Raw genomic sequence first — 57,671 nt, forward strand, 5'->3', positions numbered from 1 at the left:
TTATTTCAAAACTAAAAAACCGCTGAATTTCAGCGGTTTTTTTATTAATTTAAATTATCTTTTTGATAACCCTAAGCTGATGTGTATGTCGCTTCAGGTCTACATTAAAAATACCTGAATGGTCTATGCGGTCTATTCTCACCATTCCATCTACATGTATTATATAATTATCCTGCATCATGATACCCACATGATCGATAATCCCTTCGTTATTGTCGAAAAATGCCAAATCTCCGGGCTCACTTTCTTCAATAAAACTTAAAGCTATTCCCTGAGTTGCCTGTTCTGCAGAAGTTCTTTTAATTCTGTGGCCGTTTAATCTATAGACCATCTGTGATAATCCGCTGGCATCAATTCCCAAAGGAGATTTGCCACCCCAGCAGTAAGGGCTGTTTAAGTATAAAAGAGCAGAATGTATTAAATTTTCTTTATTATTAGTACCAGTAGAAATTTCACCTTCAAAACTATGGTTGAATTTCTGAATAAAATTTAAAGAAGATCCAAGTGGTACAGACATTAGGTGGCCCTGCTCATTCACCACATAATTAAATAAATCTGCAGATAATTTTAAATTATCATTCAGCAGATAATTATAATCTTCCTCTCTTATTTTTAGATATTGGTTGTTACTTATCCATGCCTCATATCCATCAAAAGCGAGGCGGATTCTGCTCCATTTTCCTCTCTCTTCAAGAACCTTAAAATGTTCTCCATACAGTATCTGGGAAACCATTTCACTTTGATGGGAAGCTGCAAATCTAACAGGGGCGATGCTTAAATGGCAAATACCGTATTGCATTCCGTAAGGATTAAGAGGTAGTTAGGAATTACGTTCTAGGATCATAGCTGAAGCTCCGCCACCGCCGTTGCAAATAGCTGCAGCACCTAATCTAGCATTATTTTGTTCCAGCACATTTAACAAGGTGACAACAATACGGGCACCACTGCAGCCCAGAGGGTGTCCCAGCGAAACCGATCCTCCGTTAACGTTAGTAACTTCATCACCCAGACCCAAGATTTTCATATTGGCGAGACCAACTACAGAAAAAGCTTCATTAAATTCGAAAAAGTCGATTTCTTCCTGCTTTAATTCAGCTTTTGCAAGCGCTTTTGGCAATGCTTTAGCTGGGGAAGTAGTAAACCACTTTGGCTTCTGGGCTGCATCTGCAAAACTTCGTATAGTGGCAATTATTTTTAATCCTAATTCTTCTGCTTTCTCACGGCTCATTAAAATTACTGCTGCAGCACCGTCGTTTATCGTAGAAGCATTTGCTGCAGTTACAGTTCCATCTTTACTAAAAGCAGGTCTAAGTGAAGAAATTTTGTCGATTTTAACATTTTTATATTCCTCATCTTCTTTTACAATTAGTGGTTCTCCTTTTCGCTGGGGAACTTCGACAGGAACCACTTCATTATCAAACTTACCTTCTTTCCAGGCTTTTCTGGAGCGGTTGTATGATTGTATGGCATAAGCATCCTGATCCTCCCGTGAGAATTCATATTCTTCAGCACATAAATCGGCACAAACACCCATTGCATTGTGATCGTAAGCATCTACCAATCCATCCTTCTGCATTCCATCTTCCATACTTGCCGGGCCGAATTTTTTACCATTCCTAAGGTGGATATAATGCGGAATCAAACTCATATTTTCCATACCACCGGCAACAACTATAGAGGTATCGCCTAACATAATAGACTGTGCTCCCTGCATCATGGCTTTCATCCCACTCGCACAAACTTTATTAATAGTGGTACAGGGTACGGTAGCAGGGATGCCTGCTCCTAAAGCTGCCTGTCTTGCTGGTGCCTGGCCTACACCCGCTTGAACTACATTTCCCATTAAAACCTCCTCTACAAGTTCTGGTTTCAGATTTATTTTATCCAGGGCTCCTTTTATTGCAATAGATCCTAATTTAGTGGCTGGCACACTGGAAAGGCTGCCCAAAAAACTTCCAATTGGAGTGCGGACAGCGCTTACTATAACTACTTCTTTATTCATAATTGTTATTGTATATGTGGTATTGCGAAGTTAATGATTTTATAAGGAACTTAAATAATAGGTCCTGATTCAAGGTGATTTTTAGTACTTTTGATCATTAGCTGAATCTAAATATGAGCAATTTCGTAAACAACCTTTATAAAAACCAGGCGCTTTTTTATAAGGTTTTTTTATTTATACTCACCGCAGTTTTAATAGTTTACCTGTTGCCAAAGGGAGGGAAGTTTAAGTACGATATTCCAAAAAATAAGCCCTGGCAATACGAAAACCTTTATGCTCCTTTTGATTTTGCGATACTGAAAACGGAAGAGGAGATCCAGGAGGAGAGGCAGGAAATTAGGAATAGTCTTATTCCATATTACGAATTTGATACAGCTGTTGCAGAAAGAGTGAAGTTTGATGCGCTTCAGGAGGTTCAAAGAACTTTTAGTGATAGTATTTTGGATCTGGCTGAAAGACCACTGAACAATTTTGTAGAGAATACTATTGATAAGATATACAGGAACGGTTTGTTACAGGAAAGTAACAGGATGCAACCGGAACAGTTAGTTTATCTTCGGAAAGGAAATGAGGCCTACGAAGTCACTTATAAGAAAATCCTGAAACAGGGGGAGATAAGCAATTTTCTTAATAATGAAATTGATCAGGCAAATCTCGGATTTTTTAGGACAGAACTTTTAGAAGTATTCTTTAATTCCGTAGAACCTAACGTTGTTTATAACAATGATCTTACTCAAAAAGAGCTGGAAAGCAAGTTAAATAGTATTTCCTATACCCGGGGTATTATTGAACAAGGGAGCAGGGTAATAGCTAAGGGGGAGGTTGTGGATAATGGTAAATATAATATTCTCAGATCCCTGAAGCAGGAATATGAATCACAGGTATGGAGCCAGGATAATCATAATTGGATTTTGGTGGGGTATAGTACACTGGTAGCTTTGGCTCTTCTTATGCTGCTGCTCTTTATTAGAAAATATAGAAGGGATATTTTTGAAAACAATGTAAAAGTCACATTTATATTTTTCAATATTATTTTTATGGTCATGCTTACCACCTTGGTGGTAAAATTTAATATAGATTATGTTTATGTTGTTCCATTGTGTATTCTTCCTTTGACACTGAAGGCTTTTTTTGATGCCCGCTTAGGACTTTTTACGCATGTTATTACTGTTCTACTGCTGGGATTTATTGTTCCTAATAGTTATGAGTATATGTTCCTGCAAATTATAGCAGGTATTGTTACCATTTTAACGGTTTCAGAATTATATAAACGTGCTAACCTGTTTATATCTGTTGGACAAATTACCCTGGTATATATAATTTCCTATTTTGCTTTTACTATTATACAGGAAGGTAGTATAGCAGATGTTGAAGGGGAGGTTTTTCTCACGTTCCTGTTAGGTGGACTCGCTACCCTTTTTGTTCAACCGCTTATTTATATTTATGAAAAAATCTTCGGAATGGTTTCAGATATGTCTTTACTGGAACTTTCGGATACAAATTCAAAATTACTGAAAGAACTTGCAGAGAAGGCGCCGGGAACTTTTCATCATTCTCTAAATGTCGCAAATTTAGCTGAAGCTGCAGCTAATGAAATTCAGGCAAATGCTATGATGGTGAGGGTTGGTGCTCTATATCACGATATTGGTAAAATGCAGGACCCCACCTATTTTACAGAAAATCAAACTACCGCTGTTAATTCCCATGATGAACTTTCACCTCGTGAGAGTGCAGAAATTATCATTGAACATGTTATCAAAGGGATAGAAATTGCTAAGCGCAATAATCTGCCGGATAGAGTAATAGATTTTATAAGAACCCACCATGGGACAAGTACCGTTTACTATTTCCTTATGAAGGAAAAGGAGAGTAGTAGTGAAGAAGTTAACCCAGACGACTTTCGATATCCAGGTCCAATTCCGTTTAGTAAGGAAACAGCTATCTTAATGATGTGTGATAGTGTTGAAGCTGCCAGTAAAAGTTTAAAGGAGCCAACTTCCGTGCTTATTGATGATTTTGTAGAAAAAATCATCAATAAGCAGATGAAAGATGGCCAGTTTTTAAATTCTAATATTACCTTTAAAGAAATTCAACTAGTGAAAAAAATTCTTAAGCGTAAGCTCAAGAATATTTATCATTTAAGGGTTGAGTATCCAGAATGATTAATGCAATGCTACAATTTTATATTCCTTATCGTTAAAAGTATAGCTATCTCCAACCCTTTTTCCCTTTAAACCTTGATATACAGGTGCATCAGTAGAGATGGCATAAACTGTACTTCCATCCTCCATTTTTAGCTCTCCTATTGGAACGGCTACATAATAGAGATTTTTATCTGTTTCAACTACACTTCCAAAACAAACTGCCTCACTATAGTGATCCAGATTTATTTCACTTAACGTTTCTTTCATTTGCCTGGCATCATCAAGGTAACCGGCGTTTTGTTCAAAATCGCCTAGTAGTTTTCCGCGATTATCTTCATCATAGTCTGTTTTTATATCATTGGCATCCATGGATTCCTTTATCATATCCATTTCCTTCTGATATTTTTCTATTCGCTTATCTACCGCGTCCAGTGCTTTATAGAATATCTCTTTCTTGTTCATTTCAATAAAATTTATTGTTTTTTTAAATTTAGGTAGTAGTAATTTTTTGAAAGAATAATTAGCAAAAGTTTAGTCTATTTCCGTAAATTTATAAGTCTTTCATCTTATAAAAAGTCATTATAAGGTTTATTGCTTATAATGTCAAAATATTAGATTTTTTCCTTATAATTTATATCTTTGAAATATGATAGCTGTAATTACCGCCGATTTTGTGGATTCCTCTCATTATAGTGAAAATTTACTTTCACAAGTCTTAGCTATTCTTAAAAAAGAATTCCAAGAACTGACCGATTTCTATGGAGAAGAAGTAAAATTTAAGATATATAGAGGAGATAGTTTTCAGGGAATCATTTACGCACCGGAACTATCACTGGAAATTGCATTAATTTTGAAAACAGCTATAAATGTAGCTCATAGTAAGAAGAAGTCCCGGGGTAAGGCTTATGCAAAAGAAGCTGATTTGAAAATGGCGATAGGAATTGGCAGTTATGAATTTGCAAGGGAATCTATAGCAGAGTCTAATGGACAGGCTTTTCAATTTTCAGGACGCAGCCTTGATGAAATGAAGAAGGAACCAAGAACTATTGTTCTAAAAACCCCTGAAGATAATTTGAATGCCGAATTTAATTCAAGTTTTCTTCTGTTAGACACCCTTATGGACAAGTGGAGTATTGCTTCAGCCGAAGTCATTTATCACCTTCTTAAAGGCCTAAAAGAGCAGGAAATAGCAGAGACTTTAAACATTACTCAATCTGCTGTAAACCAAAGAAAAAAAGCTGCAGGATGGGATGCAGTATCTGTATTGCTCCAAAGATATCAAGAGGTTATTTCCAAAAGTTTTATAGGATGATGTCGACACAGATTTTACTACAGCTTTTATTGGCACATATATTAACAGATTTTGTATTTCAACCTACAGCATGGGTAGTGCATAAGAGAAAGAAAAAAGCACGGTCTTTCCATCTTTATATACATTCCTTACTGGCAGGATTACTAACTTATATTTTGTTGCAACAATGGGATTTATGGTATGTTGCATTATTTATAGCTTTAACTCATTTTGGAATTGACTTATGGAAGTTAAATCATAAAAAGGACAACCTTCGCATCTTTTTGCTGGATCAATTATTTCACTTCATAATAATTCTATTATCCTGGATTTACATAATAAACAGTTTTGGCGAAATTTTACCATTTCTAAAAAATTCTCTTTCATCTTCGGCCTTTCTGGCAATTTCTATTGGATATTTGCTTGTAATATTTCCGGTAGGTTTTCTTATCGGAAAAGCTACTAAGCGATGGCATAACGAACTTAGTACAGATGGTAAAACAGGTAGTCTGGAAGCAGCGGGTCGTTATATTGGGATTTTTGAAAGAATCCTGGTACTTACTTTTATCCTTACTAACAATTTTTCTGCAATAGGTTTTTTAATAGCCGCAAAATCTATATTGCGTTTCAGTGATAAATCTGAGGCAGGAGCAAGAAAACAGACCGAATATGTGCTCATAGGTACTTTAATGAGTTTCGCTATCACGATCATAATTGGGTTTCTAGTACGCCAAATCGTTTTCTAGAAGCTGAATGTTGGCCTGCAAGCGTTCCTTTACAAGATTCATCATTCTTTTGTTAAGTGCAGATGAGTTTTGAATATACTCAGAATACTCTTTCAGGGTAAACTGGCCAATAATAATACCTTTTAAGCTGTTTCTAAATTTTATATCCTTTTGTACAGCATTCTCAATATATTTTAAACGTTCATCGGGTATAAGATTGTAAAAAGCATTTTTATGTTTTATAATATAATTTCTGAATACAGCAACAAGAAGTTCATCCTGAAGTTTGGCTATAGGACGCAAGGTTCTGTTCTGGAATATTTCATCAGAGCTCATTTGTTCTGTAACTTTTGCAGAGGGAATGTTCGGTCTGGATTCTAGTAAATAAAGATCTCGAGGACTCATAATAAGGAAGTTTTTTAAATTTAAAAAATTCCGCAGTATACAAGGAAAAACAGCAATTTAGTTTTAAACTATTTATAAACATTTTCTGAAGTTAAAATCCTCTTAATCGCATTTATAAACCTGACACTTCTTATTATCTTGATAAAAATCACAACATTAAAACGGGGTAATGATTACATCTACAAATCCATATACGAGAGAAGAAATTGATAGGTTTGAGGAGTTAAATGAGGATCAGATAGATAAAGCTCTAAAGGCTGCGGATTCCACATTTTCCTCCTGGAAAAAAACATCTTTTGCAGAGCGTTCAAAATTAATGAATGCGGTAGCAAAAGAGCTGAAAGGAAACAAAGAAGAGTATGCAAAGGATATTACTAATGAAATGGGCAAGCCCTTAGAGCAATCCATCTCTGAAATTGAAAAGTGTGCATGGGTATGTAAATACTACGCAGAAAATGCTGAAAAACAGCTTGCCAATGAGGTGATTGAAACTGATGCTGAAAAAAGCTATGTGAGTTATGAACCTATTGGAGTAGTGTTGGCGATAATGCCCTGGAATTATCCTTTTTGGCAGGTATTTCGTTTTGCGGCTCCTGCATTAATGGCGGGCAATATCGGTGTTTTAAAGCATGCAAGTAATGTAATGAGGACCGCACAGAACATCCAAAAGGTTTTTGAAAGAGCTGGATTTCCTGAGAATTGCTTTCAAAGTCTTATGATTGGTAGTAAAAAAATTGAGACTGTAATTAGGGATAAAAGAGTTAAAGCTGTCACCTTAACAGGAAGTAAACCGGCTGGTAGTTCTGTAGCTTCTATTGCTGGTGAAGAAATAAAAAAATCTGTGCTTGAGCTGGGAGGAAGCAATGCGCTGGTTGTATTTAAAGACGCAAATATTCAGGAGACGGTAAAATCCTGTGTCATGGCTCGCTTTCAAAATACCGGTCAAAGTTGTATTGCAGGAAAACGTTTGCTTCTTCAGAAAGAGATAGAGGAGAAGTTTATGGAAGAATTTATTAAACAGGTGAAAGAACTTAAGAGTGGTGATCCAATGGATAAGGATACTTTTATTGGTGTTCTTGCCAGAGAAGATCTGGCTGAAGATCTGGAAGATCAGGTGAACAGAACGATAGAGCAGGGGGGTAATCTTGTGATGGGAGGGAAGCGCAACAAAGCATATTATGAACCTACAATTGTTTCCGGAGTAAAAAGAGGCATGGCTATGTTTGAGGAAGAAACATTTGGGCCGGCTATTTCTGTTACAACCTTCAAAGATTCAGATGAGGCGGTAGATCTTGTCAATAGCGCTGTCTTTGGTCTTGGTGTATCGATATTTACAGAAGATTTTGACTTTGCAGCAAAGCTGGTTCCACAATTTGAAGATGGGGCTGTTTTTGTAAATGATCTCGTGAAAAGTGATCCGCGTCTGCCTTTTGGAGGTACTAAAGATTCAGGTTATGGCCGAGAACTCTCTGAACATGGAATTCGGGAGTTTGTAAACAGAAAAACAGTTTATTTTAATAAATATTAAATCAGTAATTGGATGAAGTTCGGAAAAGTTGATGATCCCGGAAAAATAGATTTTAAATTACCAGAGACTCATGTGCAAACTAAAGATATTCTTTCACAACAAGAACCGCACAGATTTAAAGACGTAAGGGTTGGTTGTGCGAAATGGAACAAGACAGATCTAAAGAAATTCTACCCCAGAGGCACTAAAGATGAACTGGCCTATTATAGTACACAATTTAATTCCATAGAATTAAATGCGTCCTTTTACAGAATGTTTCCTGAAGCACAATTTGAAAAATGGGCAGAAAAAGCTGAAGAAGATTTTAAATTTTTTCCAAAAATACCAAGGATTATAAGTCATGTTAAGCGGCTAAATGAATGCGAACAGTTAATTGACGATGTTGTTACCAATATGTTGCCGCTCAAAGCAAAGATGGGAATGGTATTTCTTCAAATGCCCGATAATTTTCAGCCAAAATTTATGGAAAGACTAGAACCATTTTTTAAACATTGGCCAAAGGAAATTCCGCTTGCAGCAGAATTCAGACATAGTGATTGGCATAACGAAGAAAAAGTTGCTGACGAATTAAATCAAATTTTAGTAAAATACAATATCAGCAATATAATTACCGATAGTGCAGGAAGGAGAGATTTACTCCATATGCGTCTTACAACAGATACTGCATTCATAAGGTACAATGGTGCTAATCATGAAAGCGATTACACAAGGTTGGATGATTGGCTGGAGCGTTTGGAAGAGTGGCATAAAAAAGGTTTAAAGAACATTTACTTTTTTGTTCATCAAAATATGGAGATGGCATCACCTTTATTATCAGCATATTTTATTGAAAAGTTTAATAAGAAGTTTGGAACAGAATTAAAAATACCTAAAACACTAAATTAGAATGGGAAAGCACGAGATTGCAATAACGGTAGATAGTGTTGTACTAAGCAATACTAATAATAAATTTAAAGCCTTATTAATTAAAAGAAAAAATGATCCTTTTAAAAATCAGTGGGCATTACCAGGTGGATTTATAGAAGAAGGAGAAGACCTCGAAGAGGCTGCCAAACGTGAACTTTTAGAAGAAACAGGATTAAAAATTGAATCAATGGAACAGATTCGTGCCTTCGGAAAACCGGGACGTGATCCTCGTGGAAGAATGATTTCCATAGCTTTTTTAAGTCGGATTTTTTCTGAAGAAACTTTAAAACCCGGTGATGATGCTAAAGAGGCTGCATGGTTTGATATAGATAATCTTCCAGAATTGGCTTTTGATCATGAGGAAATCATAGCGGCTGCACGTAGACTTTTATAGTAAAGAGTTAGCAGTTTCCCATATGGAAATCTGAGAAATTAGAATCTTGTACTAGCTTTTTTGAAAATATAGTAATTCTTGTAGTAGGTTTTACAGGTTCATAAATTTACCATACTTTTAAAATAAAAATATGAGATTTCACACTCGAAAATGGGTTAAACCCGGGGATATGAATCCCAATCGTACCCTTTTTGGTGGGCGATTACTGGAATGGATAGATGAAGAATGTGCTCTATATAGTATCATTCAATTAGAGAATCCAAAAACAGTAACAAAATTTATGAGTGAAATAGATTTTCGCAGTTCTGCCAAAGAGGGAGATATTGTGGAAATTGGAATTGAGGTTGTGAAATTCGGCAGGGCATCACTCACGTTGCAATGTGAGGTTCGGAATAAAATGACCAGGGAAACCATTATTACTATAGATAAAATAGTTATGGTTTCTTTAGATGAAAATGGCAAACCAAAACCCCATGGAAAAACCAAAATTGAATTTGTAAAGGACAGGTTGGAAAAGTAATCTACTTTTCTTTTTCTATCCTATTGATCATACGAACAGGAAAGTCTTTTTCAGTGCCTGCACCATATAATTTTATTTCCTGAATATCGGCTGGCAGGTAGAAGCCGTTTTGTTCCAGAGCTTCCTTAACCGTTCTTACTACATTCCCTTTAGTTATAAGGGCCATTCTTCTAAAGTCTTTAGTATTCACCCAAAAAAATACTTTTAAATTCACTGTACTTGTAGCAAGTTCGTCTTCGATCACAAAATTTTGATGGCTTTTATCTTCTATTACCGCTGGTTCATTTCGAAGGGCTTCTATAATTATTTTCTTTGCCGCTTCAATATTATTTTCGTAAGCGATACCTATAGTAAAAGTCCACCTGAAATATCCGTCTTCAGTAAAATTTGTAACAGGTTTGGTTAAAACATCACTATTCGGGATATAAACATCCTTTCCGTCAAATGTTTTCAATTTAGTGTAACGGAATTCCAGGCCTTTTACTTTTCCAAAGTTTTCGCCTATCTCAACAGTATCTTCAATATTAAAAGGACGGTTAAACGCAAGTATAATTCCGGAAATAAAATTTTCTCCTATATCTTTAAACGCAAAACCGAGCACGACAGCACTGGCTCCGGCAGCAGTAAGAATTCCCGTAGCAATACCTCCCAGCCCCGCAGCTTTTAACCCCAGCATAATGGCTATAACAAGTAAGAAAAAACGTATTGCTTTACCTAAAAACCGGCTCATCAGGGGATCGTCAGTACGGGCAGATATTCTCCGGGTTGCGAAACTGCCAATCCAGCTTCCTATAAGAACTCCTAAAATAATTATTAACAATCCCAGGCCAATTCCGGGTAACTGTTCTATTAAACTGTCATAAAACCGATCAAAGGATTCTTTTACCGATGTTACACTATAGGAGCCTTCATTTTGTTGCATTCTAAATTAGCTGTTGTTTCTTCTAAAGTAGTACTTGCGTTATTTAAAAACCAAGAAATAAAGCAGATTGTAGAATCCTTAACACTTGATACAATAATTTATTCCTTTTTAGCTTTTTTCTGTTTTTCTTCCTGTTTTTTTCGGGCTTCAGCAATCTGATTGTTTGCCGTTATTATTTGCTCCTTTGTTGGTGATGCTGGCTTCTGCATTGCTGCATGTTCAGGTTCAAGACTTAGGGTAAGATAAAAAGGAAAATGATCTGAATCTATACCTGAAATGGTTTTGCAATTTACCAGGCGGAAATCTTCTGTAACAAAAAAATGATCCAGAGGCCAGCGTAAGATAGAACTGGTAGCATCAAAAGTATTATAAAAGCCACGACCAATTCGTACGTCAAGTAATCCACCTACAGTCTTAAAAAGCCCTGTGGTACTGGACCAGGCTACATCGTTAAAATCTCCGGCTACAATGACAGGTAATTTAGAGTCCCTTGCTTTTTTGGCAATTATCATCATTTCTGCATCTCTGTCGCTGGAAGAAGGGTTGTGTTGTGGCATTGGAGGAGTAGGGTGAATGGTAAAAAGCTGAATTTCCTTACCGGATTTCAGTTGGACTATCGTTTCTATGGAAGGAATACTGTCATCTACTAAAAAATTAATCTTTGGGTTTTTTAAAGGAAGTTTGGAATATAAGAGCATTCCATAGGTATTGTCCATTGGTATTTCAACTTTATAAGGAAAGTCTAAAGTTGCTTTAATTAGATTATCTTTCCATTTCCCGTTTGTTTCAGTTAGAAGAATTATGTCTGGGTTTTGATTTTCCAGTTCCCTTATAAGTAAATCTGAATTCTTGTTTTTCTGTAAAACGTTTGCAGCGAAAAAACGGATCGTGTTATCTTGATGGATACCTTCTGAAGCTTCCCCAACCTCGTATTGATTATGGGGGAGATAGGGATAGATTTTTGATAGCTGAAAGACAAAACAGGCGGTGAGAACCGCTACAAAAGAATAGTCTTTCCAGGATCGTATATTAAACCTGGCAAAATAAACTACAAGCGCAACCATTGTAAGTATAGTAAGCTGAGTATGGGGGAAATCAAAAATTCTTATCCACCAGTAATCTGCAGCAATTAAAGGTGCCAATGTTAGTAGCACAGCCAGAATTCCAAAACCCAATAAAAAAGGTTTTAATTTCATCAGGAAATTTAAATTATGCTACTAATATAACTAAACATGATCTTGATTTCCAGATGATCCTTGCTTTAAATTTTGCAAATCGTCTCCTGAAGGAGATTCGAATAGTTTTAAATCGAAATAAGGTATAGCAGCTATTAGATGATCAAAAATATCAGCTGTTATATACTCAAAATTTTCCCATCTCTTGTCCCTGCTAAAGCATAATATTTCCAGCGGAAGACCTTGAGCCGTGGGTGCCAGTTGCCTTACAATTATATATAAATCTTTATTAATTGCAGAATGTTCGTGCAGGTACGTGTCGGCATATTTTCTGAAAACACCTAAATTGGTTTGATTGCGACCATTTAGATTAAGACTTCTGTCGATATTGTTTTTTTCATTATACCTGTCTATTTCCGCCTGTCGATTTTCTACATAGTTGGATATAAGTTTAATTTTTTTTAGTTTTTGAAGATCTTCCGCATTCAAAAATTTGACAGAATTTTGTTTGAGGTAAATAGCTCTTTTAATTCTTCTACCTGGGCTTTCCTGCATACCCCTCCAGTTTTGGAAAGAATCAGAAATAAGGCTATAGGTTGGAATTGTGGTGAAGGTATTATCCCAGTTTTGTACCCGCACGGTGGCGAGATTAATTTCGGTGACATTCCCATCTGCACCATACTTGCTAAAAGTAATCCAGTCTCCAATCCTCACAATATCATTTACCGAAACCTGAATAGAAGCTACAAAACCTAAAATAGTATCTTTAAAAACCAGTAGTAAAATTGCTGAAGCCGCACCAAGGGAGATTGCAAAACTTATGACAGATCTTCCCGTGATTTCTGCAAAAATAAACATGAAGCCAATTACCCAAAGTACTATAAGCACAACCTGGCTATAGCTTTCTATAGGTTTATCGCTATATTCCTCCTGGGTCATAAGGTAATTTCGGGAGGTGCGAATAAGGCTCCTCACAATCCATACCGCCAGGATAATTACATAAATATTAAAAAGGAATACGATACTTTCAAGCAGAAAATGAAAATCTGCAAATATGTATGGGATAGAATAATAGATTATGAGCAGTGGGATAATCTGCCCTACATATTTCGGGAAATTACTCTTAATCAAAAAATCATCAAACGTTGTGGCGGTTTTATCTGTAAAAGCTTTAAATGTTTCAATTACAAAACGCCGGGTGAAATATTTAATAAGCAGGACCAGAAGGATTAGAACACCTAGATTTACCAGCAAATTGATATACATTGCAAGTAATGTATTCACACCCTGGGATATTAACGCATTCTCTACCAGGCAAAAAAGATATTTATAGTCCTGATTAAAATCCATACGTTAAAGATATTTTTTGTCTACATAAAAAGGTCCGAAAGGAAGTAGGGAGCAGAGAAGAATAATTGACAAATCTTTCAAATTCCAGCTCATAGTTTTGTAGAGCAGCATTGCACCAATGACATAAGCAATAAATAATACTCCGTGAGCCATTCCTACAAAGCGCACCATATCGGGTTGATCAAAAAAATATTTTAGTGGCATGGCAATAAATAATAATATTAGATAAGACAATCCTTCAAGAATACTTATCCACTTAAATGTTTTTCTTTTGCTTTCTTTTCGCATAATACCTTTTTTCCAACTGCAAAGATAAAGGATATAAGCAATTCTAACTCTTTATTCTCTTATTCTATTTCTCAATACCAAAAGATGGAGAAGTATTTTTTTGAATAATAAAATGTACAAAGAATCTATTTTTCCTATTTTGCACAGTAAAGAATAGAAAAAAAATGAGCTCAAAAATATTAGTAACCGGAGGATTGGGATTTATTGGTTCCCATACCGTAGTAGCCTTGCAGGAAAAAGGTTTTGAAGTGGTAATTATAGACAATTTATCAAATTCTTCTATAGATGTACTCGAGGGGATTGTGAAAATAACCCAGCAAAGGCCTGCTTTTGAACAAATTGATTTGCGGGAAAAAGAGGCAGTAAAAAAATTCTTTCAAAAATATACAGATATTGAAGGTGTTGTCCATTTTGCTGCTTCAAAAGCAGTGGGTGAAAGTGTGGAGAATCCTTTGTTGTATTATGAAAATAATCTTTCAACCCTCGTTTACCTTCTACAGGAATTGCAGGAAAAACCAAGTGCAAACTTTATTTTTAGTTCATCATGTACAGTCTACGGTCAGGCAGATGAATTACCAATTAGCGAAAATGCACCGGTTAAAAAAGCAGAATCGCCTTACGGAAATACCAAGCAGGTTGGAGAAGAAATTATCGCTGATACTTGTAGAATGGCTTCAGGTTTAAAGGCTATTTCTCTAAGATATTTCAATCCAATAGGAGCTCATCCTTCAGCAGAAATAGGAGAACTACCAATAGGTACCCCTCAAAATCTTGTTCCATTCATAACTCAGACGGCAATAGGTAAAAGGCAGGAGTTATCTGTTTTTGGAAATGATTATCCTACCAGGGATGGTACATGTATTAGGGATTACATTCATGTAATGGATCTTGCACAGGCACACGTGGTAGCTTTACAACGATTAGTAGAAGGAAAAGAAAAGTCTAATTTTGAAGTATTTAATCTGGGTACGGGACACGGTAACACTGTACTGGAGGTGATAAATACTTTTGAAGAATCTACAGGGACAAAATTGCCTTACAAAATTGCAGGGCGCAGAGAAGGGGATGTAATTGCCGCATTTGCAGATACAGAAAAAGCCAATAAGATACTAGGTTGGGAAGCTAACCGAAGCTTAGCAGACGCCTTAGAAAGTGCCTGGAAATGGCAGAAAAAGGTTTCTGAAGCTGAAGGGAATTAACAAGAGAGGTGTTTAAAAAGACAATTTTCGATAAATATAAAAACGGGCATTTGGTTCTTTGTATGAAAAGAATAACAATGCCCGTTTTTTCTAAATTATGGTTATCCTTTTGGGTTTAATCGGTTCCATTTACAATAAAGGCGTGGATGACACCAGGTATCCAACCAATAATAGTTAAAATTATATTGATTAAAAGTGCAGAACCAAAACCGTGTTTCATGTAAACTGCTACAGGTGGTAAAAGAATATTTAGAATGATAGTTAACATAGTGTTTTAAATTTAGTTGATTAATAATAGATTATTCACTTTCACCGTCCTGGAATTGACGGTACTTCGCCATCATAAATACATAGATAGCATAACACACAAGACCCGCTGCGACTGCTCCCAATAAATAAGATCCATAAGAGGATTCCTGGAGAAAAGCAAAGGCATCTGTTGTGCTTTTAATGTCTGAAGTATTGGATTCTATTGCGGCCCTTATAAAGAAAAAAGCCAGAATTCCCATTATAATTCCGCGTGCAATGAGCCCCAGGTAGCCGGTATTTTTTATTGTCTTCCTTCGTTTTTCTTCTGAAATTGATTTGTAATTAAACTTTTGAAGGAATTCTTTGGTATAAGCTTTTTTGAATTGGAAAAAGCTAACTATGGCTATTACAATACCAATAATTGCAAAAATATAGACTCCTGTTTGTCCCGCCAGAAAAGACGAACTCTGTCCGCCTCCACCACCAGATGAAGATCCGGCGTTTATAAGCTGAATAAATGCATAAACGGCAAGTCCAAGATAAATTAAACCGCTAACGAAAAAACCTGCACGTTTTGCTTTAGCTTTTTTGTCTGAGCCTATACCTTCTGGATCGCTTATGGACTGGATAAAACGCCAACCCGCGTAACACAATAAACCTAACCCAATTAAAATCAAAAGTGCATTACCAAAAGGTTGCTTTTCCAGGAATTCAATTACCTGTAACTTTCCTGTTTTTTGCCCACCCATATTAAAAGCGGCCATAAAGGTAAGAACACCAGTAATAGCATATACGCTACCTTTAGCAACATATCCGGCCCTGGCCATCTTCTTATACTTAGAATCCATTCAGTTTTTAGTTTTTGTTTAAACTGAATTTACTTCAAATAGGATAGATGTCCAGTGGTATTGGGAAAATTTTAGTGATCTTTTTGAAGATTTTAAGGAAGAGAGGCTAATCTAAACCATTTCAAAAATAACCAGCGCGTAGAGATAGAACCTAACAAAACGGAGTAAGCCAAACATGAGGTAACTCAGAAAAGGGAATCGAATAATTCCCGCGGCAATACTCGTAATTGCAAATGGAATAGGGAGTAAAGCTCCAACGATTATTAAAAAACCACCCCATTTTCTGGTGTTGGTAATATGTTGCGCCATATTAACTTCAAGCTGCTTATGCACTGCCGGTATTTTGGTGATTCCTTTTCCAATAAAATAGGATACTATTCCGCCAGTATATGACGCCGCTGCCAGCAATGAAAGATTCAGTATAGGACTGGCGGATTTTCCAGACCAGGCTATAAATAATTCCGGAGGTACAAGGCCCAATAACGATTCAGAAATAAAAAATACGCTTATAATTCCTATAGGGGAATAGGTTTCTGTAACCGTCACAAGCATACCCTCAATATCGAGTACAAAATAATCAAGTGCCAGTAAAGCTCCCACAAAAAGTATGATAGGCACAACGGCCTTTTTTATACTTTTCCATACAAACTTATAAAATCCAGTATAACTGTAATACTGGTGCAATAAGCGTATACGCGACTTCTTTCTAGATTTCGCTTTCCTTTTCATCAACAAATTTTTGGCAATACTTATCCTGAGCCTGGTTCATTAATTTTCTCTGGAAGGTCCTACTCCAGGCTTAAATGCAGTAAAAGAGAAATGCTAATTTTCCTCTTCGTAGGCTACAAATGCATTTACATACTCTCGGAGTTCTATTTCATTAACTTTATTCGAAGGATCTGCCATTAAAGAAAATAAATAATCCAGACTTTCCTGACCACTTACTTCTTCTGTATTCTCTGGTGTTTCACCTTCGTCAAGAGGCTCATCATCTGGGATAGGGATTTCAAATCCTTCACAAGCCTGAATATGTTCGTAAGTTAACCTGATAACCTTGGCCAACAGTGGATTTCCTTCTTCTATAACAAGGTTTCTTAAATCCTGAAGATCCTTTACTAAGGTATTAATGATAATTCCGTTACGATTTAAATCGCGGTGAATTCTATTCAGTAAATTTTGAGCTTTTATGTTTTCCAAGGGATGAGATATTAAATCAGGTTAAACGGTTCCAGTTAATAAAAACTTCGAAAGAAGCTTTTTCTTATTTTCTGCAAAGTTACTTTTTTTGCGATTGTGTGAAAGATTTTAACTCAGATTTTGTGCAGGTGTTTTTGTTTAAAATTAACAATAAATTAAATCTTTATCCTTTAACGAACTGTCAATCTTCATTAGCTTTAAAACAATTCAAAAAAATAAAGAAACTATGAGTAAGTTAGAAGGAAAAGTAGCATTTATTACCGGCGGGACTAAAGGTATAGGATATGGTGTGGCAGAGTCCCTTTTGGCGTTGGGTATGAAAGTAGCTATTACAAGCCGATCTGCTGAACGTGCTGAAGAAGCCGCAGAGCAACTAAAATCTAAAGGAGAAGTATTAGGAGTGGAAGCCGATGTGCGCCAGTTTGAAAGTCAGGAGAAAGCTATAAAAAAGGTAACCGATGAATGGGGGCAGATAGATGTTGTGGTTGCTAATGCCGGGGTTGGACATTTTGGTCCTATAGATGAATTAACTCCTGAGCAGTGGCAGGATACGATCGATACCAATTTAACCGGGGTATTTTACAGCGCAAAAGCTTCTCTGGATGCGCTTGCTAAATCAAAAGGATATTTAATTACCATTTCCAGCCTTGCAGGTACTAATTTCTTTGCCGGTGGTGCAGCTTATAATGCAAGTAAATTTGGTCTTACAGGATTTACACAGGCGGTAATGCTGGACCTTAGAGAAAAAGGTATTAATGTAAGTACCATCATGCCGGGATCTGTGGCTACTCACTTTAATGATCATACCCCAAGTCCTGAAGATAACTGGAAAATTCAGCCCGAAGATATAGGAGAACTTGTTGTGGATCTTCTTAAAATGAATCCGCGTACATTACCAAGTAAGATTGAAGTGAGACCGTCACAACCTCCAAAGAAATAAAATTTGGATACATCTTTCAGAAAAGGGATTTTTATAGAATTTATTTATAAAAATCCCTTTTCTTTTGAATTTTACTTTCGGGACACTACAAGAAAAGCTTCTGTTAAACAAAAAGATTAAAATAGAGTAGAATTACCGATTACTCGCAAATCAATCCTTCATTAGGATCTTTTCAGGATTAAGGGTATTATAAAAAGTTTTAAGAGACTGGAGGCTCATTTATTGATATAGGTTAATTAGTGCCGTTAAAGACGTACTAAAACTTTAAAATTGCTGGTTTTGAATCCAGGCTATACCTTAACTTCTGAGTAAATTAAAAAAGAAAAAAAATGAATTTAGAAGGAAAAACAATAATTATAACCGGAGCCTCTAGTGGAATTGGAGAAGCTACTGCTAAAAAATTATCGCAGGAAGGTGCAAATGTTGTATTAACTGCACGTCGCGAAGACAGATTAAAATCTCTTAAGGATGATATTGAAAAAAATGGGGGAAAGGCCCTGGTAATTTCTGGAGATGTTACCAGCAAAGAAGATTTTAAGAAGATTGTATCAGCAACTTTAGAAGAATTCGGGAGTATTTTCGGAATTATAAACAATGCTGGATTGATGCCACTATCTTACGTCAAAAATTTACATACAGATGAGTGGGATAAAATGATAGATGTGAACATTAAAGGTGTTACTAATGGAGTAGCCGCAGTTCTGCCAACAATGATGGAGCAAAAGAGCGGACACATTATTAATATATCTTCCAGTGCCGGAAGAAAGTATTATCCGGGTGGTGCAGTTTACTGTGCTACAAAAGCAGCGGTAAAAATGTTTACTGAAGGACTTAGGTCAGAATTAGCTCCTAATTTCGGAATCAATGTTACTTCTATTGACCCCGGTTTTGTGTCTACAGAATTAACAGATACTATTACCGATGATGAAATTAAAAAAGATATGGAGCCAATGTTTAAAGAATTAACGCCATTGCAAGCACAGGATATCGCAGATGCAATTTATTATTCTTTAAGTCAGCCAAAAAGAACAAACATCAATAACGTTTATATTATGCCCACAGATCAGGCACAATAGATCTTAATGATTAAAAAGCAAAGAGGTTGTTTAGAATATTCTGAACAACCTCTTCTTTTATTTAAAATATCTTGCTTAAACTTTTACCACCATTTTTCCCTGATTTTTCCCTTCGAAGAGGTCCAGAAAAGCCTGCGGTATTTTTTCAAATCCTTCAACTATAGTCTCTTCATATTGCAGTTTATCTTCTTTTAACCATTTTGAAAGTTGTTTTATTGCAGGCTGAAAATCTTCAGCATAATCCCTCACTGTAAAACCCTGCATTAAAATGCTTTTCTTAATTAAAAATGGTTCAAGCCGTAGTCCTGTAGGTTTTTCCTTGGAATTATAAAGCGAAATGGCACCACAATTTACTACACGACCAAATTTGTTCATATTTAAAATGGCCGCATCCAGCATTTCACCGCCTACATTATCAAAGTACACATCAACACCGTTTGGACAGGCTTTTTTAATTTCCTCTTTTATATTATCTGTAGTTTTATAATTAATGCCTTCATCAAACTTGAATACCTTTGTTATTTTTTTAATCTTCTCATCGCTGCCGGCAATCCCAACTACTTTACACTTCTTTATCTTTCCTATTTGACCTACAATGCTACCAACAGCTCCAGCAGCTCCCGAAACCAGGAGAGTTTCTCCTTCTTTTAGCTTTCCAATTTTCTCCAGTCCCAGGTAAGCTGTAATACCTGTGAGCCCGAGTATGCCCAAATAAGCAGATAAGGGAGCAATATCTTTATTAATTTTGTTAAGTCCTTTTCCGTCTGAGACCTGGTATTCTTGCCAGTCCAGCATTCCACTTACAAAATCTCCTTTGCTGAAATTTTCATTTTTGGAATCCTCAACCTCAGGGACTACCATGGATTCCATCGGTTCATTCAGCTTAAAAGGAGGAATGTATGATTTTTCATCCCGCATTCTTCCTCTTAGATAAGGATCTACAGAAACATATAATGCTTTAAGAAGTATTTCTCCCTCGCCAGGTTGCGGCTTTTCTGTTTCTTTTGTTCCAAAATCTTTTAGGGAAGGTTTTCCTTCGGGCCTATTTCTAAGTATAATATATTTCATAATTACTATTCTTCAGAGTTTCTTCTAAGCTACATTCATTGACTAATTTTACCAAAAATGACCTCACAATTAAATCTTAATTTGAGAAGTTTGAAGGTTTGAAGGAATTCAATCTCAAAATTTGATTTCTCTCCGTCTGCTTTCCTGTATAAGAAGTTATCTTTGTAAATTCCATATTATAAAAAGCAGCAGCTACTTGAAATTTTCTTTTTCTAATTATTTAGAGGACCTTCTCAAATTCCTGAGGAGTACTGACTTTTCCAAAGCCATTGTGCTTACAGTTGCAATAGTAATCCCCATAGCGGTTTTTTCATATTATTCGAATATTATAATAGGAGTTGTAATTGCTTCAGGTTGTCTTCTCAGTTCTCCGAGTGATGTGGCCGGTAGTTTTAAACATAAGGTTATAGGGGTGAGTTGCGCTGCAATCCTCGCCGGAGTGTCTTCTGTAATATCTGGATATGCACAGGTGAGTCTGTACCTTATTATTCCGGTGCTGGGTATGCTTATGTTCGCTATCAGTTATTTGGCAGTTTTCGGCTTTAGGGCCTCGCTTATAACCTTTTCCGGACTTTTAGCTGTGGTAATTAGTTTTGCTAATCTATCTACAGACTTGGAAATCTGGCAACGAGGAATCCTTATTATTCTTGGAGGATTTTGGTACTTAAGCTTAAGCTTGCTTTGGGATTTTTTAAATCCACGGAAGCAAACCGAGCACTTACTCGCAGGGACAATGGAACTTACTGCAGAATACCTTCGGATACGGGCTAAACTTTATAATGAATATGAAAAACGGGATCAACTTCAGAAAGAACTATTTCGGCTTCAGACAGAGCTGAACGAAAAGCATGAAAGTCTGCGTGAAGTTCTAATCAGTTCACGAAAAACATCAGGTAATTCCAACTACGCCAGGAAACGATTGCTAATCTTTATTGAACTCGTCGATATGCTGGAGCTGGCAATGGCAAATCCCGTAGATTATTTTAAGATGGATGAACTACTAAAAGAAGAGCAGGAACAATTTAAAAATATAAAGAACCTGCTTAATGCTATGGCAGAGCATCTCGAACAAATAGCATCTGCATTAAAATATAATAATAAACTCCCGCCCAATAACCTTAAAGTTGCTTTAGATAAATTAAATTCCGGACTTCTTGCATTTCGTGAAAAAATAGACATTAACGAAAGTAGGGAAACTATGTTATTGCTTAGAAATCTTATTGAATATCAGGAGCAACAAGTGCAGAGGGTGAACAGCATTTTCAGGATATTAAATAACCTGGAAAGCGAGAAGAACCTTTTTATTAAAAGCAAAGAAGTATCTCAGTTTATCACTCCGCAAGATTATGATCCTAAAATTTTAGTCGAAAACTTTAATTTTAATTCCATCATCTTCAGGCATTCTATTAGACTTGCAGTAGTGGTAATCATAGGATTTTCTATTGGGATTTTCTTTTCAATCCAAAATGCTTACTGGATTATCCTGACCATCGCGGTAATTATGCGCCCTAATTATGGCCTTACTAAAGACAGATCCAAACAAAGGATTATTGGGACACTAATTGGTGGGGCAATAGCCGTAGGAATTGTATACATTACGCAAAACGAGATTGTTTTTATGGTGTTGGGAATTGGTTCGCTTACCCTTGCTTTTTCTTTGATCCAGAGAAATTACAGGACAGCAGCAATTTTTATTACACTAAGTATAATTTTTATTTATGCTTTACTGCAGCCCAATGTGCTGAATGTAATTCAGTACAGAATTGTTGATACGCTTATTGGAGCAGGGCTTGCAGCGTTGGGAAACCATTTTCTCTGGCCTTCGTGGGAAGTACACGCAATTAAAAATTACATTCAGGAAAGTATTGTTGCAAATAGAAAATACTTAAAAGAAGTAGATGCTTTTTATCATAATAAAGGAAAGCTTCCCATAACTTATAAGTTAGCAAGAAAGAAATCTTTTTTGGAAATGGGAAATCTTAGCGCGGCTTTTCAGCGAATGACGCAGGAGCCAAAGTCCAGACAAAAAGATATCAGCAGGATTTATGAAATTGTGGGTTTGAATCAGACCTTTTTGTCGGCTCTGGCGTCACTTGGCACATATATTCAAAATCATGAGACCACTGCAGCTTCGGCGAATTTTGAAACCTTTACCAATTTTATTTCTGAAAATTTAAAATCTTCAGAGGAAATTCTTCAGAATAATATTCCTATACAAGAATCCAGGCCATCTTCAGAAATTGAAGGGGCGGCAATGGCGCTTAAGAAAACTTATGAAGATTTAGTAGAAAAGCGGGTGATAGAAATTAAGCAGGGAAAGCAGAAAATCGACCTTCGTATGAGGTTACAGTTGCAGGAAGCCCAGCTGGTAAACAATCAATTAAGATGGCTGGCAGATATCTCTACAAACATCAGGAAAACTGTTTCAGAATCTAAAGAGGTAATTACAAATACCTGAAATTAAATGAGTAAAAGAGCATTAAAAAAGTATCTCGGCACACTGGAGAAAGAGCAATTGGAAGAGCAAATTCTGGACTTGTACGAAAGGTTTGGTGAAGTAAAAACCTTCTATAATTTTGTTTTTAACCCTAAAGAAGATAAATTAGTTCAGGATGCGAAATTTAAAATTTCAAAAGAATATTTTCCTACAAGTTCCAGAAGACCCAAAGCCAGAAGATCTGTTGCACAAAAGTTTATTAAGCACTTTTTAAAACTTGGCCTGGATCCCGTTTTACTTGCAGATGTGATGCTTTACAATATTGAAATAGCCCAGGCTTATGCTGCAGACCGGGAAATAAAAGAGGCTTTTTGTAGAAGTATGTGCAAATCTTTTGAAGAAGCTATCGGTTTTATCCTTGCGAACAACTTATCCTCAGAATTTCTTCCCCGGATGCATAAAATTGAAGTAAATACCCAGCAACAGGATTGGCCAAATAAATTTCGTTTTGAAAAGATAATGGATCAATTCCACTAAAAATCAGGTTTTTAATTCTGGTAATTTCATGTACATTTGAGGATGGCCAGACTTGTTTTTTTGCTTCTTTTTGTATTTAGCTGTACTTATTCTTTTGCACAACTTGGGTTTTGTGAAGGGAGCAAAGGAGACCCTATTTTTCAGGAAGATTTTGGTTCTGGGAATGGGAGTGGTTCACCCTTTCCTGCTGGCACAACAACTTACTCCTATGTAACCGGCGATCCTCAGGATGGGCAGTATACAATATCGGGAGGTATAGGACAACAAATACTGTCCTGGCATGATTTCCTGCCAAACACTACACTTTCAAGTGACCGGGCTTTAATAGTCAATGCAGATTTCACTTCTGGCCAATTCTTTAAAACAGAAATCAGCGGGCTATGTGAAAATACTTCCTATGAGTTTTCAGCGTACCTGATTAATATTTATAACAGGCAGGATCCTACTTGTCCCAATGGCGGAATTCCCATCAACGTTCGGTTTGAAATCTGGGACGAGACAGATACTCAGCTTTTAAAACAGGGGAGTACCGGTGATATTGCTTCTACTACCAGTCCGGCTTGGGAGCAATATGCTCTTACTTTTCAGAGCGAGGCAGGGCAGGACGCGGTTATTCTTAAGATGTTCAACAATGGTGATGGTGGCTGCGGAAATGATCTTGCCATAGACGATATTATCTTTAGATCCTGCGGCGATCTTACCACTGTTACTTCTGAAGAAAGTAACGGAAGCGAATTAGCGGTTTGTGAATCTGATGCTCCCGTTAATGCTGAATTAAATGCAACACCAGATTATTCAATTTATGAAAACCATGTTTTCCAGTGGCAGGAAAGTGAGGATGGCGAAAATTGGCAAAATATAGAAGGCGCTACGGCAGACAATTATTCTACAGGTGCTTTAAGTACATCCCGATATTACAGAGTAAAAGTAGCTGAAGATGAGTTAAATTTAGCAAATAACCTCTGCAGTTCTGCTTCCGAAGCATTTTATATTAAAATTGTAAGTACTCCGGATGCTCCTGTGAGCAATGGAGACCAAACTGCATGTAGTGGAGAGCCAATACCCGAGCTTTCGGTGCAAACTGAAGGCGACGAAACGGCAAATTGGTATGATGCAGCCACAGGAGGCAACCTAATTGCTGAAAATACCGTTTTTTTTACGCCGGAAAGTGCCGGTATCTATTATGCTGAAGCAAAAAAGGCAAATTACGATTGTGAAGCGAGTGCAAGAACAGCACTGGAACTAATTGTTTATGAGGTACCCCAAGTAGAGGACGAAAATTGGCAAATTTGTGCAGGCGCTTTGCTTAAGCTCGATGCAGGAGTTTCGGGGATGACGTATAGCTGGTCAACCGGAGAATCTTCTCAAACTATTACTATAGAAAACCCGGGTGATTATAATGTAAAAATTACTACTGCTGAAGGTTGTGAGGTGAATAAGAATTTTGAGGTTGCCCCTACAGATGTTGCCGCCATTTCCAATATTTCTTCTGATGAAAATACTGTTACTATAGAACCTGAAAATACCGGAAGTTTTGAATATTCTCTGGATGGTATAAATTTTCAAAATTCCAATATTTTTACAGGAATCCCCGGCGGAATTTATACTGCCTACATAAGGGACCTTAACGGATGCGCCACATTTTTACAGGAATTTCCGCATATTGTAGTGCCAAAGTTTATTACGCCAAATAATGATGGCTATAACGACACCTTCAGTTTAAACGGATTAGATTATTTTTCTTCTTCAGAAATCAGGATATTTGATCGTTTTGGAAAGTTGTTGAAAACCGGCAACGGGGAAGACTTTTCCTGGAACGGAATTTTTGAGGGTAATGCATTACCCGCTTCAGATTACTGGTATCAAATTACCATTGAAGGATTTAAGATAATTAAAGGCCACTTCAGTCTGGTACGCTGATTTTTTAAATTTCCGCAGCATCCGGTTCCGCATGATTAATTTTTGCAATTCTCTGGGAATTAAGAACAACAAGTCCCATTAGTGCAAAAAGTATAAGCATAATGGTACTGAAATCTATGCCAAGATCAATCATAAATCCAACGATTAGTGGTCCCAGAGCAGTACTTAAAACCATAAACATTGTAAAAACACTTCGTATAGCTCCCATCTTTTTAATTCCGTAAATTTCAGCAATAACAGATGTTTTTACAGTTCCTGCCATTCCACCGGTAACTCCTGCCAGAATCAAAAATAGAAGTGCGCCAATAATACTATCCATAAAGGCGAATGGAAGTAAACCTATATTCATTGGAATTATATAAAATCGGAACATTTTTTTAGCGGATATTTTATCTACCCAACTTCCTCCAAGCAGCGAAAAGATGAGTCTGGTTATAGCATAAACAGTAAAAAAAGTAGCATATAGCTGTGCCGACCAACCTTTATCTTCAACAAAAACATACTGGTAAAAAAAGATTGCAGTGTTGGTAAAACCTAATATAAAACTTGCAGGCATCATTATACCAAAACGTTTATCGAAAATTACATTTTTGTAGTCCTTTAGAAGTGAAAATGTAGAAGGTCGTCCCTCTGCAGAAAGGTCCTGATCAAATTCTCCAAGATTTGTGAATTTTAAACGTATAAGATAAAGTAAAAGTGCCACACCACTCACAATTGCTGCAATACGCCAGTCAAAATAAGCTATAATAGAAGCTATAATTACCGGAAATACAGCCTCACCCATAGAATATCCCAATGATGAAATACTTAGTGCCTTCCCGCGATTTTCTATAAAACGTTTAGACATAATTGTCATACTTATATGGCTCAGTAAACCTTGTCCACATAATCTCATTCCTATAAGTGCGATAAACAGGAAAGCAATATGGTAAGAGAAGCCAAGAATAATACTGGAAATTGCGAGGCATGCAACTGTGAAAGCAGTTACTTTTTTTGCCGGTTTATGGTCTACGGTGTGACCAACAGTCAGCATAATTACAGAGGCAGCTACGGTACAGGCGGCATAAATAGCTCCAAAACTACCTTCAGAAATTTCAAAAGCTTTAACGATCTCTGGGACATATAAAGAGATCAGGAATGTTTGTCCAAAACTGGATAAAAAAGTTAGCAGCCATCCAAAACTGACTTTTCTGAGGTTGCTCTGTATAAATCTATAGTATTCTTTCAATTTTCATTTTTTCTTAAATGCAAAGATACTATTACCCGTTTTGCTGAAAAGAAAAGCCGGTAGTTTTTATATTTAATTCAAGACTTGTAAAAATTGTAGCGGTTACCGAAGATAATTTTAAATACAAAAGCCACCCTAGTGAGGTGGCCTAAAATGAAATACAAGAAAGATTACTTTCTGGACTTGTCCATCTTTTCCCCTTGCTTCTGAGGAGCTTGTTTTTTTGCAGAATCATTTTTCTTTGGATCCTGCTTTTTAGCTTTTTCTGCCATGATTAAAAATTTAATGGTTAATAATAATTCTATTTAAATTTAAGCTGAAAATAGGATTGGGTGGCGCTATCTTGGCAAATAATTAACTCATAAAAATAAAGGATCCCGAAGTTATTTCTTGATTATACAATCAACAGCATTTATCGAAATATAGAGGAAATTTCATTTGCTATTGTTTATTTTTGATTTCTAAACACAAATTGCGGTAATAAGTGGCAGTAATAAATAAACAGTCGGTAATTGACCAGATTCAGAAAAACAAAAGGAATCCAAATCTGAAATTTCGTATAAAAGAGAAAACCGAGGAATTTACCCGTAGGCTTTTTTACACCCTTTTTGATAATGACACTCCAGTACCAGAAAATATAGACTCCCTGGAGAAACTTTTTGAAGAACTGGCAGATCTTGTTTGTTGGTCTCCCGATAAACCCTGCAGGGATATTTGGTCTGAATATCTTGAAAAACTTCCGGAAATTCTAAGGAAGTTAAACGAAGATGCCCGTAATATTGCCGTTAACGATCCCGCTGCAAATTCTATAGAAGAAGTTTATCTTTCATACCCCGGTTTTTACGCAATTGCCATTTACAGGTTGAGCCATGAATTTTATAATTTTGGACTTCCACTTGTGCCACGTTTAATGACCGAATTTGCCCATCGCTTATCTGGTACAGACATTAATCCGGGAGCCAAAATAGGTACCCCCTTTTTTATAGACCACGCCACAGGTGTTGTAATTGGGGAAACAGCAATTATAAAAGACAATGTAAAAATTTACCAGGGGGTAACTCTTGGTGCCCTTTATGTTGATAGAAAGATGAGAAGTGTAAAGAGACATCCTACCATAGAAGAAAATGTTACCATATACGCCAATGCCACCATTCTTGGCGGGGAAACTGTAATTGGTGCCAACAGCATAGTTGGAGGAAATGTGTGGCTTACAGCCTCTGTTCCCGCTAACTCTATGATTTCCCACAATCCCCAGATCAATATTAAAAAAGCTGCTCAAAAATGAATGAATCCATACTAAAACTTATTGGTAATACTCCGCTGGTAAAAGCGAATACATTAGTTAAAAATCCGAAAGTGGAGCTTTATCTAAAGCTTGAAGGCCAAAATCCTGGTGGCAGTGTAAAAGATCGTGCAGCGTATTTTATGATTAAAAATGCGCTGGATAGGGGAGAGATTACAAAAGAATCTAAACTTATTGAAGCTACTAGTGGAAATACCGGAATTGCCCTTGCAATGATTGCTGGTATTTTTAAACTTGATATTGAACTTGTAATGCCGGAGAATTCTACTATAGAGCGGGTACAAACCATGAGGGCTTATGGTGCAAAAGTAACGCTTACAGATGCTGAAGGAGGTATTGAAGGTGCAAGGGATTATGCTGAAGATAAAGTTAAAGCGGGTAATTTTTTTATGTTTAATCAGTTTAGCAATAATGATAACTGGAAAGCTCATTATAATACTACCGGCCCGGAAATCTGGGCAGACACTAATCAGGAAGTGACACATTTTGTTTCTTCAATGGGCACAACAGGTACTATCATGGGAACTTCTACTTATTTAAAGGAACAGAATAAGGACATTCAGATTGTTGGAGTACAGCCTACTGACAATTCCAGTATCCCCGGAATTAGAAAATGGCCAGAAGCTTATCTTCCGAAAATTTTTGATGCGAAAAAGGTAGATCAGATTTTGGAAGTAAGCGAAGATGAAGCCAGGGAAATGACCAGAATACTCGCTACAGAAGAAGGCATTTTTGCCGGAATGAGCAGTGGAGGAGCAACGGCAGCAGCTGTTAGGCTTTGTGAAGAGATTGATGAAGGCTTGGTGGTAAGCATTATCTGTGATAGGGGAGACCGCTATTTATCTTCAGATTTATTTAAATAAAGAGGATCTGTATTACTATTCAGTACCCTCTTTATTCTCAGACCTATTCAAATTGATTGATAAAAAACTTTTAGTTGGTCGCTACGGCAATTTTCGAGGTTTGGCTGGAAGATGTCGTAGTGTAAAGTTTAATGTTTTTCTTTTGAGACCCATTTTCTACTCGTATTTTGTAAAAACCTTTGTCAATCTTGTCACCTGTGCCTCTTGCAATATAAGTACTCCTGGTGATGTCCCATCCCTGGTATTGAGAAAAAATTTCATTTCTAATTTCGTAGGGCAAAGCCATTTGGGTAAATCTTTGAGAAGATCTAACCATAGCTCCTTCATCGTCATAATTAGCGCGTAAAAATCCTTTACGATTCCTAAATGTAACTTCATAAGAATCTGATTCTTCGATTAAATTACCATTTATATAGTCCTTCATATTAAAATTATTAAAAACGAACCCAAGAGCATCTATTTCAAATTGACTATCAAATCTTTCCGGAATAATAAAACCTTCACTGTCCTGCTGAAAATATACAGGAACATAATTGGCTGCCTTAACTTTAGTTTCTTCCAGTTTAATAATCTGAGCATCCATAGAGAGGAAGAAACAAGTTAAAATCAAAAAAGTCATCAAATTTTTCATAATTGGTAGTTTTAAATGAATTGTAAATGTATGCTCATTCCACACTTTTAAAAACTACCTAAGTAGCACATCCTGATTATTTTAGAGGCGGATATTTATTTTTTATTTTCCAGCATTTTTATTAAAAGTGGAAGATTGTTTATCTGAAGATTCTCCCTGGAGGCATGAAGGGATCCATTTTGCTTCAGCTTTTGAATATGCCGATTCACAACGGCCCTTGTGGAACCTATTAGGTATGCAATTTCCTTATTGGACAGGTCATTGATCAACTCTAAATTATTTGAACTTTTATTTACATTACTTATCAGGAGCTTTAATAATCTTGTAGAAATATCTGTAAATATTACATCGGCAATATAATCCTCCAGCATACGCAGCTGTTTTCCTGCATAGGATAAAAGATTAATGTAATATTGCGGGTGCTTTTGGAGCCATTCATGTAAATTTTTCATAGGTACAGCCAAAACTTTAACTTCATCAAGACTTTCGTAGTAAGCCATATGTCTGCTGCCATCAAGGAGACAAAAAAGATCGATAAAATCGCCTTTGGTAAGTAAAAACAAAGTTACTTCTTTACAGCTGAATTCGTGGAGTTGGTACATTTTTACTCTCCCACTTAGGATAATGTAAAATTTACACAAGAATTTATCTTCATTTACAAAACAGGTATTTTTTGGCCATTTTTCCTCATTAAAAAGGGAAATGAGACTTGTAAAGGTGGCATCATCCATCTTAGAAAGTAACTGGCAATCTTGCAGAGACTTCCTATAACGCGTGTAATCCATACCGTTTTCCTTCATATTTTATGAATTAAAATTCAGGGACGGGGGGAAATGTATAATAATATTCCTTCTCTAAAGAAGACAGAGTTCAGAATAAAATGTTACAGATTATCACTGTATTGATTATCATAAATTTAGATATAATTTGGAAACTGCATACACAAAAATTAAAATCTTATTTTGTCTAAATCATTTTATATTACTTTAAAAATCTGTTATTTTTGCAAAATTGCATACTTAATACAACCTATGGAGACCGGAACATTTGGAATTGAAAATAAAAAAGTAGATAAAGAGCTGTATGGCTATCAGCAAAAAGATATTGAAAAGATTTTTGCGGTTATAGATGAGCACCCAGAGCATTATAATCTACTTTATCAGCTTCCTACAGGAGGAGGGAAGACCGTTATTTTCTCACAAATTGTAAGGGAATACATTCAGCGTACCCAAAAGAAGGTTTTAATTCTTACACACCGGATAGAACTTTGTAAGCAGACTTCTAAGATGCTTACCGATTTTGGTGTTCGCAACAAAATCATAAACAGCAAAGTAAAAGAACTTCCAGACCAGGAAGATTTTATGTGCTTTGTTGCGATGGTGGAGACATTAAATAATCGTCTTCACGATGAGAAGCTGGATTTGAAGAATATCGGGATGGTGATTATTGATGAAGCGCATTACAACTCCTTCAGAAAATTGTTTAAGTTTTTTGAGAAGTGCTTTATTCTTGGAGTTACAGCAACTCCGCTAAGTTCCAACATCAAGCTTCCCATGAAGGATAATTATCGGGAACTTATAGTAGGGGATTCCATTACTTCTTTAATTGAAAAAGGCTTTTTGGCCAAAGCAAAAACCTTTAGCTACAACGTTGGCCTTTCCGGACTTAAAATTGGTATGAATGGAGATTATACTGTAAAATCTTCAGAAGAATTGTACTCCAATTTCTCGATGCAGGAGAAGCTGCTTAATGCCTATATGGAACGTTCCAAAGGAAAGAAAACCCTTATTTTTAATAACGGAATCAATACTTCAATTGAAGTTTACGAAACTTTTAGAAACGCGGGACTTAAAGTCAGGCACCTGGACAATACCACCAGTAAACAGGACAGGAAAGACATTCTTAAATGGTTTAAGCATACACCAGATGCTATTGTAACTTCTGTAAGTATTCTTACCACCGGTTTTGATGAACCCACCGTAGACACCATTATTCTTAACCGTGCAACCAAATCCCTCACGCTTTACTTCCAGATGATTGGCCGGGGATCCAGGGTGCTGCCGGGAAAAAAGGAATTTAATGTGATTGATCTTGGAAACAACCTTGCCCGTTTTGGAAATTGGAGCGCTCCCGTAGACTGGAAGCAGATTTTTAGATCCCCAGATTTCTATTTCGAAAATCTTCTAAGTGATGAAGAGATTGAAAGGGAATTTAAATACCAGATGCCACCTGAATTGCGTGAGAAATTTGCCAATTCTGAAGACGTGGATTACGATGTGGAAAATGCCTACGATGAGGTGATTAAGAAAGGCTTAAAATCCAAAACCGTACTGGACTGGTCCATGGAGCAGCACGTTAAAATGTGTGTAGAGAACAGCGAAGACGTTTTTGATGCCCGAATTCTTGCAAAAGAGCTCAAAGATGATATTTCTTCCAGGATTAAGCAGTATTCTTACTGTATTAGTAAAAGTACCAAGAATTACAGGGACTGGCTGGAAGAAGATTATTCCCGAAAACTAAGAATGGAAATTAATAAGGAATTCTAAAATTTCTTCGGAAGCAGCTATTTTTAAGAGACCATTCAAAAATGGCAAATTTCGGCCTTTTAATGAATTTTAAGTAATCTAGAAAGTCAATCGGAAAATTTTCAGTAGGATGAAAATTGTCATTTTGATGATGTCCCTTTAATCTTTATTTTTTTTACCGAATAAACGTTTAAAAAAGCCTTTTTTCTCCTTTTTTTCTTCTGAAGTTGCCTTTTCTTCCTTATCTGAACCGGAAAACAGGCGTTTTAAGAAGCCGTCACGCTTCTTTTCCTCACAATCCAGCATCTCAGCCACTTCAGAAGACACAGGCGCAAAACGCGCATTAGTGATAGTGTTGAAATATGGATCCTGATTCATTTTTTGCATGAGCCTGCCAAAAATTGGCAATGCAGAATTTGCTCCCTGGCCAATCCTCGTATTTCTAAAGCCTATACGATGATCATCTGCTCCAACCCAGGTCACTGCCACTAGCTTCGGAGTAATTCCCACAAACCAACCATCTTTGTTATTCTGAGTGGTTCCGGTTTTGCCCGCAATGTCATTGTTTAATCCATAAGTAGATCGCAACCGCGTCGCTGTTCCTTCATTTACCGTCGCCTGCATAAAATTCAGCATAACTTCCCTGGTAGTTTCGCTAAAAGCAGGGGTACGGGCAACTTTTGGCTCAAAAGACGCCAGGAGATTTCCGTTTCCATCTTCTATCCTCGTGATATAATAAGGTTTACTGGGCTTTCCGTTATTTACATAGCTGGTATAAGCTGCTGTGAGTTCTTCAATGTTTAAAGAAGCCGTTCCTAATGCTATAGAAGGTACTGCTGGGAGCTCAGATTCTATTCCCATTTGTCGCGCTTCGTTAATTACATTCCCTATGCCTGTTTCCATAAGCACTTTTACGGCTATGGTGTTCATGGAAGTGCTAAGGGCAGTCTTCAGATTGTAATTCATGTGAGGATCATCACTGGCAGATGAATTTGCCGGTGTCCATCCATTTTCATAGGTGACTTCTTCCGCAGAAAAGTACGTGCAGGGTTCCATTCCGTTTTCGAGGGCAGCAGTGTAGACAATTGGTTTAAAAGTAGAACCTACCTGTCTTTTGCTCATCGAAACATGGTCATATTTAAAATATCTGAAATCCACGCCACCAACCCAAGCACGGACTGCTCCGGTTTCGGGTTGTACGGCCAGCATTCCTGCATTGAGGAATTTTAAATAGTGAGACAGGCTATCGATAACACTCACGTTTTTTGTGGTTGAACCATCATAGCTAAAGAGTTCTGTAGGTTTTGTTTTTTGCAGCTCCTGCATGATTTCCTGATGGCTAAAACCTTTGTTGCTTATTTTCTGATAAGATTCAGTTCTTTTTACAGCGTCTTCAAGGATGCTTTTGTTTTGCAGCCACGGTGCATTCTCGCCATAAGAAGCTTCATGTTGCTGCTGTAAATCCACCATATGCTCCCGCATAGCTTCTTCAGCCAGCTTTTGCATTTTATGGTCCAAGGTCGTGTGTACTATGAGCCCGTCTCGATAAATATTATAGGTCTGCCCTTCAATGTTTTTGAGGGTATCCAGAATCTTGCTTACATCTTTTCTTACCTGTTCCCGAAAGTATGGGGCAAGCCCTTTGTTGTTGCTGTAATTACGGTAATCCAGCACAAGATCTTTTCTTTTTGCTTCCAAAGCTTTTTCTTCGGAAAGATAGCCATACCGGGCCATTTGCATTAGCACGACATCCCGGCGCAACCTGCTCCTTTCTGGAAAAATCCGCGGATTATAAGAATGGGAAGCCTTCAACATTCCAACTAAAACCGCAGCTTCTTCAAGACTTAATTCTGAAGTATGTTTGTTGAAGAACTTCATTGAAGCACTCTCAATTCCGTATGTATTGTCACTAAAAGGAACGGTGTTAAAATAGAGGGTAAGGATTTCATTTTTACTATAGATATCCTCCAGTCTTTCGGCAATAATTGCTTCCTGAACTTTATTTATTACGATCCCAAAGACACCGTAATCCTTTCTTCCGTAGATATTTTTCGCGAGTTGTAACGTAATGGTGCTTCCACCTCCTGCAGATTCATCCTGTAAAAGAATGGACTTAAAAAACACCCGCAACAGACTGCGGTTATCAATACCATCATGTTCAAAAAACCGGACATCTTCAGTGGCTATTAGCGCTTCAATAAGATGTTGCGGTAGTTCTTTAAAAGTAATGGGTTGCCTGTCGAAGATGTAGAATTTTCCAATTAATTCTCCTTCTGAAGATAATACTTGGGTGGCTTTACTTTGCTCAAGTTTCCGCAGTTCTTCGGTAGAAGGTATTTTTCCCCACATTCCAAAGTAAATACTGGAGAAAAATAGTAGCGCCAGCGCGAGAAGACTTAATAAGATAATCAAGGCCCACCTTAATTTGGGGGACATTTTTAATTTTGATAGCATAATAATCTGAAACTGCTACAAATAAACGAATACTTCCAAAATATAAATTCATTTTAAGCTAAATTTTAGAATAGGGTGAAATAGGGCAGAAGAGCAGAAAATAGCCGGTGACTTGTTTTGTCCCGGCTATGTTAGAGGATTTTTCATGGTGCTAATTTTAATTCAGACACAGGACCATCTTCTGTTAATACAAATTTCGTGTTTATGAATTTGCCTGATGCTCATAAAAGGTTTTCTGTGAGTTAAATTTCCATCCCACAATTTTGCTGAATTTTGAATAATTGTTTCTAAAGTTTTCATGCTGACTTTTGTTTTTGATTGATGAATGTTTTTTAGTTGTAGCGTCTGCGGCTATACCAGCTTCCCCTGTTAGAAGGCTGCTGAATGTTCAAAAATGATTTTCTGTGAGTAAGATCTCCTTCTCTAAATCCTGCAATGTTTTCTAAAGTTTTCATATCTAATATTTTAAAGGTTATATACAAGAGACTATTCATCTTTAGAATTGTGACAGTACTATGTATTAAATAGTAGTAATTTAACTTTTAATTAACAATACGTGGTTTGCCTGAAGTTCATCAAAAAATTTTGATCCTCTTTTCCGATCTTTGATTTGGCAAAATAATGTTAATGATTTTGGGGTCGTTATGTAAATGAATATTTTAGGGAAAATTGACAATAGAGGTCGGTTGAACACGAAAATAATTCTTATGACGAAGATTGTGCTTTGGATAATTGCCGCAATAATGGCAGTGGCAGCGATTCTCTACTTCGTGTTTAAAGACACAGCGTACATTTCCTTTGACGATTCCGAAAAGACTTATGAAATAAAACAGCGTTGGGATTTGCCAGATGAACTGGAAGAGGTTTCAGGCTTAAGCTGGATTGGAGATAATAGAATTGCGTGCATTCAGGATGAGGATGGGATAATTTTTATATACGACATTTCTACTTCCAGAGTAGTTTCTGAATATAAGTTTGCCGGTCCTGGAGATTATGAAGCTGTTGCTGTTGATGCTAAAAATGCATTTGTGATGCGAAGTGACGGCAGGATTTTTCATGTACTCAATTTTACAGAAGACGATCTTATAGTCAATGAATATCAGACCCCGCTAGACCAGGAAGATGTGGAAGGTCTTGCCCTGGATTCTAAAAATAACCGGTTATTACTTACCATTAAGGAGACTAAAAGGGCAGATCCTGCATATAAAGGAATTTTCTCTTTTGATCTGGATACGATGAAGATGGATGAGCAACCTTTCTTTATTATTAATTCCCGGGACAGTATTTTTGGAACAATAAAAGGAAGAGGCGCTCAAAAAATAATAAGACCTTCTGAAATAGAAATTCATCCCATTACTGGAGAAATTTATATTCTGGATGGTTTTCAACCAAAGTTGATGATTTTTAATCCGCAGGGAGATTTAAAGCAAATACATCTTCTGGATCCAGAAAAATTTCAGCAGCCGGAAGGATTAACTTTTGATTCCGCGGGTACACTTTATATTTCCAACGAAAGTCGCCGCGCACCGGCCAATATTCTGGAAGTAGAATTGAATAATACTAATTAATATATGGATAGTAATCAAATAGAAACTACAAGCGTAAAAAAAAGTAAGGCACCTTTATATATTTCTTTGGCCATTGTTATTGGTCTCGTTCTAAGTTATTTCTTTATACCGGGGGTACAGAATTTTTTAGATGAAGCCTGGAATGTATTAACAAGTGATGACCAGGAGCGTATAAAGACCTGGGTAAGCCAGTTTGGCTGGTTTGGTCCTGTTATCCTTATTCTTACGATGATAGCACAAATGTTTCTGCTTGTGATTCCCACCCTGTTGCTAATGGTGGTCTCGATTATAGCCTATGGACCAATCTATGGTAGTATTATTGTTTTTGCAGCTGTGTTTTCAGCTTCTTCCGTGGGTTATTTTATTGGAAGGTATTTTGGACCTGTAATTGTTGAAAAAGTTATTGGACAAAAATCTGAACAGAAAGTAGCAGATTTCCTGGATGATTACGGCTTTTGGGCTGTCTTTATTACCAGGTTAAATCCTTTTTTATCCAATGATGCCATCAGTTTTGTTGGAGGAATACTTAAAATGGGTTATTGGAAATTTATTGGTGCTACTTTAGCTGGTATCGCTCCCCTTATTCTCTACATCGCAGTTATTGGAAGAAGTACAGAGGGATTAAAAACCGGTCTCTTATGGGGCTCTGTTATAAGTTTAATTCTTTTTATAGCCTATGTTTGGTGGGATAAAAAGAAGAGGAAGAAGTAAAGATTTTACTGAAAATCCATTTAATTCTGAGCTGGCCGTAATAATTTATTTTGGGGAATGTTTCCACACCTGTGATAGGATTCCATAATTCCTCCATAAATAGCTTCTGAAAAAATTTTAAAACGTGCTGAACCATATTTTCTAATTTAACAATTTATGAAGCTAAACATGTGCTTATATATAAGAATAGTAGTTAAGAACTTTAAAATTCCATAACTTTATAATAATTGCCGAAATTTTCCATTGCTAAATATTTTATGTAAAATTGCTCCTCCTCTTCGGAATAGTCTTTGTTCAAAGGGAAGAGAGTTTTTAAAAGGCCTCGTGACTCGGGGCTTTATTAATAATAAATATGAAGCAAACACTATTAAAATTTATTTTAACGGGAGTAATAATCTTCTTAAGCCATTCTAATTCCTTTGCGCAGCAAACCCAGACTTACGACAGTACTTACCAGATTTCTCCGGGAGTAACTGGAAACGCACGGTTTGAATACTATCTGGACAAAGAAGGGAACAGGGTTAAACACGGTAATTTTACCTTTACCAGACAGGAGAAACAGGATAGTTCCAGCGCAAAGGCATTTTCTACTTTAAGAAAAGGTGATTTTGTTCATAATGTTAAGCAGGGAGAGTGGATATATCAAACCAAAACTCACAATATTGAAATAGTAGATATTTCTGATGAAGGACCCGATTACTCAGTTCATACAGTAGACGAAAATCTAAATATAACTTATGAAGAAGGAATACCGGTAAATGAAATTCTACTGGAGGCTAATTTGTATAAAAATGAAACTTTCCAAAAGCGGCTGAAGTATTTCAAATCTAGTATAGTGCAGGGTAAACTTCATGGGGATTTTGAATTTTTTGCAGCAGATAAAGAGATGGATATTGTTGCTGTTGATGGCCAGGTAGAAAACGGGCTGATGCAGGGAGTATGGAATTTTAATTATTTTAAAGATAGTACTCAGGAGGAGAGGACCTATGATCAGGGAATTCTATTGGAATTAGTTAAAAAAAATGAGAACGCTGTAGTTGATGAAATTGAATTTCCTTTAAGCGAAGGACTTAAGGCGCTCCTGCAAAATGAAGAGAGTGAAGTAGAGTTAGCCGGGAAACCTTTAAGCCTGAATTTTAGCGATGGCTATCCCAGAACTTCTTTATATATAAAAGAACAGGAAAAAGGAAAGAATGTATTGACGATGATCCTTCAGGAAATATTTCAATATGATTCCAACTTAGACATTACACAACAACTTCCTTTAGGAGCTAACCGCGGATTTTATCCATTATCTTCAGATGAAAGAAATGATCTTTCAAAGTGGACAGAAACAGAGGCAGAATTCCGGAATAAACTGCAGCAGTTAAATAATTTGAGGATAGATAATATTCAACTGGTCCAGGATCGGGAGTTGCAGGTTTTTCTGAAATGGGCAAAAGAACAGGACAGATTAGAAGAATACATAAGACCTTGGAAAAATATTCTTTCCAGAGAACAAATTGAATATTACAACCGGGAAGGCTTGCTGGTGGATTATGCTTACAATCTACTTTCTACAGATACGGTGAGCATAGATGGTGAAAAGACGATTTTTAACTATTCGCCCGAGGAAAAAGGAAATAATTTCCTGCACTTTATTGTAGAAAATTTTGAAGACAGAAATGAAGTGGCAGATTCCCTTCTTCAGGCTTTCTCAAACAGGATTGAAAGTATTGAAATAGATAGGGAGATTTCAGCATTTAGTGATAGTATTTCAGCAGGAAAAACGGAAATTGATAGTTTGTACAGAATTCCTTCTGGATACGGGTTGCAGGACAAGGTTTTGGACGAAATTAAAATTTATTTTGATAAGCAGATTTATCCGCAGGAACTGGAGGAATTTAATGAATCAGAAGATATTGGAGCCCGAACAGCTACAGCAACAGATTTATTGGCAGAAATAGAACTTCTTAAAGAAATTTTTGGAACAGCTCAAAATATAGCTGAACGAAGGGAGGAAACAGATGAATTGTACACCGAATTGACTTTTGATCCTTTTACTTATAGTGACCAGGTGCCGGTAAGAAAGAAGAAACGCTTGTATAATTACGTAACCGAGGAGGTAATCGAAGGTCTTATTGAACGTGCAGGTAGTAATTATCAAGATCTAACGGCTGTTTTAAAGGATCTTCAGCTTGCCTACAGCATACAGGACAGGCTCATTTTTCTTGAAGATAAAAATACAAGGCGGCTGGAGCGGAGATTGCGAAGAAGCGGATCCCTGGAGGATAGTGTAGAATTACTTAACAGCCTGTAACATGAAGAAACTTATACTCCTCATTGTACTGGGTTTTTTCTGTTTAAGTGCACAGGCCCAGGAAATTACTGATGATTACGGAGAGTCAAAAGAATTTACAAGCACCACAGGCCTGTGGCTGGGGCTTTATACAAAGTACAGACTTAACGAAAAATTCTTTTACTACGGGGAATATCACCTTAGACGTACCAATAATTTTGTAGATGATATGGCACAGGTCTATCTGCGGTTTGGCCTTACATATCTTTTGAACACGAAAGTTGAACTTACAGCAGGAATTGTTACGCCGTTCTACTGGGCTCCGGAACAAGACCAGGCTGGTCAGGATAATGTTGTTCCCCAGTACAGGTTTTGGCAGCAAGTTGTATTGGTACAACCTTTTGACCGTCTTAAATTATACCATCAATTCAGATTTGAGCAGCGATGGAAAAGGGATTATGAAATAGATGCTCCTTTTAAACTAACCCACAGGTTCAGGTATAAACTTGGTGCATACTATCCTCTAAATAACCATAAACTGGTAAATAAAACCTTATTTGCGTCTTTTTATGAAGAAATTTTCATTCAGGCAGGTAAAACTATAACTTATAATTATCTGGAAGACAACAGGGCTTTTTTAGGACTGGGTTATATTATAAATCAAAACCTCCAGGTTCAGGCAGGTTATATGTGGACTTTCAGGTATAAAGGCGGTCCTAATAGTTTTGAACATCGTCACATTCCAAGGATAAGTCTTTATCATAATCTCGATTTTCATAGAAAAAGGATTGAGCGAAGAAAAGAACGGATCGATATCCTGATGGACGAGTTTTAAATTTTCTGTGGCAATCTAATAATTAATGCACATGAGAATTACAGATCTTGTAAGATGAAGAACAGAGGGTCGATAATTGCCATTTTCAGACCCTCGCTTTAATTTTTGAATTTAAACTGAATCTTTATTTATTCTGAAGTTCTTCTGCTACGGCCTGTACTTCATCTAAAACCCTTAGCAGGTTTTCTCCCCAGAGCTTTGAAATTTCTTCTTCAGAATAGCCTCTTTTAACGAGTTCAATGGTAATATTCAAAGATTCTGAAGCATCGTCCCAGCCTTCAACTCCGCCGCCTCCGTCAAAGTCAGAGCTTATTCCCACGTGATCGATACCTATAAGTTCCACCATATAATCTATATGATCCACAAAATCTGAAACATTTACCGGATGTATTTTATCAACCTGTTTAATGGAATCTTCGGTGACAGATTTTACAAGTTCCAATTGTTCATTATATTCAGTTCTTGTATTCTCTTCTAATTTGGCTACACTGTCTCGTTCAAGGATTTCAAAATTCATTTTTTTTGCTATTTCCCGGCCAATAATGTTTTTTTCTTCATTATAAATGCTGTCTTTTTCAGGATCTACATAACCGCTAAAAGCAACAGTCTGGACAACACCGCCATGCTCTTTAAAAAGTAACAGCAGTTCGTCATCCAGATTTCTGCTGTGATTTCCTAATTCTCGTGCGGAAGAATGGGAGGCGATAAAAGGCGCTTTAGAATGCTCAAACATTTGTTTAATTGCTTCTTTTGAAGGGTGGGAGACGTCAATCATCATTCCCAGCCGGTTCATTTCTGCAATCACTTCTTTTCCTAAATCGCTTAGTCCGTTATGCAACCATTCATCATTTTCTTCGCCGGTATTGGAGTCGCTTAATTGATTATGACCATTATGCGAAAGTGACATATATCGTGCACCTAAATTGTAGAACCTCTTTATTATGCTAATGTCCTCACCAATTGGATAGCCGTTTTCCACCCCAATCATTATCACTTTTTTACCTTCATTTACCAGTTTCCGAACTTCATCTGATGTGGTTGCCAAACCTATTGTATCTGGAGCCAGTTCATTTACCAGTTTATGGATGGCAATAAACTTCAGCATGGCATTAGTGTAAGCTTCTTTATATCTTTCCTCATTTAATTCTCCCTGTTGGGTATAGACCACCAGCCACGAAACATCCAGTCCGCCTTCTTCCATTTTCGGAAGATTTACCTGCGTATCCAGGTCCATTGTATAGTTCTTTTCGTTGTTGAAATTTTCGATATTAATATCGTTGTGGGTATCTATGGTAATGACTTTCTCATGAATCCTTTTTGCTCTTTCTATCATTTGTTCTTCATCTGAAATTTGTGAAAAACAAGATGGAATAACAAGGAGAAAAAGATATAATATCAAGCTGTATTTCATATTTTATTAAGGTTTACGCGTGGTGCTGAATTTAAGAAGAATATTTTAGTTAACTTATTTTTTGTGAACAACCAATTAAATTTTCGACTACATTTGATCAAATTTTAAAGCATTTAATGAATAAATATATTGTGGTTAACCACCCGGAAAACTGGGAGGTCCTTGCCGAAAATGTTGAGATTATTTCTGCCCAGGCATATCTTACCAATCCCGAATATTCGAGGTTAAAAAAGGTGCGGATTTTCAATCTTTGTAAAGATTATTCTTACCAGAGTAAAGGTTATTATGTGTCGCTTCTAGCTGAAGCAAGAGGCCACATGGCCATTCCTACGGTAAAGAATATTGTGGATCTACGGGAGCCAAAGCTGGTAAAAATTGTTTCTGAAGAATTTGAAGATGTTATTCAGCATAGTCTGAAGAATATAAAAGCTTCAGAATTTACCCTGAGTATTTATTTTGGTCAAAACGTAGCACAGAAGTATAAGGAGCTCAGTGCCATGTTTTACCGGCATTTTCAGATTCCTTTTTTAAGAGTGAATTTTGTGCGAACCAACAAATGGAATATCAAGAGCATCAAAGCAATTTCTGAAGCCGAAATTCCGGAAGACCATAAGGAGAGTATGTATCAATTTGCTTCTCAGTACTTTTCCAAAAAACGCTATGATACGCCGCGACAAAATATAGCCGAATATGATTTGGCAATTTTGGTAAAAAAAGATGATCCTGCACCGCCCAGTAACGCCAAAGCCATAAAACGCTTTACAGAACTGGCTGAAAAAATGGATTTTTATGTGGAAATAGTTACGCCCAGGGATCTCTCCAGGTTATCTGCTTTTGATGCTCTGTTTATCCGACAGAGTACCGAAGTTAATAACGAAGCTTACGCATTTGCCCGAAAAGCCCAACAGGAAGGCATCGCACTTGTAGATTATCCCGATGCGATACTGAAATGCTGCAACAAGGTTTTTATGGCAGAAGCCTTGGAAAATGCCGGAATTGCTACTCCAAAAACTGTGATCGTTCATAAAAACAATACGCACCAAGTGTTAGAAATCACCGGATTACCGGTAGTGCTAAAATCACCTGATTCTACTTTTTCCTTCGGTGTAAAAAAAGCAGGTACAGAAGAAGAATATAAAGAACTGGTGCAGCAAATGTTGAAAAAGTCTGATCTGGTGATCGCACAGGAATTTTCACCTTCAGATTACGACTGGAGAATCGGAATTCTTGACAATAAACCGCTCTTTGCGTGCAGGTATTATATGGCGAAAGGCCACTGGCAGATTTACAACTGGGATGCGGAGAAAAAGGACGATCAGGATGGGAATGCAGATTGTCTTCCTATAGAAAAGGTTCCGCCTAAGATTCTTGAAATGGCTTTAAAATCCGCTAAATTAATGGGGAAAGGCCTATACGGAATTGATATTAAGGAAGTCAATAAGAGGCCGATGGTGATTGAAATTAACGACAATCCTAATATCGATTTTGGCGTGGAAGACGCTTATTACGGCGATCAGGTTTATATCGAAATCCTGTCTGCACTAAAAAGCAGGCTTAAAAAAGGGGAAATATGAGTTACCACTTATTTGAAGTTTTTGGGATCGAGTTGGAATATATGCTGGTAGATTCAGGAACTTTTAAGGTGAATCCTATTGTAGACAAGCTCTTAACGAAGAAAAACGGTACTTTAACTTCAGATGTTTCCAATGGCGAAATCGAATGGAGCAACGAACTTGTGGCGCACGTGGTGGAGTTGAAAACCAACGGCCCAACTGCCGATCTTGATAATCTTTCGGAAAAATTTGCTGAAAATATCAAGGAAATAAATCTTTTGCTGAAGGAATTTAATTCTGAATTATTGCCCACCGCGGCGCATCCTTTAATGAATCCTGAAAAGGAAACACAACTGTGGCAACATAACTACAGCAAGATTTATGCGCTTTACAATCGCATTTTTGACTGTCGCGGCCATGGCTGGAGCAATGTGCAAAGTATGCACATCAATTTGCCATTTTTCAATGATGCTGAATTTGAAAAGTTGCATGCGGCAGTAAGATTGCTGCTTCCAATTATTCCTGCATTAAGTGCAAGTTCTCCAATTTTCGATGGTAAAAGCACCGGATTCCTGGACAGCAGAATGGAAGTTTATAAAACCAATCAGAAAGAGATTCCTGAAATGGCCGGAAAGATCGTTCCGGAGCAGGTTTTTAGCAGAGAATCCTATTTTCAGCAAATTTTTGAGCCTATAAACAGAGCAATTAAACCTCATGATATAGAGCATATTCTGGATCATCATTTCCTTAATTCCCGTGGAGCAATTGCCAGGTTCGACAGGAATGCGATAGAGATAAGGGTGATAGACATCCAGGAATGTCCAAAAGCAGATGTTGCTATTGCTATTCTTATTATCGAAAGCCTGAAGTTACTTGTAAGTGAACAATTAATTGCTTTAGAGGACCAGAAAAAGTGGCATGAAGACGATTTGCTGGAAATCTTTAACGTTGTGATTAAAAATGCCGAGAATTGCCAAATTACTAATGCCACTTATCTGGATGTTTTTGATCTTCAGGAAAATGCTACAGCGGGTGAAATCTGGAAGAAATTGTACCAAAGAGTAAAATCCAGAATATCGGCAAACCACAAAGAAAGCATTGAATTTCTTCTGGAAAACGGAAGCCTTTCCACGCGGATTTTAAAAGCTGTTGGAGAAGATTATTCTGAAGAGAATATTCAAAATGTATATCAAAAACTTTCGACCTGTCTTGCCCAAAACAGGCAATTTACTTCATGAAACTTGTTGTGACCTGCGAGCATGCCTTTAATGCAATTCCCAAGGAATATTTTTATCTGTTTAAAGGTGCTACTGAAGTTTTAGAAACGCATCGCGGTTATGATCCCGGGGCATTCGACCTTTATAATAAGGTGTCAAAATTGGCAAATTTCGGCATGTACCAAAAAAAAGGAAGGTTATTGGTGGAAGTGAACCGTTCTGAAAATCATCCGCAGTTATTTTCTGAATTTACTAAAGTTTTGTCCAAATCTGAAAAGGAAAAAATCCTCCGTAAATACTATTTTCCATACCGGAATGCGGTGGAAGCTAAAATCTCAGAATATACTGAAGTAGGGGAGGAAATTTGGCATTTTTCGGTGCATTCTTTTACTCCGGTTTTGAATGGAGTCCAACGTAATGCTGATATTGGCCTTTTATATGATCCCTCCCGGACTACAGAGAAGGATTTTTCAGTTTTATTTAAAAAGTTGCTGAATAAAGAGTTACCGGAGCTAAAAATCAGGTATAATTATCCATATTTAGGCAAAGCTGATGGTTTTACGACCTATTTGCGAAGAAAATTTCCGAAGAACTATTCAGGAATAGAACTGGAAGTGAATCAGAAATTTGTGCAGGATAACAAAATAGGAGAGGGGCTAAAAATGGCAATTATCGGCAGTCTTAAAGCCACATGGCTAAGTTTAGAGAAATAAAAAAGGCTACTTAAAACCGGAAATTCCGATTTTGAGCAGCCTTCTTAAAATTATAATGTCAGTTAAACTTTTTCTGTAAGATAAGTTTTTATCTCTTTCGGCATTTGCCCGATAATGTGATCTAACTGATTATGATCCATAAACTTTTGAAGGGAATTCAAGGTTATGGAGATAATTTCTTCCGTAGATTTCTCCCATGGGAAATTATCTTCCCCATAAAACTTCTGAAGCTTCTTAACTTCATCTTTCATTTCCTCCAAAGTTTCGTAATCCAGCGGTGGCTTTTCAGAAAACTTCCAGTTTTCAACATAAATACCTTTAAAAATTGTGTTTAAAGGATCTATAACCTGCAGGGATTCTCCAAAGTGGATTCGATCTCTCACGGTATGCATTACCGCCCGCCAAATTTTGAGAACTCTGCTCTTTTCCTGGGGATGTCCCAGTTCCTGAGCGAGGTAGTTAATATATTCGTGTGCGTCCTGTGAAAAGGTTTCAAAATTTAAATCTCTCGTCGCCATCATCTTCTGTTTTAAATTAGAAATTCAGTTTCTTATTTTTCGAGTGTTGCCGTAAGGGTGATTTCGGTATTAAGGAGTTTGGAAATCGGGCAATTCTCCTTGGCTTTATTAGCCAGTTCTTCAAATTTACTCTTTTCAATATCCGGAATAGCCGCATGTAGTGTAATATGCGATTTTTTGATGCTGCCGTCTTCAAAAGTAATGTCACTTTTAGCAGATAAGGTATCTGCCGTAAAGCCTTCTTCTCCAAGAAAAGCCGACAATTGCATGGCAAAACATCCGGAATGTGCTGCACCAATAAGCTCTTCAGGATTTGTACCTTTTCCATCTTCAAAACGGGTTTTAAATGAATACTGGGTTTGATCCAATACTCCGCTTTGTGTACTTATTTTTCCTTTTCCTTCTTTTATAGATCCGTTCCAAACGGCTGTTGCATGTCTTTTCATTATTGTTGTTTTTTAGTTTCTTATAAGATAAAAAGACATCCTCTCTATGCCAAATAATTACAATAACCTTAACCCTTTTTTTTATGTTATTATTACATAAAAAAAGCCCTGCAAAAACTGCAGGGCTCTATAGTATAAAAATTGTGTGGAAATTACTTGATCTCCACAACTTCCAGGTCAAAAACAAGGTCTTTACCTGCAAGTGGGTGATTACCGTCCACAACAATAGAATTTTCTTTTACATCCTTAACTACAAGGTTCATTTCTCTACCATCAGGAGCTTTGGAAACAAGTCCCATTCCAACTTCTGGTTTTATATCTTCAGGTAACTGACTTTTTTCAACTTCCTGAACCAATTCTTCCCTTGGCTCTCCATAAGCCTCTTCTTTTGGAATATTTACAGTCTTTTTTTCATTCAGTTTCATGTCGATAAGGCCTTTTTCAAAACCTGGGATCAACTGCCCCTGTCCAAGAGTGAATTCAATAGGTTCTCCTCTGTCTACAGAGCTATCAAATACCTGCCCGTCAGCTAGTTTTCCAGTGTAATGTACCTTTACCGTGTCATTCTGTTTTACTTGACTCATATCTTTGTTTTACAATTATGAAATTGGCTTCTGTTTAATCTTCAGCCATTTAATTTTGCAAAGGTACATTTATCTATAGGACTTCCAAACCGGTATACTGTTTATAGCTAAATAGTTGCAAAACTTAACTTTTTTATATAATTTGAAGAGGTTATTTAACAATTAATGCCCATTTTGTGCTTTTTCAACATTAAATAGACTAAGCTATTTTGAATATTAGCTGTTTAGGGGATTGATCTGCACTTTTGAAATATGAGGAAAAGAATATTAGAATTTGACTGTATAAAAGTCCGGAGCCTATAAAATGAAATTATGTATAACCTGAAAAACTTCAAATCTTTTTTCCTGAAATCTGTTTTTGGAATGATCGCCATCACATGGATAATAAGTTTTTCAGCTTGTGATTTTGGGAATAGTGAGTCCGATGTAAATTGGGATACACTTTCTGTTACTGCTTCAGCCTATAATTCTTTGAGTTACCAGGGCGAAGGGGACGCGAACATTACCGCGTGGGGTGATACTTTAAAACCCGGACAAAAAGTTATTGCGGTTTCCCGGGATTTAGTGAGAAGAGGTCTGGATTATGATACAAGAGTGAAAATTGAAGGTTTTGAAGGGGAGTTTCGGGTAAAAGACAAAATGAATGCCCGGTGGAAAAATAAAATTGACATTTATATGGGAAAAGATTCACAAAAGGCCCGCGACTTCGGAAGGAAAAAGGTAGAAATTTACTACGTAGTTGAAGAAGAAGAGCCTGCAGAATAGAACTTCTACAATTTCCTCTGTTCCTGATTTTTGTTACTTTACAGGAAAATAACAAGCTTTCTTTTATGAAATCACTTTTTTTCCTGTTTCTCACCTTACTTATTTTATCACCTAAAAATTATGCTCAGGATTCTACTTCAGTTTCTAACCAGAAGTTGATAATTGGCATTACAGAAGCACCTCCGTTTATTACAGAAAATAATGGCGACTATTCGGGGTTAAGTATCTCCTCCTGGAACCTTGTAAATGACAAACTAGAGTCTGAATATGAATTCCGAACTTATAATTCCTTAAACGATTTACTTATTGGAATTGAGAATAAGGAAGTGGATTTCAGCATTAATCCTATTACTGTTACAGATAACAGAATGGAAAGACTGGATTTTTCCCAGCCTTATTTTATTTCGAATACAGGTATAGCCAAACGAAAAGAATCTGAAATTTGGAATTACATTAAAAATATTGTTAGCTGGAACTTTATTTCTGCCATTCTCATCCTCCTGGGGGTTATATTTATATTTGGTTTCCTGGTGTGGATTTTTGAAAGAAAGGGAAATCCGGAAGAATTTGGTGCCGGGAAACGTGGCATCTTCCAGGGATTTTGGTGGAGTGCTGTTACAATGACCACGGTTGGTTATGGGGATAAATCCCCGAGAACAACAGGAGGTAGAATCATAGGTTTTATCTGGATGTTTATGGCAATAATTATGATTTCCAGCCTTACTGCAGGTATCGCTTCTTCTCTTACGGCAAGAACTATAAATGATCAGATTAATTCTGTTCAGGATCTGCAGAATTTTAATGTAACCACCGTATCCAATTCCAGTTCTGAAGAGTTTCTGAACTTGTATAATATTGAAGCAGATACCGTTTTTACAGAAATGCAGGGAATAGAGGCGCTTCTAAATAAAGAAACAGCCTTATTTGTTTATGATGTTCCTATGTTAAAACATGCAATTGAAGAAAATCAGTTACAGGATGAGCTGGAGGTTTTACAAAAAACACTTAAAAAAGATTATTACAGCTACACTTTCCCCAAAGATTCCCCACTTCTTAATGAGTTAAACCCTGTTTTGGTTGGAGTGCTGAAAACCATGGAATGGAATGTACTTGTAGAAGAGTATAAATAGTGCGAAAAATTAATTCAAGCCAAGCGCTCCCAGTATTAACCAAAGGATAATAAATACTACGATTATTCCTATACAGCCGCAGCCGCCTCCAAGTTTTTTTGCTCCCCATCCGGCAAGAACTGCTCTTATTATATTTTTCATAGTTTAATCTAGATATGGGATAAAATTAAACAAGAAATTGGAGCTCTAAAGATGTTTAGGAAAACTTTAGGTATGAAAGGTTTTATGGAGATAGCATCTTTTTTCTGTATATTAGATCTCCAAAAAAATAATATGATATTAAAGTCAATTTTTTCAACAGCAACAATTCTTCTTTTCGGAGTAATTTCTTCTGCACAGGAAGATAAAGCCAGTCTTATAAAGAAAGTTGAAGGTTTTAGCCATCCGGAATCTGTTGTAATTGATGAATTAAATAATTACATGTATGTTTCCAATATGGCCGATGATGCACCCGGGGACGGATTTATTTCCAGACTTGCAGAAGATGGATCGATTGAAACAAGAGAATGGATTACAGGCTTAAAAGATCCCAAAGGTTTATTAGTGAAAGGGGATAAGTTGTATGTTACCAATAATACTGAAATTATTGAAATGGATATTGCCAAAGGGGAAATCTCCAAAACTATTAAAGTAGAGAGTGCCAAATCCCTGAACGATATTACCATAGACGATAATGGGGATCTTTATATTTCCGACAGTGGAAAAAGTGCTATTTATAAAATGGACACAGATTCCGGGCAGGTAACCGAATGGTTAGATTCAAAAGATTTGGAATATGTAAATGGACTACTGTTTGGAAATCAAAAACTCTACGCATCTGCCTGGGGAAGCGATAATAAGCCTGGGAATTTTTTGATGATAAATCCTGATGATAAGTCAATTCATAAAATATCTTCTAAGGGCATTGGAAACCTTGACGGAGTACAAAAAATCGATAATGAAACTTTCTATATTTCCGACTGGGGAACAGGAAAAATTTACAGGATAAATACCGATGGCAAGAAAGAGGAAATTATCTCCTCAGACAAAAGCTCAGGAGATATTCTGTTTCTTGAAAAGAAAAATGAACTGGTGCTACCAATGAATTTTCAGAATGAAATCTGGTGGTACAAAATCAATTAAAACCAACCACACATGGAATCCAAAAACAAGTATAACCACAACACCGAAGATTATATAGTAGAAGACAATAAAAAAACGCGCTTTGGCGGAATTTTTATTGCTATTGTTTTAATTCTTTTAATAGCAGCAGTTGCAGCTACAGGGGTATTTCTTGGTTACTGGTAGTCTTCTATTCCTTGATCTCATTCATTAATAAAAATGCTTTGTTTACATATTCTTTTTCAAGGAATATGGCGAAATAGTTGGACGTAGATATCATTTCAAAAACAGGGATGCCTTCGTAAGCAAGAAGTTTAAAAATGTAGAAATACATTCCCACACTTTGGGAGCTGTTTTTAGGTAAAGCAATGGTAATGGAGGATAATTCCTCTTTTATGGTTACCCTTACCTCGTTCCTGAAACAATCTTCAACAAGGCTGGTTAATGATGAAGAAACAAGAATGTTACTTTCCTGATAGTTGCTGGAGTAATTTAAATAAACACCTGTTTTGTCTTTAACCGCTTCCAGGAGCCTGGCTTTGTTGGAAATTATTGTATTGGAATTAAGAAAAGTATATTCTGTTATTCCAGATCTCACTACGATATCCCCAAGGTCCCGAAGCGCCTTCATATTCACTTTGCTACGTTTGGGCGCGTACCTTCGCAGCGCCATAATAATGGAACCTTGCTTTACCGGTTTGCGCATTTCTTTTTCAACCTGAGGTTGTATATCTGCTGCGAGTCCGCTAAAATTTACAATGTCACGGGCCATTGCATCGTCAAGAAATGGCTGGTGTTTTATAATGTCGTGAACACAGGTAGTAATCGTCTTCATTGTTAAATATTACACATTTTGTACAAATGTATATAAAATCATGCATTTTTTTTCGCTGCAGGGCTTTAAAAACTAATTATGCAGCATTAAATTTTTGACCATGAGGGTAATGAAATTCGGAGGAACTTCTGTAGGTTCCGTAGAAAGTATAAATAATGTAAAAAATATCATCCAGTCTAAAGATGGTAAAAAATTGCTGGTTCTTTCGGCAATGTCTGGAGTAACTAACGAGCTGGTCTCTATTTCTGAAGCTATTAAAAGCGGAGACCAAAAAGAAATAGATGTAATTATTCAGCGGTTAAAAGAGCGTCATGAATCGGCCATTAATGAGCTCATCCAGGATCAAGAAATCCGGAGTTCTACAATTGCCTTTATAAATGAAACTCTTGCACAGCTGAAGCAGACTTCAGGAAATGCTTATTCAGAAAAAATATATTCTGAAACAGTTACCTATGGGGAAACCATGCTTACCTATATTTTCTCGAAGTACCTGGAAAGTCTTAATATCCAGAATCAATGGCTGGACGCAAAGGAATTTATGTACGTTAGCAACCTCGAAAATCCTGATACAAGGGCAGTAGGGGAGCGGTTTACCAGATTAATAAAAAGTAAACCAGAGAGTGACATCTATATCACTCAGGGTTTTGTACGGATAGATAAAAATAACGAGATTAGTACACTTAAAAGAGGAGGCAGTGATTATTCTGCAACGATCCTTGGAGCATCTATAAATGCTGAAGAGGTACAAATCTGGACAGATATCGACGGACTTCATAATAACGATCCGCGTTATGTTGAAAACACGCATCGGATTTCAGAATTAAGCTTCGAGGAAGCCGCGGAATTGGCTTATTTTGGAGCAAAAATCCTGCATCCACAGACGATTTCCCCGGTAATCGACAGGGATATTCCAATTTTCCTGAAAAATACTTTTACGCCAGACTCGCAGGGAACGAGAATTTCTCCTGAAGCAAAAGAGAAAGGATTAAAAGCAATTTCAGCAAAAGACGGTATTACCGCAATCAAAATTAAATCCAACAGGATGTTGATGGCGCACGGATTCCTACGGAAAATATTTGATGTTTTCGACAATTACGAAACGGCCATAGATATGATCACCACTTCAGAAATTGCGATTTCCCTGACTATTGATGACGATCGCAACCTGGATAAAATCCTTGAAGAACTGGATTCTTACGGAGAAATTACCGTGGAGAAAAACCACAGTATTATTTGTATTGTAGGAGAATCTGTAATAGAAGACAAACAAACCTACAGGCTTTTTGAGCTTTTAAACGATATTCCTGTACGTATGATTTCCTACGGGGGTAGCAATAATAATATTTCCCTTCTTGTAGATACGCAAAACAAGATTGCCACTTTAAGAAAACTAAACGAGAAACTTTTTATTCAAAATAAAAGCGCACAGGTAGTTTAACCTTTGCAGGCACTGGACGTTTCTAAAATGTTCATTTTCGTGTGAGGACCGTCGGCTCTTAGTCGGCGGTTTTCTTATTTTTTTCCTGGATGTACTTGGACATAAAAAAGGTGCTTTTGTGTAAATGATGCCTTAGCATAGCGCCAATAAAATTAGATTTGCGATGATAAATAAGCTGCTTCTTTATTTTTTGCAGCTTTTCGCGGAAAATTTGTTCAAAAATTTCTTTAGGAAAACGACTATTTATAATCGAAAATCCATCGCTTTGGGCCTTTTCCCAAACTTCCCTGTTTCTATATAGCTCAACTGCTTTTTCTGCAAAAGCTTCATTGTTATTTTCAATAAAACCACCCCAAATATTCCCATCGGAAATTCCTTCGGCACCAATCCTGGTGGTAACACTTGGAGTTCCACAGCGCATAGCATCTATAAATTTACCTTTTAGCCCTGCTCCAAACTGAAGGGGAGCAAGACAAACCCGCGCTTTTTTCATTACTTCGTGAGCGCTATCGGCACGTCCTTTTACCAAAAATCCGGTTTCAGGACTGTTCAAATCATGTACTTTTTTAGTGGGATAAGAACCGTAAATGTAGATTCTGGCTTCAGGAAGTTCTTTTCTTATTAGTGGCCAGATATGCTGTTTAAGCTGAAGAACGGCATTCCAGTTAGGCTTGTGCTTAAAAGTTCCAATGCTTATAAAATGACTGCGGTTATTGAATGAAGGAGATTGCTGAATTTCTTCTTCAGAGACAGGGTTAAGCATAAAAGGAAGGTACAGCAGAATATTTTTGCTAATCCTAAAATCAGACTGAAGGATTTTCAGCTCAACTTCAGAAATAATTAAACTCAGATCGCTACGGTAAATAGCTGCAATTTCCCGCTTGGTCAAATCTGAGTCCATATAAATACTCTTTGCCGATAATTGCCATTTTTGAGCCTCCATTCTGGCATTGCGCAAAAAATGTAAATCTTCGGTATCCAGGATTTTTATAGCATCGGGACAAATTTTCTCGACACGCCAGCCGAATTGTTCCTCAATCATAAAACGATCAAAAAGAACAATTTCCGGGTTCAGTTTGTATAAAAAACGGTCAAAATCTGGGTCATTTACGGCTATTTCTTCAGTTAAAATGTCTAATTCCTTTAAATCTGCCATAAAAGGCGTTTTATGAGCAGTGGAGGCAAAGGTAATCTCGTAATTTTCAGCTAAAAAGAACTCCAGAAGCTGCATCATTCGACTTCCCGCAGCAGAAGAGTCAGGCTCGGGCCATACATATCCAATGACCAGTAAATTTTTCATATTATCGGCTTTAAATTCACAACCTGAAATTCAGCATCACCTTTTTGAAGCGGCTAAAATAGCAAATCTGAATAGGATAAGTTATTTTCTGTAGAACTTTAGATTTCAGGATGTTTAAAATTTGAGTATATTGTTAATATTTAGAGAAAAATGAGGAAATGAGCAGAGGATTTGTAAAAGAAGAAGATCAGGAAGAAGCACCAATTATACCGCCCAGAGCGGCATTACCGGCAGGTGTTACCAATTATGTAACGCCTGTGGGAATGGAAGAATTGCTGGAGGAAAAAAAGCAACTTGAGCAGGAAAGAGCAGCTTTGGATCCCGAAAATGAAATGGAACGCAGGCGCGCACAGGCAGTGATAGACGGAAATGTAAATCTTTTAAACGAACGAATAAATTCTGCCCGCATTATTCAGCCTAAGGAACAGGCGCAGGACGAAGTGAGATTTGGTGCGGTAGTAGAGTTTATGGACCTGGAAAAAAAATTTACTCAAAAATTCCAAATCGTAGGTGTGGACGAAGCCGATATAAAAAAACAAAAAATAGCTTTTGTAGCCCCAATCGCAAGAGCTTTAACCGGAAAAAAAGCTGGCGAAACGGCCGAATTTAAAATGGGGACAGCATCCAGAAAGCTTAAAATATTAACTATTAACTATAACTAAGATCAAATGCAGGTATATATTGTAATGGGAGTATCGGGAGTTGGTAAAACAACTATAGGAGAACTTCTTTCAGAAAAAATAAATGTTCCATTTTATGATGCAGATGATTTTCATCCTCCGGAAAACCGGAAGAAAATGAAAGAAGGAATTCCGCTACAGGATAGTGACCGTGAGGAATGGCTGGAAACCCTGTCCAATAAAATTTCTGAATGGGAGAAAGAAGATGGAGCTGTATTGGCTTGTTCAGCTTTAAAAGAGAAATACAGGAAGCATTTACAATCAATACCTAAAGAAGAAATTACCTGGATTTTTCTTCACAGTGAATATGAAACAATTCTCGACAGAATGTCTTCCAGAGAAGACCACTACTTTAAACCAGAATTGCTTAAATCTCAGTTCGAAACCCTGGAAATACCAAATTATGGTTTTCATGTAAATGTAGATGCGTCTAAGGAAGAGGTTTTGGATGAAATAATTTGGAAGCTAAATAAAAAAGAAGATGCTCATATGGGTCTCGTAGGACTTGGGGTTATGGGTAAAAGTCTGGCCTTAAATTTTGCTTCAAAAGGAATTGATATTACTGTTTTTAACCGCCACGTAGAGGAGCTGGAGGTTGATATTGCGAAAAAATTTGCTGAAGAAAATAAACTGGTTTATGAATTCCCGTGGTTTGATAACCTGGAAAAATTTGTAAAGAGTCTTGAGCGTCCAAGAAATATAATTCTAATGGTGAATGCCGGTCCTGCTGTAGATATGGTTATTGAAAGTTTATTACCGTTTCTGGATAAAGATGATCTTATTATTGACGGAGGAAATTCCCATTACAAAGAGACCGTAAGGAGAGAAGGGTTGCTCAAGGAAAAAGGAATCTTTTTTATGGGTGCTGGAATTTCGGGTGGGGAAGAAGGTGCTTTAAAAGGGCCTTCGATTATGCCGGGAGGTCCTAAAGAAGCATATGACAGGGCAGGAAAAATTCTGGAAAGGATCGCAGCAAAAGATAGAAATGGTAATCCCTGTTGTACTCATGTGGGACCGGACGGAGCCGGACATTTTGTTAAAATGCTCCATAACGGAATTGAATATGGAGAGATGCAGTTGATAGCAGAAACTTACCATTTTCTAAGGTTTGGCACCAATGCCGCACCTCAGGAAATTGCTGACCTCTTTGAAGAGTGGAATAAAGATATGAAAAGCTTTTTGCTGGAAATCTCCGTAGAAATTCTTCGGAAAAAAGAAAATGATGGATTTATTATTGATCAGATCCTGGATGCTGCTAAACAGAAAGGCACCGGCGGCTGGTCCACAAATGCAGCCCTGGAACTAGGTGTGCCACTGGACACTATCACCGCAGCAGTACTCGCACGAAATATTTCGGGAAAGAAACAAGATCGGGTAAGTGCCATGAAAGCTTATAACAGGGAAAATAAACGTACTGCAGATCTTAAGGAAATATCTGATGATCTGTTTAAAGCCTATAAAGCCGGCAGCATAATTAATCACGCCATAGGTTTTGATTTGTTATTGGAAGCTTCAAAAAGTTATGACTGGAATCTCAATCTTTCTGAAATTGCCCGTATCTGGACCAATGGATGTATCATCAGGTCAAGCTTTATGGAAGATTTAATTGATATTCTGAAAGATAAACCTTCAGAAAACGTATTGATGCATTCTGAAATTATTTCACTAATCAAAAATTCTGAATCTGCACTTACAGGCATTGTTGGGCAGGCGCTAAAGGCAGGTTACCCGATGCCGGTTTTGTCTTCTGCAGCAAATTATCTGCTAAGTTTTACTTCGGGACAATCTTCAGCAAATATGATTCAGGCGCAAAGGGATTTTTTCGGAGCTCACACCTACGAACGCACAGACAAACCAAGAGGAGAGTTTTTTCACACCCAGTGGCTCGATAATTAATGGACGTACAATTACTCTCTGCAGTTTTCATCGGGATTGCTTTGTTGCTTTTCCTTATTCTAAAACTCAAGATTCAGGCATTCCTGGCGCTTTTAATCGTTTGTATAGCGGTAGGGATGATGGCAGGAATGCCAGCCGGGGATATCCTGGAAACGATGAAAGACGGGATGGGAAGTACCCTTGGCTTTGTTGCCACCGTCGTGGGTCTGGGTGCACTTTTTGGCGGAATTCTGGAACAGTCCGGCGGGGCACAGCGGCTGGCTTCTTATATGCTACAAAAAACCGGCGAAAAAAACGCTCCGTGGGCAATGATGATTACCGGATTTGCAGTGGCCATACCGGTATTCTTTGACGTTGCTTTTATTATCCTTGTGCCCATTACTTATGCGCTCAGTAAACGTACTGGAAAATCCTTGCTTTTATATGCCCTGCCACTTTTGGCAGGTTTGGCGATTACACACGCTTTTATTCCGCCTACGCCGGGACCTATTGCCGTAGCAGATATTTTGGGAGCAGATTTGGGCTGGGTAATTGTCTTCGGGTTTTTAGCCGGAATACCAGCCGCCATCATCAGCGGACCACTATTTTCACGATATATATCAAAAAAGATTTTTATTGAACCGCAGGTTTTTGAAGAAAAAGAAGATTATGATGAAAAAATGGCACCGTCTCCGGGGCTGATTATTTCAATTATATTTATTCCGATTCTTCTTATCGTCATCAACACGGTATTAGGAAGTCCGTTTTTCGCCGATGCTAATATTCCTGAAGGAGTTCTGTATGTCGTCGAGCTTTTAGGACATCCTTTTACTGCATTGATAATTGCCAATTTAATAGCCTGGTATTTCTTGGGAGTAAGACGTGGAATGCAGAAGGATTATTTACTGAAGGTAGCCACAAAATCCTTTCAGGCTGCAGGAATTATTATTTTGTTAACCGGTGCTGGTGGTGCTTTTAAGCAAATACTAATAGACACCGGGGCGGGGCAGATGATCGCTGAAGGTTTAAATGATACATTTTTTAATCCGCTATTATTCGGTTTTATTGTAGCTGCGCTGGTAAGGGTTTTACAGGGATCTTCGACGGTGGCAATGATCACCGCTGCAGGAATCACAGCGCCTGTTTTAACAGACGGAGTGTATTCTATGAGTCAGACGTCCCTGATTGTAATAGCAATTGCCGCAGGAGCGTCTGTTTTATCTCACGTAAATGACAGCGGATTCTGGCTGGTTGGGCAATACTTAGGCTTAACTGAAAAACAAACCTTCAAAACCTGGACGATGATGACTACAATTATTGCTTTTGTTGGACTGGGAATGTCGCTTTTGATGTGGTACCTTTTCTAAAAGGTTTAATGTTAAAGGTTAAATGATGAAAGCTGGAAAGTTAAAAAGAGAGTTTTTAGTGAAGAGTGAAAATTTTACACTTTTCACTTATTTAAGATAAAGGCTTTAAAATTGCAATTATCGTCCTGCAGAGAAGAAAAGGAGTGAAGAGTGAGAAGTTCAAGGGTGAAGGGTAAAGTTTTTTCCATTCTCTACTATAAGAGCATTGAAAAATGTCAATTTTTGATCTTTTTAAAGTTTTTTATTCCAAACCACGAACGACGAACAAAAAACTACGAACTTCTTCTAAAAGAGCTGTGCTGAAATTGGCAATTATCGCCTTAGTTTCACCACGAATCACGAATATCTTTAGATACTCCCGCAGATAGCGCAGATTTCCACAGAACTTCTTCAGGGATCTTTCCACTTTCCACTTTCCTCTATTCAAGATGAATGCTTCAAAAAACGAATTATCGGCATGAATGAACAGTAAAACCTCAATTTCTCCTGCAGAGCAGATTTCCGCAGAAAAGTCTTTCAGCCAAGCGATCTTAAGTTTTTTTCCTTGTTCTTGCTTCTTACCTCTTGTTTCAATCTTAAACTTATTTTTCCAAAACAAACTCTAAATTATCCACAATATCACCGTATTCATCAACCTCAATTTCAAAAGGAATTTCTGACGGAGTGGAAGTATATCCCAGCGTTTCAAGTTGTTCAGCATCAATTTCTGCGGTATAATTTCCGGGTTTTAGCCCCAGGTGAGTGAAGTAGCCGTGACCTTCGCTAAGAATGCGTGCAGCGCGGTTTCCGTTTTCATCAAGAATGTTGATAATAATTCTGCCTTGTCCGCTCAGGCCGCTTTCATCCTGTATATAAACCATTCCCGCCACTTCGCCCATTACTTCCACGGGAACATGAATTTCAGTAAACTGATTCGGGATGGTATGAACTTTAATCTTCGAATTCGGAATTCTCCAGGCAATATTATCCAGACTTTCGGGATCCAGTTCCAGCATAATATCGATGTATGGCTGTAGATCTGAAATTCTCAAGATGGTTTTGTCTTCATTATAGGTTTGTCTGCCCATATTTTTTAGCTCCAGGCCGGGAACAGCCGGTTCCATAGGATCTTTTATTCTGTTGGTATTATAATCTAGAAAAGGGATAATCGTGAGGGCTGCTTTAGACATTGCCGTCCTGTTACTTGCCATCACATATCCTGTATTATCGTCCAGCATCAGG

General features: G+C 37.1%; 58 protein-coding genes (1 of these 58 running past the window's edge). 31 read left to right on the plus strand and 27 right to left on the minus strand.

Annotated features, from left to right (window positions below; translation table 11 throughout):
- Positions 1–49: 49 nt before the first annotated feature.
- Both RM549_RS09760 and RM549_RS09765 read right to left on the minus strand, forming a co-directional pair.
- The gene (locus tag RM549_RS09760) at positions 50–799 is read right to left on the minus strand and encodes a C40 family peptidase (RefSeq protein ID WP_311684203.1); all 750 of its coding nucleotides are present in this window, start codon (positions 797–799) and stop codon (positions 50–52) included.
- A gap of 21 nt (positions 800–820) precedes the next feature.
- A complete protein-coding gene (locus tag RM549_RS09765) occupies positions 821–2,002 on the minus strand; it encodes an acetyl-CoA C-acyltransferase (protein WP_311684205.1) in 1,182 nt (393 codons plus the stop codon).
- 113 nt (positions 2,003–2,115) lie between these two features.
- Between RM549_RS09765 and RM549_RS09770 the strand changes: the two genes are divergently transcribed.
- Positions 2,116–4,164 (plus strand): HD family phosphohydrolase, encoded by a 2,049-nt coding sequence (locus RM549_RS09770; protein ID WP_311684207.1) that lies wholly within the window; start codon positions 2,116–2,118, stop codon positions 4,162–4,164.
- Here the strand turns inward: RM549_RS09770 and RM549_RS09775 are convergent, their stop codons facing one another.
- Positions 4,165–4,608 (minus strand): transcription elongation factor, encoded by a 444-nt coding sequence (locus tag RM549_RS09775; protein ID WP_311684209.1) that lies wholly within the window; start codon positions 4,606–4,608, stop codon positions 4,165–4,167.
- Between the two features lie 184 nt (positions 4,609–4,792).
- Between RM549_RS09775 and RM549_RS09780 the strand changes: the two genes are divergently transcribed.
- The gene (locus RM549_RS09780) at positions 4,793–5,458 is read left to right on the plus strand and encodes a hypothetical protein (RefSeq protein WP_311684211.1); all 666 of its coding nucleotides are present in this window, start codon (positions 4,793–4,795) and stop codon (positions 5,456–5,458) included.
- A complete protein-coding gene (locus RM549_RS09785) occupies positions 5,455–6,183 on the plus strand; it encodes a DUF3307 domain-containing protein (protein WP_311684212.1) in 729 nt (242 codons plus the stop codon). The genes RM549_RS09780 and RM549_RS09785 overlap by 4 nt, the downstream gene beginning before the upstream one ends.
- Here the strand turns inward: RM549_RS09785 and RM549_RS09790 are convergent.
- Positions 6,160–6,567 carry a glyoxalase gene (locus RM549_RS09790; protein WP_311684214.1) on the minus strand — a complete coding sequence of 136 codons (408 nt, stop codon included), beginning with the start codon at positions 6,565–6,567 and terminating at the stop codon, positions 6,160–6,162. The two genes, RM549_RS09785 and RM549_RS09790, sit on opposite strands and share 24 nt — an antisense overlap.
- 169 nt (positions 6,568–6,736) lie before the next feature.
- Between RM549_RS09790 and RM549_RS09795 the strand changes: the two genes are divergently transcribed.
- From RM549_RS09795 to RM549_RS09810, 4 genes are all read left to right on the plus strand, one after another.
- The gene (locus tag RM549_RS09795) at positions 6,737–8,095 is read left to right on the plus strand and encodes an NAD-dependent succinate-semialdehyde dehydrogenase (protein ID WP_311684216.1); all 1,359 of its coding nucleotides are present in this window, start codon (positions 6,737–6,739) and stop codon (positions 8,093–8,095) included.
- 12 nt (positions 8,096–8,107) lie between these two features.
- Positions 8,108–8,980 carry a DUF72 domain-containing protein gene (locus RM549_RS09800; protein ID WP_311684218.1) on the plus strand — a complete coding sequence of 291 codons (873 nt, stop codon included), beginning with the start codon at positions 8,108–8,110 and terminating at the stop codon, positions 8,978–8,980.
- A 1-nt stretch (position 8,981) separates the two neighbouring features.
- A complete protein-coding gene (locus RM549_RS09805; protein WP_311684224.1) occupies positions 8,982–9,395 on the plus strand; it encodes an NUDIX hydrolase in 414 nt (137 codons plus the stop codon).
- A gap of 130 nt (positions 9,396–9,525) precedes the next feature.
- Positions 9,526–9,915: an acyl-CoA thioesterase gene (locus RM549_RS09810; RefSeq protein WP_311684227.1), complete on the plus strand. Its 390-nt coding sequence runs from the start codon at positions 9,526–9,528 to the stop codon at positions 9,913–9,915.
- 1 nt (position 9,916) lies between these two features.
- On the opposite strand, the gene RM549_RS09815 is transcribed toward RM549_RS09810, so the two are convergent.
- The 4 genes from RM549_RS09815 to RM549_RS09830 form a co-directional block, all read right to left on the minus strand.
- On the minus strand, positions 9,917–10,837 hold the full coding sequence (locus tag RM549_RS09815; protein WP_311684229.1) for a mechanosensitive ion channel family protein: 921 nt from the start codon (positions 10,835–10,837) through the stop codon (positions 9,917–9,919).
- A 98-nt stretch (positions 10,838–10,935) separates the two neighbouring features.
- Positions 10,936–12,033 carry an endonuclease/exonuclease/phosphatase family protein gene (locus tag RM549_RS09820; RefSeq protein ID WP_311684231.1) on the minus strand — a complete coding sequence of 366 codons (1,098 nt, stop codon included), beginning with the start codon at positions 12,031–12,033 and terminating at the stop codon, positions 10,936–10,938.
- 30 nt (positions 12,034–12,063) lie between these two features.
- Positions 12,064–13,362 carry a mechanosensitive ion channel family protein gene (locus RM549_RS09825; RefSeq protein ID WP_311684233.1) on the minus strand — a complete coding sequence of 433 codons (1,299 nt, stop codon included), beginning with the start codon at positions 13,360–13,362 and terminating at the stop codon, positions 12,064–12,066.
- Between the two features lie 3 nt (positions 13,363–13,365).
- Positions 13,366–13,650, minus strand: coding sequence for a DUF3817 domain-containing protein (locus RM549_RS09830; RefSeq protein ID WP_311684235.1), 285 nt, complete (start codon positions 13,648–13,650; stop codon positions 13,366–13,368).
- A 164-nt stretch (positions 13,651–13,814) separates the two neighbouring features.
- On the opposite strand from RM549_RS09830, the gene galE reads away from it, so the two are divergent.
- Positions 13,815–14,849, plus strand: coding sequence for a UDP-glucose 4-epimerase GalE (gene galE / locus RM549_RS09835; protein WP_311684237.1), 1,035 nt, complete (start codon positions 13,815–13,817; stop codon positions 14,847–14,849).
- 115 nt (positions 14,850–14,964) lie between these two features.
- Here the strand turns inward: galE and RM549_RS09840 are convergent, their stop codons facing one another.
- The 4 genes from RM549_RS09840 to RM549_RS09855 form a co-directional block, all read right to left on the minus strand.
- Positions 14,965–15,117: a YqaE/Pmp3 family membrane protein gene (locus RM549_RS09840; protein WP_311684239.1), complete on the minus strand. Its 153-nt coding sequence runs from the start codon at positions 15,115–15,117 to the stop codon at positions 14,965–14,967.
- A 31-nt stretch (positions 15,118–15,148) separates the two neighbouring features.
- On the minus strand, positions 15,149–15,946 hold the full coding sequence (locus RM549_RS09845; protein ID WP_311684240.1) for a DUF1206 domain-containing protein: 798 nt from the start codon (positions 15,944–15,946) through the stop codon (positions 15,149–15,151).
- Between the two features lie 111 nt (positions 15,947–16,057).
- Positions 16,058–16,675: a YqaA family protein gene (locus RM549_RS09850; protein ID WP_311684242.1), complete on the minus strand. Its 618-nt coding sequence runs from the start codon at positions 16,673–16,675 to the stop codon at positions 16,058–16,060.
- A gap of 93 nt (positions 16,676–16,768) precedes the next feature.
- Entirely contained in the window at positions 16,769–17,143 is a 375-nt protein-coding gene (locus RM549_RS09855; protein WP_311684244.1) for a hypothetical protein, read from the minus strand.
- A gap of 226 nt (positions 17,144–17,369) precedes the next feature.
- Between RM549_RS09855 and RM549_RS09860 the strand changes: the two genes are divergently transcribed.
- On the plus strand, positions 17,370–18,083 hold the full coding sequence (locus tag RM549_RS09860; protein WP_311684246.1) for an SDR family oxidoreductase: 714 nt from the start codon (positions 17,370–17,372) through the stop codon (positions 18,081–18,083).
- Positions 18,084–18,412: 329 nt separating this feature from the next.
- Complete coding sequence (locus RM549_RS09865; protein ID WP_311684248.1) at positions 18,413–19,159, plus strand: SDR family oxidoreductase; 747 nt, start codon at positions 18,413–18,415, stop codon at positions 19,157–19,159.
- A 75-nt stretch (positions 19,160–19,234) separates the two neighbouring features.
- Here RM549_RS09865 and RM549_RS09870 read toward each other — a convergent pair whose 3' ends face one another.
- Positions 19,235–20,230, minus strand: a complete 996-nt coding sequence (locus tag RM549_RS09870) for an NADP-dependent oxidoreductase (protein ID WP_311684492.1) — start codon at positions 20,228–20,230, stop codon at positions 19,235–19,237.
- A 193-nt stretch (positions 20,231–20,423) separates the two neighbouring features.
- Here RM549_RS09870 and RM549_RS09875 point away from each other — a divergent pair, with 193 nt between their 5' ends.
- The 3 genes from RM549_RS09875 to RM549_RS09885 are packed head-to-tail and all read left to right on the plus strand — an operon-like array spanning position 20,424 to position 25,121.
- Complete coding sequence (locus tag RM549_RS09875; protein ID WP_311684251.1) at positions 20,424–22,685, plus strand: FUSC family protein; 2,262 nt, start codon at positions 20,424–20,426, stop codon at positions 22,683–22,685.
- A gap of 6 nt (positions 22,686–22,691) precedes the next feature.
- Positions 22,692–23,201 carry a DUF6155 family protein gene (locus RM549_RS09880; RefSeq protein WP_311684253.1) on the plus strand — a complete coding sequence of 170 codons (510 nt, stop codon included), beginning with the start codon at positions 22,692–22,694 and terminating at the stop codon, positions 23,199–23,201.
- Positions 23,202–23,243: 42 nt separating this feature from the next.
- Positions 23,244–25,121 carry a T9SS type B sorting domain-containing protein gene (locus RM549_RS09885; RefSeq protein ID WP_311684255.1) on the plus strand — a complete coding sequence of 626 codons (1,878 nt, stop codon included), beginning with the start codon at positions 23,244–23,246 and terminating at the stop codon, positions 25,119–25,121.
- Between the two features lie 4 nt (positions 25,122–25,125).
- Here the strand turns inward: RM549_RS09885 and RM549_RS09890 are convergent, their stop codons facing one another.
- Positions 25,126–26,349, minus strand: a complete 1,224-nt coding sequence (locus tag RM549_RS09890; RefSeq protein ID WP_311684257.1) for an MFS transporter — start codon at positions 26,347–26,349, stop codon at positions 25,126–25,128.
- A gap of 493 nt (positions 26,350–26,842) precedes the next feature.
- Between RM549_RS09890 and RM549_RS09895 the strand changes: the two genes are divergently transcribed.
- Positions 26,843–27,634: a serine O-acetyltransferase gene (locus RM549_RS09895; RefSeq protein WP_311684495.1), complete on the plus strand. Its 792-nt coding sequence runs from the start codon at positions 26,843–26,845 to the stop codon at positions 27,632–27,634.
- Entirely contained in the window at positions 27,631–28,515 is an 885-nt protein-coding gene (cysM, locus tag RM549_RS09900) for a cysteine synthase CysM (protein WP_311684259.1), read from the plus strand. The genes RM549_RS09895 and cysM overlap by 4 nt, the downstream gene beginning before the upstream one ends.
- Before the next feature lie 70 nt (positions 28,516–28,585).
- Here the strand turns inward: cysM and RM549_RS09905 are convergent, their stop codons facing one another.
- Both RM549_RS09905 and RM549_RS09910 read right to left on the minus strand, forming a co-directional pair.
- Entirely contained in the window at positions 28,586–29,146 is a 561-nt protein-coding gene (locus RM549_RS09905; RefSeq protein ID WP_311684262.1) for a hypothetical protein, read from the minus strand.
- Positions 29,147–29,241: 95 nt separating this feature from the next.
- Positions 29,242–29,946, minus strand: a complete 705-nt coding sequence (locus tag RM549_RS09910; RefSeq protein ID WP_311684264.1) for a Crp/Fnr family transcriptional regulator — start codon at positions 29,944–29,946, stop codon at positions 29,242–29,244.
- Between the two features lie 231 nt (positions 29,947–30,177).
- On the opposite strand from RM549_RS09910, the gene RM549_RS09915 reads away from it, so the two are divergent.
- Complete coding sequence (locus RM549_RS09915) at positions 30,178–31,692, plus strand: DEAD/DEAH box helicase (RefSeq protein ID WP_311684266.1); 1,515 nt, start codon at positions 30,178–30,180, stop codon at positions 31,690–31,692.
- A 138-nt stretch (positions 31,693–31,830) separates the two neighbouring features.
- Here RM549_RS09915 and RM549_RS09920 read toward each other — a convergent pair whose 3' ends face one another.
- Together RM549_RS09920 and RM549_RS09925 are read right to left on the minus strand one after the other, a co-directional pair.
- Complete coding sequence (locus tag RM549_RS09920) at positions 31,831–34,107, minus strand: transglycosylase domain-containing protein (RefSeq protein ID WP_432264711.1); 2,277 nt, start codon at positions 34,105–34,107, stop codon at positions 31,831–31,833.
- Between the two features lie 350 nt (positions 34,108–34,457).
- On the minus strand, positions 34,458–34,580 hold the full coding sequence (locus tag RM549_RS09925) for a hypothetical protein (RefSeq protein WP_311684270.1): 123 nt from the start codon (positions 34,578–34,580) through the stop codon (positions 34,458–34,460).
- Between the two features lie 252 nt (positions 34,581–34,832).
- Here RM549_RS09925 and RM549_RS09930 point away from each other — a divergent pair, with 252 nt between their 5' ends.
- The 4 genes from RM549_RS09930 to RM549_RS09945 all read left to right on the plus strand — a co-directional run bounded on the left by RM549_RS09930 (position 34,833) and on the right by RM549_RS09945 (position 39,517).
- Complete coding sequence (locus tag RM549_RS09930; RefSeq protein WP_311684272.1) at positions 34,833–35,693, plus strand: SdiA-regulated domain-containing protein; 861 nt, start codon at positions 34,833–34,835, stop codon at positions 35,691–35,693.
- 3 nt (positions 35,694–35,696) lie between these two features.
- On the plus strand, positions 35,697–36,404 hold the full coding sequence (locus tag RM549_RS09935; RefSeq protein WP_311684274.1) for a TVP38/TMEM64 family protein: 708 nt from the start codon (positions 35,697–35,699) through the stop codon (positions 36,402–36,404).
- 352 nt (positions 36,405–36,756) lie between these two features.
- Positions 36,757–38,703, plus strand: a complete 1,947-nt coding sequence (locus RM549_RS09940) for a hypothetical protein (protein WP_311684276.1) — start codon at positions 36,757–36,759, stop codon at positions 38,701–38,703.
- A 1-nt stretch (position 38,704) separates the two neighbouring features.
- Complete coding sequence (locus RM549_RS09945) at positions 38,705–39,517, plus strand: DUF2490 domain-containing protein (protein WP_311684278.1); 813 nt, start codon at positions 38,705–38,707, stop codon at positions 39,515–39,517.
- Between the two features lie 124 nt (positions 39,518–39,641).
- Here the strand turns inward: RM549_RS09945 and RM549_RS09950 are convergent, their stop codons facing one another.
- Positions 39,642–40,928, minus strand: coding sequence for a dipeptidase (locus RM549_RS09950; RefSeq protein WP_311684280.1), 1,287 nt, complete (start codon positions 40,926–40,928; stop codon positions 39,642–39,644).
- Positions 40,929–41,044: 116 nt separating this feature from the next.
- Here RM549_RS09950 and RM549_RS09955 point away from each other — a divergent pair, with 116 nt between their 5' ends.
- The 3 genes from RM549_RS09955 to RM549_RS09965 are packed head-to-tail and all read left to right on the plus strand — an operon-like array spanning position 41,045 to position 44,411.
- Entirely contained in the window at positions 41,045–42,502 is a 1,458-nt protein-coding gene (locus tag RM549_RS09955; protein ID WP_311684282.1) for a RimK family ATP-grasp domain-containing protein, read from the plus strand.
- Positions 42,499–43,719 (plus strand): carboxylate-amine ligase, encoded by a 1,221-nt coding sequence (locus tag RM549_RS09960; protein WP_311684284.1) that lies wholly within the window; start codon positions 42,499–42,501, stop codon positions 43,717–43,719. The genes RM549_RS09955 and RM549_RS09960 overlap by 4 nt, the downstream gene beginning before the upstream one ends.
- Positions 43,716–44,411 carry an N-formylglutamate amidohydrolase gene (locus RM549_RS09965; RefSeq protein ID WP_311684286.1) on the plus strand — a complete coding sequence of 232 codons (696 nt, stop codon included), beginning with the start codon at positions 43,716–43,718 and terminating at the stop codon, positions 44,409–44,411. Before RM549_RS09960 ends, RM549_RS09965 begins: the two co-directional genes overlap by 4 nt.
- Positions 44,412–44,473: 62 nt before the next feature.
- Here RM549_RS09965 and RM549_RS09970 read toward each other — a convergent pair whose 3' ends face one another.
- From RM549_RS09970 to RM549_RS09980, 3 genes are all read right to left on the minus strand, one after another.
- Positions 44,474–44,932: a DUF2267 domain-containing protein gene (locus tag RM549_RS09970; RefSeq protein WP_311684288.1), complete on the minus strand. Its 459-nt coding sequence runs from the start codon at positions 44,930–44,932 to the stop codon at positions 44,474–44,476.
- A gap of 29 nt (positions 44,933–44,961) precedes the next feature.
- A complete protein-coding gene (locus tag RM549_RS09975) occupies positions 44,962–45,375 on the minus strand; it encodes an OsmC family protein (protein WP_311684295.1) in 414 nt (137 codons plus the stop codon).
- 152 nt (positions 45,376–45,527) lie between these two features.
- Complete coding sequence (locus tag RM549_RS09980) at positions 45,528–45,959, minus strand: FKBP-type peptidyl-prolyl cis-trans isomerase (RefSeq protein WP_311684298.1); 432 nt, start codon at positions 45,957–45,959, stop codon at positions 45,528–45,530.
- Between the two features lie 312 nt (positions 45,960–46,271).
- Between RM549_RS09980 and RM549_RS09985 the strand changes: the two genes are divergently transcribed.
- Positions 46,272–46,724, plus strand: a complete 453-nt coding sequence (locus RM549_RS09985; RefSeq protein ID WP_311684301.1) for a 3D domain-containing protein — start codon at positions 46,272–46,274, stop codon at positions 46,722–46,724.
- 65 nt (positions 46,725–46,789) lie between these two features.
- Complete coding sequence (locus tag RM549_RS09990) at positions 46,790–47,854, plus strand: transporter substrate-binding domain-containing protein (RefSeq protein WP_311684303.1); 1,065 nt, start codon at positions 46,790–46,792, stop codon at positions 47,852–47,854.
- 9 nt (positions 47,855–47,863) lie between these two features.
- Here the strand turns inward: RM549_RS09990 and RM549_RS09995 are convergent, their stop codons facing one another.
- Complete coding sequence (locus RM549_RS09995) at positions 47,864–47,995, minus strand: hypothetical protein (protein WP_311684307.1); 132 nt, start codon at positions 47,993–47,995, stop codon at positions 47,864–47,866.
- Positions 47,996–48,127: 132 nt separating this feature from the next.
- On the opposite strand from RM549_RS09995, the gene RM549_RS10000 reads away from it, so the two are divergent.
- The gene (locus RM549_RS10000) at positions 48,128–48,976 is read left to right on the plus strand and encodes an SMP-30/gluconolactonase/LRE family protein (RefSeq protein WP_311684309.1); all 849 of its coding nucleotides are present in this window, start codon (positions 48,128–48,130) and stop codon (positions 48,974–48,976) included.
- Between the two features lie 12 nt (positions 48,977–48,988).
- A complete protein-coding gene (locus tag RM549_RS10005; protein ID WP_311684311.1) occupies positions 48,989–49,141 on the plus strand; it encodes a hypothetical protein in 153 nt (50 codons plus the stop codon).
- 4 nt (positions 49,142–49,145) lie between these two features.
- Here RM549_RS10005 and RM549_RS10010 read toward each other — a convergent pair whose 3' ends face one another.
- Positions 49,146–49,790 carry a hypothetical protein gene (locus RM549_RS10010; RefSeq protein WP_311684313.1) on the minus strand — a complete coding sequence of 215 codons (645 nt, stop codon included), beginning with the start codon at positions 49,788–49,790 and terminating at the stop codon, positions 49,146–49,148.
- 100 nt (positions 49,791–49,890) lie between these two features.
- Here RM549_RS10010 and RM549_RS10015 point away from each other — a divergent pair, with 100 nt between their 5' ends.
- The gene (locus RM549_RS10015; RefSeq protein ID WP_311684318.1) at positions 49,891–51,228 is read left to right on the plus strand and encodes an aspartate kinase; all 1,338 of its coding nucleotides are present in this window, start codon (positions 49,891–49,893) and stop codon (positions 51,226–51,228) included.
- Positions 51,229–51,286: 58 nt separating this feature from the next.
- On the opposite strand, the gene RM549_RS10020 is transcribed toward RM549_RS10015, so the two are convergent.
- Entirely contained in the window at positions 51,287–52,528 is a 1,242-nt protein-coding gene (locus tag RM549_RS10020) for a glycosyltransferase (RefSeq protein WP_311684320.1), read from the minus strand.
- 158 nt (positions 52,529–52,686) lie between these two features.
- On the opposite strand from RM549_RS10020, the gene RM549_RS10025 reads away from it, so the two are divergent.
- Genes RM549_RS10025 through RM549_RS10035 form a run of 3 tightly spaced genes read left to right on the plus strand, consistent with a single transcriptional unit; the run spans position 52,687 to position 56,450 of the window.
- Entirely contained in the window at positions 52,687–53,190 is a 504-nt protein-coding gene (locus RM549_RS10025) for a GreA/GreB family elongation factor (RefSeq protein WP_311684321.1), read from the plus strand.
- 6 nt (positions 53,191–53,196) lie between these two features.
- Positions 53,197–55,104: an NADP-dependent phosphogluconate dehydrogenase gene (gene gndA, locus RM549_RS10030; RefSeq protein WP_311684323.1), complete on the plus strand. Its 1,908-nt coding sequence runs from the start codon at positions 53,197–53,199 to the stop codon at positions 55,102–55,104.
- Positions 55,104–56,450 (plus strand): GntP family permease, encoded by a 1,347-nt coding sequence (locus RM549_RS10035; protein ID WP_311684325.1) that lies wholly within the window; start codon positions 55,104–55,106, stop codon positions 56,448–56,450. The genes gndA and RM549_RS10035 overlap by 1 nt, the downstream gene beginning before the upstream one ends.
- Positions 56,451–56,691: 241 nt before the next feature.
- Here the strand turns inward: RM549_RS10035 and RM549_RS10040 are convergent, their stop codons facing one another.
- Together RM549_RS10040 and RM549_RS10045 are read right to left on the minus strand one after the other, a co-directional pair.
- Complete coding sequence (locus tag RM549_RS10040; RefSeq protein WP_311684327.1) at positions 56,692–57,048, minus strand: hypothetical protein; 357 nt, start codon at positions 57,046–57,048, stop codon at positions 56,692–56,694.
- Positions 57,032–57,671 carry the 3' portion of a hypothetical protein gene (locus tag RM549_RS10045; RefSeq protein ID WP_311684329.1) on the minus strand. 1,943 nt of this gene lie beyond the right edge of the window, so 640 of the gene's 2,583 nt are visible here — the last part of the coding sequence; its start codon lies off the right edge, out of view; its stop codon occupies positions 57,032–57,034. The genes RM549_RS10040 and RM549_RS10045 overlap by 17 nt, the downstream gene beginning before the upstream one ends.

Source organism: Autumnicola patrickiae, from assembly GCF_031846525.1.
GTDB lineage: Bacteria > Bacteroidota > Bacteroidia > Flavobacteriales > Flavobacteriaceae > Autumnicola > Autumnicola patrickiae.

Excerpts from the sequence above, each read along its gene's own strand:
- RM549_RS09780 (WP_311684211.1), top strand. The coding sequence starts at position 4,793 with ATGATAGCTGTAATTACCGCCGATTTTGTGGATTCCTCTCATTATAGT.
- RM549_RS10025 (WP_311684321.1), top strand. The coding sequence starts at position 52,687 with ATGAGCAGAGGATTTGTAAAAGAAGAAGATCAGGAAGAAGCACCAATT.
- RM549_RS09910 (WP_311684264.1), bottom strand. The coding sequence starts at position 29,946 with ATGAAGGAAAACGGTATGGATTACACGCGTTATAGGAAGTCTCTGCAA.
- RM549_RS09810 (WP_311684227.1), top strand. The coding sequence starts at position 9,526 with ATGAGATTTCACACTCGAAAATGGGTTAAACCCGGGGATATGAATCCC.
- RM549_RS10015 (WP_311684318.1), top strand. The coding sequence starts at position 49,891 with ATGAGGGTAATGAAATTCGGAGGAACTTCTGTAGGTTCCGTAGAAAGT.
- RM549_RS10035 (WP_311684325.1), top strand. The coding sequence starts at position 55,104 with ATGGACGTACAATTACTCTCTGCAGTTTTCATCGGGATTGCTTTGTTG.
- RM549_RS10020 (WP_311684320.1), bottom strand. The coding sequence starts at position 52,528 with ATGAAAAATTTACTGGTCATTGGATATGTATGGCCCGAGCCTGACTCT.
- RM549_RS10000 (WP_311684309.1), top strand. The coding sequence starts at position 48,128 with ATGATATTAAAGTCAATTTTTTCAACAGCAACAATTCTTCTTTTCGGA.
- RM549_RS09980 (WP_311684298.1), bottom strand. The coding sequence starts at position 45,959 with ATGAGTCAAGTAAAACAGAATGACACGGTAAAGGTACATTACACTGGA.
- RM549_RS09955 (WP_311684282.1), top strand. The coding sequence starts at position 41,045 with ATGAATAAATATATTGTGGTTAACCACCCGGAAAACTGGGAGGTCCTT.
- RM549_RS09880 (WP_311684253.1), top strand. The coding sequence starts at position 22,692 with ATGAGTAAAAGAGCATTAAAAAAGTATCTCGGCACACTGGAGAAAGAG.
- cysM (WP_311684259.1), top strand. The coding sequence starts at position 27,631 with ATGAATGAATCCATACTAAAACTTATTGGTAATACTCCGCTGGTAAAA.
- RM549_RS09965 (WP_311684286.1), top strand. The coding sequence starts at position 43,716 with ATGAAACTTGTTGTGACCTGCGAGCATGCCTTTAATGCAATTCCCAAG.
- RM549_RS09830 (WP_311684235.1), bottom strand. The coding sequence starts at position 13,650 with ATGCGAAAAGAAAGCAAAAGAAAAACATTTAAGTGGATAAGTATTCTT.
- RM549_RS09865 (WP_311684248.1), top strand. The coding sequence starts at position 18,413 with ATGAATTTAGAAGGAAAAACAATAATTATAACCGGAGCCTCTAGTGGA.
- RM549_RS09845 (WP_311684240.1), bottom strand. The coding sequence starts at position 15,946 with ATGGATTCTAAGTATAAGAAGATGGCCAGGGCCGGATATGTTGCTAAA.
- RM549_RS09940 (WP_311684276.1), top strand. The coding sequence starts at position 36,757 with ATGAAGCAAACACTATTAAAATTTATTTTAACGGGAGTAATAATCTTC.
- RM549_RS09785 (WP_311684212.1), top strand. The coding sequence starts at position 5,455 with ATGATGTCGACACAGATTTTACTACAGCTTTTATTGGCACATATATTA.
- RM549_RS09935 (WP_311684274.1), top strand. The coding sequence starts at position 35,697 with ATGGATAGTAATCAAATAGAAACTACAAGCGTAAAAAAAAGTAAGGCA.
- RM549_RS09920 (WP_432264711.1), bottom strand. The coding sequence starts at position 34,107 with ATGTCCCCCAAATTAAGGTGGGCCTTGATTATCTTATTAAGTCTTCTC.
- RM549_RS09905 (WP_311684262.1), bottom strand. The coding sequence starts at position 29,146 with ATGAAAAATTTGATGACTTTTTTGATTTTAACTTGTTTCTTCCTCTCT.
- RM549_RS09925 (WP_311684270.1), bottom strand. The coding sequence starts at position 34,580 with ATGAAAACTTTAGAAAACATTGCAGGATTTAGAGAAGGAGATCTTACT.
- RM549_RS09825 (WP_311684233.1), bottom strand. The coding sequence starts at position 13,362 with ATGGATTTTAATCAGGACTATAAATATCTTTTTTGCCTGGTAGAGAAT.
- RM549_RS09930 (WP_311684272.1), top strand. The coding sequence starts at position 34,833 with ATGACGAAGATTGTGCTTTGGATAATTGCCGCAATAATGGCAGTGGCA.
- RM549_RS09800 (WP_311684218.1), top strand. The coding sequence starts at position 8,108 with ATGAAGTTCGGAAAAGTTGATGATCCCGGAAAAATAGATTTTAAATTA.
- RM549_RS09795 (WP_311684216.1), top strand. The coding sequence starts at position 6,737 with ATGATTACATCTACAAATCCATATACGAGAGAAGAAATTGATAGGTTT.
- RM549_RS09985 (WP_311684301.1), top strand. The coding sequence starts at position 46,272 with ATGTATAACCTGAAAAACTTCAAATCTTTTTTCCTGAAATCTGTTTTT.
- RM549_RS10005 (WP_311684311.1), top strand. The coding sequence starts at position 48,989 with ATGGAATCCAAAAACAAGTATAACCACAACACCGAAGATTATATAGTA.
- RM549_RS09915 (WP_311684266.1), top strand. The coding sequence starts at position 30,178 with ATGGAGACCGGAACATTTGGAATTGAAAATAAAAAAGTAGATAAAGAG.
- gndA (WP_311684323.1), top strand. The coding sequence starts at position 53,197 with ATGCAGGTATATATTGTAATGGGAGTATCGGGAGTTGGTAAAACAACT.
- RM549_RS09815 (WP_311684229.1), bottom strand. The coding sequence starts at position 10,837 with ATGCAACAAAATGAAGGCTCCTATAGTGTAACATCGGTAAAAGAATCC.
- RM549_RS09945 (WP_311684278.1), top strand. The coding sequence starts at position 38,705 with ATGAAGAAACTTATACTCCTCATTGTACTGGGTTTTTTCTGTTTAAGT.
- RM549_RS09775 (WP_311684209.1), bottom strand. The coding sequence starts at position 4,608 with ATGAACAAGAAAGAGATATTCTATAAAGCACTGGACGCGGTAGATAAG.
- RM549_RS09995 (WP_311684307.1), bottom strand. The coding sequence starts at position 47,995 with ATGAAAAATATAATAAGAGCAGTTCTTGCCGGATGGGGAGCAAAAAAA.
- RM549_RS09850 (WP_311684242.1), bottom strand. The coding sequence starts at position 16,675 with ATGAAAAGGAAAGCGAAATCTAGAAAGAAGTCGCGTATACGCTTATTG.
- RM549_RS09805 (WP_311684224.1), top strand. The coding sequence starts at position 8,982 with ATGGGAAAGCACGAGATTGCAATAACGGTAGATAGTGTTGTACTAAGC.
- RM549_RS09990 (WP_311684303.1), top strand. The coding sequence starts at position 46,790 with ATGAAATCACTTTTTTTCCTGTTTCTCACCTTACTTATTTTATCACCT.
- RM549_RS09765 (WP_311684205.1), bottom strand. The coding sequence starts at position 2,002 with ATGAATAAAGAAGTAGTTATAGTAAGCGCTGTCCGCACTCCAATTGGA.
- RM549_RS09975 (WP_311684295.1), bottom strand. The coding sequence starts at position 45,375 with ATGAAAAGACATGCAACAGCCGTTTGGAACGGATCTATAAAAGAAGGA.
- RM549_RS09760 (WP_311684203.1), bottom strand. The coding sequence starts at position 799 with ATGCAATACGGTATTTGCCATTTAAGCATCGCCCCTGTTAGATTTGCA.
- RM549_RS09820 (WP_311684231.1), bottom strand. The coding sequence starts at position 12,033 with ATGAAATTAAAACCTTTTTTATTGGGTTTTGGAATTCTGGCTGTGCTA.
- RM549_RS10010 (WP_311684313.1), bottom strand. The coding sequence starts at position 49,790 with ATGAAGACGATTACTACCTGTGTTCACGACATTATAAAACACCAGCCA.
- RM549_RS09960 (WP_311684284.1), top strand. The coding sequence starts at position 42,499 with ATGAGTTACCACTTATTTGAAGTTTTTGGGATCGAGTTGGAATATATG.
- RM549_RS09840 (WP_311684239.1), bottom strand. The coding sequence starts at position 15,117 with ATGTTAACTATCATTCTAAATATTCTTTTACCACCTGTAGCAGTTTAC.
- galE (WP_311684237.1), top strand. The coding sequence starts at position 13,815 with ATGAGCTCAAAAATATTAGTAACCGGAGGATTGGGATTTATTGGTTCC.
- RM549_RS09790 (WP_311684214.1), bottom strand. The coding sequence starts at position 6,567 with ATGAGTCCTCGAGATCTTTATTTACTAGAATCCAGACCGAACATTCCC.
- RM549_RS09885 (WP_311684255.1), top strand. The coding sequence starts at position 23,244 with ATGGCCAGACTTGTTTTTTTGCTTCTTTTTGTATTTAGCTGTACTTAT.
- RM549_RS09950 (WP_311684280.1), bottom strand. The coding sequence starts at position 40,928 with ATGAAATACAGCTTGATATTATATCTTTTTCTCCTTGTTATTCCATCT.
- RM549_RS09860 (WP_311684246.1), top strand. The coding sequence starts at position 17,370 with ATGAGTAAGTTAGAAGGAAAAGTAGCATTTATTACCGGCGGGACTAAA.
- RM549_RS09770 (WP_311684207.1), top strand. The coding sequence starts at position 2,116 with ATGAGCAATTTCGTAAACAACCTTTATAAAAACCAGGCGCTTTTTTAT.
- RM549_RS09970 (WP_311684288.1), bottom strand. The coding sequence starts at position 44,932 with ATGATGGCGACGAGAGATTTAAATTTTGAAACCTTTTCACAGGACGCA.